A 56,844-nucleotide genomic window follows, 5' to 3' on the forward strand; every position below is an offset into this window, starting at 1 on the left:
GATCAAGGAAGGCATGCCCGCCTACGGCTCCTGCGCCGGCATGATCATGCTGGCCGACCGGATCGAGGACGGCATCGCGGGGCAGCAGACGGTCGGCGGCATCGACATGGTGGTCAGGCGCAACGCGTTCGGCCGCCAGGTGGACTCGTTCGAGTCGGACCTGGACTTCGCGGGGGAGCGCGTGCACGCCGTCTTCATCCGCGCGCCGTGGGTCGAATCCATCGGCGGTGATGTCGAGGTGCTGGCCAAGTGCGAGCCTGGGAGTAGGATCGTCGCGGTCCGTCAAGGTCCGTTGCTCGCGACGTCGTTCCATCCTGAGCTCACCGGGGACACGCGCGTGCACCGATACTTCGTAGACATGGTTAGGGAGCTCTAAGTAATGTCCGGCCACTCCAAATGGGCGACGACGAAGCACAAGAAGGCCGCGCTCGACGCCAAGCGCGGCAAGCTGTTCGCCAAGCTCATCAAGAACATCGAAGTGGCGGCCCGCACCGGTGGCCCTGACCCCGACGCCAACCCCACGCTCTTCGACGCCATCTTCAAGGCCAAGAAGAACTCGGTGCCCAACGACAACATCGAGCGGGCCCGTAAGCGCGGCGGTGGTCTGGAGGCCGGCGGGGCCGACTGGCAGACCATCATGTACGAGGGCTACGCGCCCGGCGGCGTCGCGGTGCTCATCGAGTGCCTCACCGACAACCGCAACCGCGCGGCCTCCGAGGTGCGTGTCGCGCTGACCCGCAACGGCGGCTCCCTGGCCGACCCGGGGTCGGTCTCCTACATGTTCAACCGCAAGGGCGTCGTGATCGTCCCCAAGCAGGACGGGCTCGACGAGGACACCGTCCTCATGGCCGTCCTGGAGGCGGGCGCCGAGGAGGTCAACGACCTGGGCGACTCCTTCGAGGTCGTCTCCGAGGCCGGCGACCTGGTCCCGGTGCGCAAGGCGCTGCAGGACGCGGGCATCGACTACGACTCGGCCGAGTCGAGTTTCCTGCCCACGATGAGCGTGCCGCTCGACGAGGAGGGCGCCAAGAAGGTGTTCCGGCTCGTGGAGGCCCTGGAGGACAGCGACGACGTCCAGAACGTCTACGCCAACTTCGACGTGAGCGACGCGGTGCTGGAGCGCCTGGGCGCCGAGTGACGCCCCGCGCGGAGCCGCCACGACGCCGATCGTGACGAACGGCACGTCCGGCCGGGCCGGAAACGACTCGCGCCGGAAGGCCGCCGCTGCGTAGGTTGGTCGGTTGTGGAACTTCGCGACCTGACCCCCGACGACCTCGATCAAGTCCTCGACCTCCGTAAGCGGGCCTTCGGCCCGATCGCCCCAGCCGACAGCGAGACCTGGCGGCAGGCCGTCACGCCGGTGCTCGGCGAAGGACGCTACCTGGGCGTCTTCGACGGCTCCCGGCTGACCGCCGCCGCGCGGCTGCGCCAGTTCACGCAGTGGTGGCACGGCCGGCCCCAGCCCATGGCCGGCGTCGCGGGTGTCACGGTCAGTCCCGAGGATCGCGGCCGGGGCGTCGGCACCCGGCTCATGCGCGCCGTCATCGAGCGGGGCGTCGAGCTCGGTGACGCGGTGTCCGCGCTCTACCCGGCCACCACGCCCATCTACCGCTCGCTCGGCTACGAGCACGCCGGCGGCATGCGCAAGGTGACCCTGCCCGCCGAGGCCCTGCGCGGCCTGCGCCCGTCCGGGCAGGTCAAGCTGCGCAGGATGGGGCCGGCCGACGCCGCCGAGCTGATCGCCGTCCTGCACAAGGTGCACGGCGCCGCCCGTTCCAGCGGGCCCGTCTCCTACGACGAGCGCACCTGGGGGCTGTGGCTCGCCGACGACGACGATTTCCGCTACATCGCCGACGACGGCTTCGTGATCTACCGCTGGCACGGCCAGGACATCCAGATCGACACCCTCGTCGCGGGGTCGCCCGAGACGGCCAGGGCGTTGTGGTCGATGGTGGGCACCTCCTCCTCCATCGCCAAGAACGTCATCGCCCCGCTGGCGCCCGACGACCCCGTCCTGTGGCTGCTGCCCGAACGCTCGCAGGACCACGTCACCGAGCAGCGGTGGATGTTCCGGGTGCTGGACGTCGCCGCCGCCGTCGAACGCCGGGGCTATCCGGCCGCCGTGAGCTGCGAGGCCGTGGTCACCGTCCAGGACCCGGTGCGGGGCGAGGGCACCTGGCGGCTGGACATCTCGGGCGGTTCGGGCACGGCCACGCCGGTGGCTGGAGCACCCGCCGCGGTGCTCACGGCGAACGGCCTGTCCGCCCTCTACTGCGGGGTGCCGACCAGCACGCTGCGCGTCGTGGGGCTGATGTCCGGCGACGAGCGCTTCGACGAGGTGCTCGACGCCGCGTTCGTCGCCAAGCCGTACATGCTCGACTACTTCTGACGGGCTTTCCCCGTCCGCGCCTCGTCGCGCGGCCGGGCCCGGCGCGGTAATGTCTTGTGCCGAACAGATGTTCGGCGGCGTACGGGGAGGGCGATCGGGTGCGGGTGTTGGGCGTCGATCCGGGGCTGACCCGGTGCGGCCTGGGCGCCGTCGAAGGACGGCCGGGCGCGCCGCTGACCATGGTGGCGGTCGGGGTGGTCCGCACGGGCGCCGACGAGGAACTCGGCACCCGGCTCGTCGGCATCGAGGCGGGCATCGAGCAGTGGCTCGACGACGTCCGGCCCGACGCGGTCGCGGTCGAGCGGGTCTTCAGCCAGCACAACGTACGCACCGTGATGGGCACCGCCCAGGCCGCCGGCATCGCCGTGCTGTGCGCGGCGCGGCGCGGGCTGCCCGTGGCGCTGCACACGCCCTCGGAGGTCAAGGCCGCCATCACCGGCAGCGGCACCGCCGACAAGAAGCAGATCGGCGCCATGGTCACCCGGCTGCTGCGCCTGCCGGAGATGCCCAAGCCGGCCGACGCCGCCGACGCCCTCGCCCTCGCCATCTGCCACGTGTGGCGCGGCGGCGCGCAGAGCCGGCTGGCCGCCGCCCTTGCCCGCGCCACCCCCAAGGGCGCCAGAGGATGACGCCGGGTCAGGGGCGAGGGGTCTAGGGTCGGTGACCGTGAACGTTTCACGAGCGGCGGAGGACAGGCTGTGATCGCGTCGGTGGCAGGGAAGGTGACGGCGATCGCGCCCGACGCCGCCGTCATCGAGGTCGGCGGCGTCGGCATTCTCACGCACTGCGCGCCGGGCACCCTCGCCCAGTTGCGCGTCGGCGCGGAGGCCAGGCTGGCCACGTCGCTGGTCGTGCGCGAGGAGTCCCTGACCCTCTACGGCTTCGCCACCGACGACGAGCGCGCGGTGTTCGAGCTGCTGCAGACCGCGAGCGGCGTCGGCCCCAAGCTGGCCCTCGCCATGCTCGCCGTCCACACGCCCAACGCGCTGCGCGTCGCCGTGGCGAGCGCCGACCTCAAGGCCCTCACCCAGGTGCCGGGCATCGGCCAGAAGGGCGCCCAGCGCATCGTGCTGGAGCTGAAGGACCGCCTCGGCACGCCGGAGGCGACCCTCGACGCCGCGCTCAACGGCGAGCGGCGGGTGGCCGTGTGGCGCGAGCAGGTCCACTCGGGGCTGGTGGGGCTCGGCTACTCCGGCAAGGACGCCGACGAGGCGATCGCCGCCGTGGAGCCGGTCGCCGACGCCGACCTCGCCGCCGGTCGCCAGCCCCAGGTCGCCGCCCTCCTGAAGGCCGCACTCCGATCCCTGAGCACCCGATGACCCTCCACCCGCCCGCCCACCACGCGAGCAGCCGACAGGGGCGCGACCACTGCACAGGCGGCCAGCACGTAAGCGGCGGTCACATGGGCGGGCAGCATGCGAGCGGCCGACAGGTGCGCGGCCATCACATGGGCGACCGACAGGTGCGCGGCCGTCACACGAGTGGGCAGCACACGACCCGCCACCGCATGAGCGGCCACCGCGTGAGCGGTCTCCGTGCGGAGGGCGAGCGGCGGACAGTGCGGGTGTCCGTGGGCGAGGGAGCTCTGAAGGGCCGGAGAGCTTCGGCGGTGCCGTGCGGGCGGGGGGCTTGTCGGAGGTCGGAGGTCGGGAGAGGGCGTGGTCGGCGTGGGTTTTGATCGGGAGCTGGTGTCACCCGACGCCGCCGGCGACGAGGTGCAGATCGAGGCGGCCCTGCGCCCCAAGCGGCTGGACGAGTTCATCGGCCAGTCCCGGGTGCGCGAGCAGCTCTCCCTGGTGCTGGAGAGCGCCCTGCGCCGCCGTCGCCCGCCGGACCACGTGCTGATGAGCGGCTCCCCGGGCCTGGGCAAGACGACGCTGGCCATGATCATAGCGGCCGAGCTCAACGCGCCGCTCCGCATCACCTCGGGCCCCGCCCTGGAACGGGCCGGCGATCTCGCCGCCATCCTGTCCACCCTGTCCGAGGGCGAGGTGCTGTTCATCGACGAGATCCACCGGATGGCCAGGCCCGCCGAGGAGATGCTCTACCTCGCCATGGAGGACTTCCGGGTCGACATCGTCGTCGGCAAGGGCCCGGGCGCGACCGCCATCCCGCTGGACATCGCCCCGTTCACGCTGGTCGGCGCGACCACCCGGGCCGGGCTGCTGCCCGCGCCGCTGCGCGACCGGTTCGGCTTCACCGCCCACATGGACTTCTACGAGCCGGCCGAGCTGGAGCAGGTGCTCTACCGTTCGTCCCGGCTGCTCGGCGTGGAGCTGCCCGCCGACGGCGCGCACGAGATCGCCCGCCGCTCCCGGGGCACGCCCCGCATCGCCAACCGCCTGCTCCGCCGGGTGCGCGACTTCGCGGACGTCCGCGCGGACGGCGTCATCGACCGTGACATCGCGGCCGCCGCGCTCAACCTGTACGAGGTCGACCCCGAAGGGCTCGACCGGCTCGACCGGGCGGTGCTCGGCGTGCTGCTGAAGAAGTTCGGCGGCGGCCCGGTCGGCCTGTCCACGCTTGCGGTCGCTGTGGGGGAGGAGCCGGAGACGGTCGAGGTGGTGGCCGAGCCGTTCCTCGTCCGTCAGGGGCTGCTGGCGAGGACGCCGCGTGGCCGGGTGGCCACGGCGGCCGCCTGGACACATCTCGGACTGACGCCGCCGCCGGACGCTTTCGGGGCGGTCGTCATGGACTGATCACAGATCGGTTGCAACCATCTCAAATCGGGAACTTCCCCGCGCGCCGAAACGCTGCCTCGTTGCCGCGTTTCGCAACAAGCGCCTACACTCCGTGGCTTGGCTGGCTGTGTAGGCTGACGGGCTGAGGCGGCGCGGCCCGACGCAACGCACGGAATTTCCGGCGCGAGGCCAGTGTCAAATCCTTGTACGACGATGGAAGGTCGCCCCTTATGGACATGGGACAACTCGGAAGCATCCTGCCGCTGATCCTTCTGGTGGTGGTGTTCTACTTCCTGCTGATCCGCCCCCAGCGCAAGCGCCAGCAAGAGGCGATCCAGATGCAGAACAGCCTGACGCCGGGCAGCCGCGTCATGACGACGACCGGGCTGTTCGCCACCGTCGTCGCCGTGGACAATGAGGATGTGATCCTCGAGGTCGCGCCGGGCGTGGAGACGCGCTGGGTCAAGGCCGCCATCGGTCGTGTCGTCGCCCCGGGTGACGCTCTGGCCGGCGAGCCGGTGGCCACCGACGAGGCCGTCGATGAGAAGAAGAACGAGTCCGACATCGCCGCTGATCACAACGGTGAGGACTCCAGCACCAAGCGACGTGATTGAGCACGCGACAAATCCTCTATCCGAAAGAACTGACGACCAGTGGCCCGACCGACCAGCCGCCACAGCCGACCAGGGCGCACGCTCCTGGTGCTGCTGGCGTTTATCCTCGCCATGGGCGCGACGATGTTCCTGCAGAAGGCGTTCACGCCGAAGCTGGGGCTCGATCTCGCCGGCGGAACGACGGTGACTCTGTCTCCGGTGACTCTCAACAACGCGAGTCCTCCGGAGGAGATCCTTGACCGTGCGGTCAACATCATCCGCGACCGGGTCAACGGCACCGGCATCTCCGACGCGGAGGTCGCCAAGTCCGGCGACAACATCATCATCTCCATCCCCGGCGTCGGGCAGAGCGAGGCCATCAAGCTGGTCGCCACCACCGCGGAGCTGCGCTTCCGCCAGGTGCTCGCGATGGAGGCCACGCAGATCCCGCAGGACCTCGCGACCAACGCCCCCTCCCCGAGCGCCGCTCCGTCGGCGACGGGGACGGGCGTGCCGTCGACGCAGCCGTCCCAGCCCCGCTCCTCCCGGTCGGCCGGCCCGGCGCCCAGCGCCTCGCCCACCGGCAAAGCCCTGTCGTCGGCGCTGACCGCGCCGACCCCGAGCGCCTCCGCGCCGGCCGAACCGTCGGCCACGCGGAGCGCCCAGGGCCAGAACGACAAAGGCGCCAAGCAGAACGCCGGCGCCACGCCGAGCGCGTCGCCGTCGCAGCAGGCGAGCACCCCGCCCGCCCAGGAGCAGAACCAGGGCGTCAACCCCGAGGGCATCGACCCGGCGGTGCTGGCCCAGTTCAACAAGCTCAACTGCGCCGACCCGGCCAACCGCGGCCAGGGCGTCCAGGACGACCCCAACAAGCAGTACGCCGGCTGCGAGGCCGACGGCAGCTACAAGTACGTCCTCGACGTAGCCAAGGTCGTCGGCACCGACATCGACACCGCCAGCGCCGGCATCCGCCAGGGCACCACCGAGTGGGTCGTCCAGCTCGACTTCAAGAGCAAGGGCGCGGGCGCCTGGGCCGACCTCACGCAGAAGGCTTACAACTCGCAGGACCCGCGCAACAAAGTGGCGGTCGTCCTCGACGGCGTGGTCATCACCGCGCCCAACATCATCAGCCCGATCCCGGGCGGCCGGGCCGAGATCACCGGCGGCTTCGACCAGGCCAGCGCCACCACCCTGGCCGACCAGCTCAAGTACGGCGCGCTGCCGCTGAAGTTCAACCGCAGCTCCATCGACACCGTCTCCTCGACGCTCGGCCAGGACCAGCTCAAAGGAGGTCTGATCGCCGGCGTCATCGGTCTGGCGCTCGTGGTGATCTACTCCATGCTCTACTACCGGGGCCTCGGCATCGTGGCGGTCCTGAGCCTCGTGGTGGCGACGATCATCACGTACTGCTCGGTGGTCGTGCTCGGCCACAACGCCAACTTCCGGTTGTCGCTGCCGCACATCATCGGCCTGGTGGTCTCGATCGGCATCACCGCCGACTCCTTCATCGTCTACTTCGAACGCATACGTGACGAGATGAAAGAGGGCCACCGCACCTTGCGGGCGGCCGTCGAGGTGGCCTGGGTCCGCGCCCGGCGTACGATCCTCATCGCCGACGCCGTCATGTTCATCGCCGCGATCGTGCTGTACTTCCTGGCGGTGGGCGGTGTGGCCGGGTTCGCCTTCGCGATGGGCCTGACCACGCTCATCGACATCGTGGTGGTGTTCCTGTTCACCAAGCCGTTCATCGCCCTGCTGGCGAGGCTGAAGTTCTTCGCCAAGGGCCATCCGCTGTCCGGGCTCGACGCCGAACGCATGAGCGACGCCACCGGCGGCGCCCGCCCGACCACCCCGCTGGAGGCCTGAGATGGGACTCGCGCGTCGCCTCTACCGGGGCGAGATCGACGTCGACTTCGTCGGCAAGTGGAGGCTCTGGTACAGCCTGTCGGGCGCGCTGCTGCTCGTCTCGATCATCGGGCTGCTGCTCAACGGGCTCAACCTGGGCGTGGAGTTCAGAGGCGGCACGGTCTTCTCGTTCAAGACGTCCCAGACCCTCACCGTGGAGCAGGTCCGTGAGGACATCCAGGACGAGGGCGTGCACCAGGTGATCGTCCAGTCGGCCGGTGACGGCTGGCGGGTGACCACCGAGACCCTGGAGGAAGGCCACCGGGCCGAGGTGCAGTCCGCCATCGCCAAGGACTTCAACGTCCCGGCCGGCGACGTCAGCGTGCAGGCCATCGGCGCCACCTGGGGCGGCGAGGTGTCGCAGAAGGCCTGGATCGGCCTCGGCGTGTTCATGCTCGCGATCATCCTCTACCTGTCGATGGCGTTCGAGCCGAAGATGGCGCTCGGCGCCATCGTCGCGCTCGTCCACGACCTGGTCATCACGGCGGGCATCTACGCCTGGTCGGGCTTCGAAGTGACGCCGGCGACGCTGCTGGGCTTCCTGACCATCCTCGGTTACTCGCTCTACGACGCGGTCGTGGTGTTCGACATGATCAAGGAGGTCACGGCCAAGCTGGGGCACACGTCGAAGATGACGTACTCGATGGCGGCCAACAACGCGCTCAACCACACGCTGATCCGGTCGCTCAACACCTCGCTGGTCGCGATCCTGCCGGTGGCGGCGATCCTGTTCATCGGCACCACGCTGCTCGGCGCGGGCACGCTGAAGGACCTCTCGCTGGCCCTGTTCGTGGGCATGGTCGTCGGCACCTACTCCTCGCTGTGCGTGGCGACGCCGCTGCTGGTCACGCTGAAGGAGCGCGAGCCGAAGTACCAGGCCATCGCCAAGCGGCTGGCCTCCACGAAGGGCTCGGGCAAAGGGGCGAAGGGCGGGCCCAGAGGCGCTGCGGTAGCCAAGGGCTGACCCGCGGCTCCGGCCGTTCGACTCGCCGACGCCCCCGCTCCCAGGTGGAGCGGGGGCGTCGCCGTGTCCAGGGTGTCCCGCGGGACGCCCTGGGATGGCAGGGGACGCCGCGGGATGTTCCGGACGGTCCAGGACGTCCCGCAACGTCCCGGAGGACCTGAGAACGGCCCTGAGCCCCGTCTGGCGCGTTCTGGAGCGGGGGCGCCGACCCACGGATCCGGCGGAGCGCGGTGGGACGGCCGGCCGGGAGAGCGGGCGGACGGGATCGATGGTCCGGGGGGAGAGGGCGGCAGGACCGATGGTCCGGGGAGCGGGCGGGCGGGATCGATGGTCCGGGTGAGGGCCGGAATGCACCATCATGGTGCCGGGCCTCCGGCCGCCGGCGGAGACAAGCGAGGGAGACGGCATGAGCGAGCTGAGCACGATGATCCTTGACCGGATCAGGGACGTCCCCGACTATCCCAAGCCGGGCGTCATGTTCAAGGACATCACTCCGCTCCTCGGCGACCCGGTGGCGATGGCGGCGGTCGTGGACGGACTGGCCGGCCTGTACGAGGTCGACAAGATCGTCGGCATCGAGGCCCGTGGCTTCATCCTGGCCGCCCCGGTGGCCTACCGCGCGGCCGCCGGCTTCGTCCCCGTGCGCAAGAAGGGGAAACTGCCCGCCGCCACGCTTGAGGAGTCCTACGATCTGGAGTACGGCTCGGCGACGATCGAGGTGCACCGCGACGCGTTCACCCCGGGCGACCGGGTCCTGATCGTCGACGACGTGCTGGCCACCGGCGGCACGGCCCAGGCGGCCGTGGAGCTGGTGCGTCGGGCCGGTGGTGAGGTCGTCGGCATCGCGGTCCTGATGGAGCTGGCATTTCTGGAGGGCCGCGAGCGTTTGGACGGAATACCGGTGCACTCCCTGGTGATCGTCTGAGCCCGGCCGCCGACGGCTTGGGTTCGCCACCTGGATACACTGGTGCATCTGGACCCGAGCGTGAGGAGCCATGTGCGTGAGGAGCCATTGCGGGAGGAGTCTGAGTGCCCCGTGATGCGGTCGTGCCCGACATAACCGACTCCGGCGGTGCCGAGCCGTCCGGCGCCCCCGCCGCGCGCCGCCGGCGCTTCGGGGGCGGGGCCATGAACCCGGTGCTGGAGCCGCTGTTCCGTACGGTCCGGGCCACCCATCCCAAGGCCGACCTGCGCGTCATCGAGCGGGCCTATGACGTGGCCGCCTACCACCACCGCGACCAGAAGCGGAAGTCGGGCGACCCCTACATCACGCACCCGCTGGCCGTGGCCACGATCCTGGCCGAGCTCGGCACCGACGACGAGACGCTGTGCGCGGCGCTGCTGCACGACACCGTCGAGGACACCGCCTACAGCCTCGACGAGCTGCGCGCCGACTTCGGCGACACCATCGGCTCGCTGGTCGACGGCGTGACCAAGCTCGACAAGGTCAAGTTCGGCGACGCGGCCCAGGCCGAGACCGTGCGCAAGATGGTCGTGGCGATGTCCCGCGACATCCGCGTGCTGATCATCAAGCTGGCCGACCGCCTGCACAACATGCGCACCATGCGCTATCTGCCGGAGCACAAGCGCCACCAGAAGTCCCGCGAGACGCTGGAGATCTTCGCCCCGCTGGCCCACCGCCTGGGCATGAACACCATCAAGTGGGAGCTTGAAGACCTCGCGTTCGCCATGCTCTACCCCAAGCGCTACGACGAGATCGCGCGCATGGTGTCGGAGCGGGCCCCGCGCCGCGACCTGTTCCTGCAGGAGGTCATCGAGAAGGTCTCCGGCGACCTGCGCGAGGCGAGGATCCGCGCGGTGGTCAAGGGCCGGCCGAAGCACTACTACTCGGTCTACCAGAAGATGATCGCCAGGGACGTCGCCTTCGACGACATCTACGACCTGGTGGGCATCCGCGTCCTCGTCGACACCGTCCGCGACTGCTACGCGGCGCTCGGCACCATCCACGCCCGGTGGAACCCGGTGCCTGGACGGTTCAAGGACTACATCGCGATGCCCAAGTTCAACATGTACCAGTCGCTGCACACGACGGTCATCGGCCCCGAGGGCAAGCCGGTGGAGCTGCAGATCCGCACCCACTCGATGCATCACAGGGCCGAGTACGGCGTCGCCGCCCACTGGAAGTACAAAGAGGAGGTCGGCGTCGCCGGCGCCGGCGGCAAGGTCAAGCCGGGCAACGACATGGCCTGGCTGCGCCAGCTCCTCGACTGGCAGAAGGAGACCGCCGACCCTGGCGAGTTCCTGGAGTCGCTGCGCTTCGACCTGTCGGTCTCCGAGGTCTACGTGTTCACCCCGAAGGGCCAGGTCATCGCCCTGCCCGAGGGGGCGACGCCGGTCGACTTCGCCTACGCGGTGCACACCGAGGTGGGCCACCGCTGCATCGGGGCCCGCGTCAACGGGCGGCTGGTGCCGCTGGAGTCGCGCCTCGGCAACGGCGACACCGTCGAGATCTTCACCTCCAAGTCGCCGGACGCGGGGCCGTCGCGCGACTGGCTGAAGTTCGTCAAGTCGGGCCGGGCCCGCAACAAGATCCGGCAGTGGTTCTCGAAGGAGCGCCGCGAGACCGCGATCGAGGCGGGCAAGGAGGCCATCGGCCGGGCCATGCGCAAGCAGGGCCTGCCGCTGCAGCGGCTGATGTCGGGGGAGTCGCTGCTGGCGCTCGCCCGCGACCTGCGCTACTCGGACGTCTCGGCCCTCTACGCGGCCGTCGGCGAGGGCCACATCGCGGCCCAGGCCGTGGTGCAGAAGCTGGTCGCCTCGATCGGCGGTGTCGACAGCGCCGAGGAGGACATCGCCGAGACCTCGCTGCCCACCCGGCTGCGCGGGCGTCCCCGCGGCGGGGGCGGCGCGGGCGTGGTCGTGGCGGGCGACGCCGACGTGTGGGTGCGCCTGTCGAAGTGCTGCACGCCGGTGCCCGGCGACGACATCGTCGGCTTCGTCACCCGCGGCCACGGCGTGTCCGTGCACCGTTCGGACTGCACCAACGTCCAGCAGCTCAAGTCGCAGCCCGACCGGCTGGTGGAGGTGAGCTGGTCGCCCAGCGACGACAGCGTCTTCCTGGTGGCCATCCAGGTCGAGGCGCTGGACCGGCCGCGGCTGCTGTCCGACGTCACCCGCACGCTGTCCGACCAGCACGTCAACATCCTGAGCGCCTCGGTCACGACGTCCCGCGACCGGGTGGCGATCAGCAAGTTCACCTTCGAGATGGGCGACCCGAAGCACCTGGGTCACGTGCTCAAGGCCGTACGCAACATCCAGGGCGTCTTCGACGTCTACCGCGTGAGCGGCGCCGGCGGCTGAGCGGTCTCCTCAGCGGGGGCGCAGGTCGGGGAGGTTGACCACGATCGCCTCCTGGGTGCTGCGCGCGATGACGACCACGGCCTCCCGCTCGGGGTCGGGGTTCTCCTCGCGGTGCGGCACGTACGGCGGCACGAACACGTAGTCGCCGGGCCCGGTCTCCAGCCGCACCTCCTCGCCGTCGCGCAGGAACACGAACGACGGCGTGCCGCTGACGACGTAGATCGCGGTTTCGGAGGCCCCGTGGTGGTGGTCGGCGGAGCGGGTGGCGGGCGCGACGTGCGTCTGGCCCATCCACAGCCGCTCGGAGCCGGCGCTCGCGCCGCTGACAGCGGCCAGCCGGCGCATGCCGGGACTCTGCGCCGTCTCGGCCGAGAGCGACGCTGCGGGCACGTGACGCAGCGGCCGGTGGAAGGGGTCGCCCTCGACCCGGTAGCCCTCCCAGAGGCGCCCTCCCGCCCGTTCGAGGACGCCGGAGGCGACGGCGGCCAGGCGGGCGGGGTCGTCGCGGGCGTCCAGCAGCCGTTCGGCCAGCTCAGGATCGTGTGCCCGCAGCTCCCGCAGCAGCCACTTGCCGCTGCCCTGCCAGCGCCGGCCGAACCCGAGCGCGAGCCGGGCGGTGTCCTGGACCACCTGCCAGGCGACGAACGCCCGCTCGCCGGGATCGCCCGCGCCCGCGAGGTCGTCCAGCAGGTCGGACAGCACGTAGCGGGCCCGCGCGGCCTCGCCGTCGCTGAGCCCGCCCGGCCCGGCCGCCAGGCGCTCACCCAGCGCCGCCTGCAGGTCGCTGGCCCGGCCGCCGGTGCGGTCGGTCAGCACCGCGCCCTCGGCGCACATGCGCGCCAGGCTCGGCTGCCGCCGGTCGAAGTCGCGGTCGAGGTAGGCGCGCAGGCTCGTCTCGCTGTTGACGAACAGCTCGACCGGCCATCCCCGCCAGCGCAGCGACTCGCGGTAGGGCGTGGGCAGGCCGTCGAGCACCACGACGACGTCGAGGTCGGAGGTGCTGGTGCGGCGCTCGGTGAGCACGCTGCCGCCGACGAAGGCGTACAAGGCGCCGGGGAACAGCTCCTCGACGAGAGCACGCGCGACACTGACCGGATCCATGCGGTCAGCCTAGATCGCGGGATGGGCCGCGTGCCGCCCGATTCCCCGTGATCGGGCGGAAAGCAGAGCCGAGCAGGGCCGTGACGCGGCGCTCCGGCCGGATCGGCCGGCGCGCCGCCCTACCCGCTGGTCAGCTGAACTCGGCCAGCGTGCGCTCGGCCTCCTCCAGCCAGGAGCGGCGGGCGATCAGGGCCTCCTCGGCCTCCTTGACGTCCTTGGCGCGGCCGGCCGCCTGCGCCTTGGACAGCCGCTTCTCCAGCTGCTCGATCGAGGTGCGGAGCTGGTCGACCGTGCTCTGCGCGCGGGCCCTGGCCTCGGGGTTGGAGCGCTTCCACTCGGCGTCCTCGGCCTTGCGAACGGCCTCGTCCACGCGGCGCAGCCCGCCCTCCAGGCGGTCGCGCTGCTCGCGCGGCACCGGTCCTGCGGCCTCCCAGCGCTCCAGGAGGTGGCGCAGCGCCCCGCGCGCCGCGCGGGCGTCCGTGACCGGCAGGATCTTCTCCGCCTCGGCCAGCAGCTCCTCCTTGACCTGCGCGTTGGCGGCCAGCGAGGCGTCGCGCTCGGCGAAGACCGCGGAACGGGCCTGGAAGAACTGGTCCTGGGCGGCCTTGAATCGGCCCCACAGCTCGTCCTCGACCTCGCGCGAGGCCCGGCCGGCGCTCTTCCACTGCTGCATCAGCTCGCGGTAGACCGCCGCGGTGGGGCCCCAGTCGGTGGAGCCGGACAGCGCCTCTGCCTCGGCGACGATGCGCTCCTTGGTCGAGCGCACGCCCTCGCGCTGCTCGTCCAGGCCGGCGAAGTACTGCTTGCGCCGCTTGGCGAAGGCCGTGCGGGCGGCCGAGAGCCGCTTCCACAGCGCGGCCTCGGTGACCCGGTCGATGCGGTCGGCGGCCTTCCACTCCTCGACGAGCTGGCGCAGCCGCTCGCCGCCGGACTTCCAGTGGGTGGTCTCGTCCGCGATGCGCTCGGCCTCGGCGACGATGCGCTCCTTGACCGTCCTCGCCTCGGCGCGCGCCTGCTCGCGGGCCGCCTTGACCTCCTCGCGGCGCTGGGCGACCAGCTCGGTCAGGCCGTCGAGGCGCGCCGTCAGCGCCTGCAGGTCGCCGATCGCGTGGGCGTCGGCGACCGCCTCGCGCAGCTTGGCGATGCTGGCCTCGGCCTGGGCCGGAGCCAGGTCGGTGCCCCGCACCCGCTGCTCGAGCAGCTGAACCTGGCCCGCCAGCTCGTCGTACTTGCGATGGAAGTAGGCCAGTGCCTCTTCGGGTTCACCGGCCTGCCAGGAGCCGACGGCCCGTTCTCCCTCAGCCGTACGCACGTAGACGGTGCCGTCGTCGTCTACCCGGCCCCACGGGTCGGTGCTCACCGTGTCCTCCCGCACTCTCCATCAGACCCTTCGGGACTACTTCGTCCCTAGTTTGTATTACGTCAGCTCTTGCTGGCGATTGTCACGTCTTTGATTTCCATGGTTTCCTTCGGCGCCCCGGTCCCGTCGCCCATGTCGGCAATGACGCCCGCTTTGTTCACCTTGTCCAGGATGTCGAGACCCTTCGTGATCGTACCCACTGGGGTGTAATCGGGGGTGAGCTGGATGTCACCGAACACCAGGAAGAACTGGCTTCCCGTGGTGCCGGGCGCGCTGGTCTTGGCCATCGCCATGACGCCGCGCTTGTACTGGGCTCCGTCGAGGTTCTCCTCGGCCATCACGTAGCCGGGGCCGCCCGCGCCGTCCTGGCTCTTGCCGTCGGCCTTGGCCGTCGGGTCGCCGCACTGCAGCATGGGGAACTTCTCGCTGCCCAGCCGGTGGCACTTGCTGCCGTCGTAGTACTTCTTCTTCGCCAGGAACTCCAGCGAGTTGGTCGTGCAGGGGGCCTTGGCGTTGTCGAGCTCGACCACGACGTCGCCCAGGTTGGTCTTGAGCGTCATGGTCTTCTTGGCGGGAGTGGTCTTGACCTTCGTCGGCGGCATGCCGACGTCCTTGACCGTGCCGCCTGTGGCGTCCTTGACGTAGTCGCAGGTGCCCGTGGCCGCGTCGTACGGCTTGGGCCCCGTGCTCGCCGAGGCCGAGGCGGTCTCGGCCGCCGAGGCGCTCGGCGAGGAGGCCGCCTCCGTGCCCGTGCCGCCGCCGCCCAGGAGCGCGACCGCGGCCACGATTCCGCCGACCACGATCACCACGCCCACGGTCGAGCCGATGATCGCCGTGCGCTTGGCCTTCTGCTCGCGCTCGAGACGGCGCTGCATCTGCCGCTCGTAGTGCTCACGCGCCAGCTGCTTCTGCCGGTCCTTCCCCGTGGCCACCGCTTTGCCTCCCATAGTCAATCAACCAAGGTGGGCGAATCGTATCGGCCAATGGGTAATGATTCGCAGCCCGGCGACCCGCACCGGTACCCTTCGGTTACATTCCCATTGGCTTTTCGACGAGATCACCTGAGGCAGATGCTCATCGCCGGCTTCCCCGCAGGGGGCTTCCAGACCAACTGTTACGTCGTCGCGCCCGCGGCCGGCGAGGAGTGCGTGATCGTCGATCCGGGCCAGGACGCCGCCGAAGGCGTCGACGACCTGCTGCGCGAGCACCGGCTCAAGCCGGTCGCCGTGATCCTCACCCACGGCCACCTCGACCACGTCTGGTCGGTGGCCCCCGTCTGCGGCGCCCGCGACGTGCCGGCCTGGATCCACCCGGACGACCGCCACCTGCTCAGCGACCCCGGCGCCGGCTTCTCCCGCGAGAGCGCCGCGCTGTTCGGCGGCATCACCCTCAGCGAGCCCGACGACGTACGCGAGCTGAGCGACGGCGCCGTGCTGGAGCTGGCCGGCCTGGAGCTCGTCGTGGACCACACCCCCGGCCATACCAGGGGGTCGGTGAGCTTCCGGCTGCCCTCGGACGACGTGATGTTCTCGGGCGACCTGCTGTTCGCCGGCTCCATCGGCCGCACCGATCTTCCCGGCGGCGACTATCCGACCATCCTGCGCAGCCTGGCTACCAAGTGTCTGCCGCTGCCGGACGATACGGTCGTGTTGCCGGGCCACGGACCACAGACCACGATCGGCCGCGAGCGCGCGACCAACCCCTACCTGAAGGAAGCAGCGCCGCACGCCGGTCCCACACGAGGGATCTAATGAGCTTCCAAGCACCAAAAGGCGTCAAGGAATACGTCCCGCCGCAGGCGTCGACGTTCTACGCGATCCGCGCCGCGTTCGCCGAGACGGCCAGGCGCGCGGGCTACTCCTACCTCGAGACCGCGGTCTTCGAGGACACCCAGCTCTTCGCCCGTGGCGTCGGCGAGTCCACCGACGTCGTGAGCAAGGAGATGTACACCTTCACCGACCGCGGCGGACGCTCGCTCACGCTGCGCCCGGAGTTCACCGCCGGCGTGCTGCGCGCGGTCCTGGAGCACGGCCTGCACCGCGGCCAGCTCCCTGTCAAGGTGTGGACCGACGGCCCGGTCTTCCGCGCCGAGGCGCCCCAGGAGGGCCGCTACCGCCAGTTCTACCAGCTCGACCTGGAGGCCATCGGCAGCGAGGACCCCGCCGTCGACGCCGAGACGATCGCGCTCGCCTGGCAGTGGTACACCACGCTGGGCCTCACCCAGGTCCGCCTGCTGCTCAACTCGCTGGGCTGCCGCGAGTGCCGCCCGATCTACCGCGCCCGGCTGCAGGAGTTCCTGCGCGCGCTCGACCTCGACGAGGCCACCCGCGCCCGCATCGAGATCAACCCGTTGCGCGTGCTCGACGACAAGCGGCCCGAGGTGCAGGAGCAGCTCGCGGACGCGCCGCTCATCGGCGACCACCTGTGCGCCGGCTGCAAGTCCTACCACGACCGGGTCAAGCAGCTCCTGGCCGACCTCGGCATCCCGTGGGAGGACTCCCCGCGGCTGGTGCGCGGGCTCGACTACTACACGCGCACCACGTTCGAGTTCGACCACCCGCTGCTCGGCGCGCAGTCCGGCATCGGCGGCGGCGGTCGCTACGACGGCCTGTCCGAGGCCATCGGCGGGCCCGCGCTGCCCGGCATCGGCTTCGGGCTCGGCCTCGACCGCACCGTCATCGCCCTGGAACGCGAGGGCGTCGAGCCCGCCACCCCCGCCCGCTGCGAGGTGTACGGTGTGGCGCTGGGCGACGAAGCGGCCCGCGCCATGTTCACCCTCGTGAACGACCTGCGCGCGGCCGGCGTCGCCGCCGACATGGCCTTCGGCGGCAAGGGGCTCAAGGGCGCGATGAAGGGAGCCGACCGTTCCGGCGCCCGCTTCGCCCTGATCCTGGGCGAGCGCGACCTCGCGGCCCGGGCCGTGCAAGTGAAGGACCTGACCACAGCAGACCAGACCGAGGTGCCGCTGGCCCAGGTCGTGGACGTCTTGAAGGGGAAAGTGCAGTGATCCGCACGCATACGGCCGGGTCGCTCCGCGAGGAGCACGCCGGGCAGAAGGTGACGCTCGCGGGCTGGGTGGCCCGCCGCCGCGACCATGGCGGCGTGGTCTTCATCGACCTGCGCGACGCCTCCGGCTCGGCGCAGGTGGTCTTCCGCGAGGAGGACCACGCCCACGACCTGCGCGCCGAATACTGCGTGAAGGTCGTCGGGGAGGTGCGCCTGCGCCCGGAGGGCAACGAGAACCCCGAGCTGCCCACCGGGAAGATCGAGGTCGTCGCCGACACCGTCGAGGTGCTGAGCGAGTCGGCGCCGCTGCCGTTCCCGATCGAGGGCAACGTGGGGGTGTCGGAGGAGGCGCGGCTGAAGTACCGCTACCTCGACGTACGCCGCCAGCAGGTGGCCCACGCCATGCGGGTGCGCTCCAAGGCCACCTACCTCGCCAACGAGGTCATGAACGAGCTCGGCTTCGTCTACGTCGAGACCCCGACGCTCACCCGCTCCACGCCCGAGGGCGCCCGCGACTTCCTCGTGCCCGTGCGCCTGCAGCCCGGCAACTGGTATGCCCTGCCGCAGTCGCCGCAGCTGTTCAAGCAGCTCCTGCAGGTCGCCGGGCTGGAGCGCTACTACCAGCTCGCCAAGTGCTACCGCGACGAGGACCTGCGCGCCGACCGGCAGCCGGAGTTCACCCAGATCGACGTCGAGATGTCCTTCGTCGACCAGGAGGACGTCATCCAGGTCGGCGAGACGCTGATCGCCCGCCTGTGGCGGGAGCTCGCCGGCTACGAGGTGCCGACGCCGCTGCCGCGCATGACGTACGCCGAGGCCATGGCCCGCTACGGCTCCGACAAGCCCGACCTGCGCTTCGGCCAGGAGCTGGTCGAGATGACCTCCTACTTCGCGGGCACCACCTTCCGCGTCTTCCAGGCCGACTACGTCGGCGCGGTCGTCATGCCGGGCGGCGCCTCGCAGACCCGCAAGGAGCTCGACGGCTGGCAGGAGTGGGCCCGCTCGCGCGGCGCCAAGGGCCTGGCCTACGTGCTGGTGCAGGAGGACGGCACGCTCGGCGGCCCGGTCGCCAAGAACCTGTCGGAGGAGGAGCTGTCCGGGCTGGCCGCCAAGGTCGGCGCCGCCCCCGGTGACGCGATCTTCTTCGCCGCGGGCGCCCGCAACGCCGCCCGCGACCTGCTCGGCGCGGCCCGGCTGGAGATCGGCCGCCGCTGCGGGCTCATCGACGAGTCGCAGTGGTCGTTCCTGTGGGTCGTGGACGCCCCCATGTTCGAGGAGGACGGCGAGGGCGGCTGGACGGCCGTGCACCACCCGTTCACCGGCCCCAAGCCCGAGTGGGCCGACAACTTCCAGGACCACCCGGCCGAGGCGCTGGCCTACGCCTACGACATGGTCTGCAACGGCATGGAGATCGGCGGCGGCTCGATCCGTATCCACCGGGCCGAGATGCAGCAGCGCGTCTTCGACGTGCTCGGCATCTCCAAGGAGGAGGCCGAGAGCAAGTTCGGCTTCCTGCTGGAGGCGTTCAAGTACGGCCCGCCGCCGCACGGCGGCATCGCCTACGGCTGGGACCGCATCTGCATGCTGCTGGCCGGCGGCGAGTCGATCCGCGACGTCATCGCCTTCCCCAAGACGGCTTCCGGCTTCGACCCGCTGACCGGCGCGCCCACGCCCATCACGGCGGGGCAGCGCAAGGAGGCGGGCGTCGACGCCGCGCCGCGCAAGGACTGATCCGGGCCCGGCATGAGAGAAGCCGGCGGGGCGAGCGCCCCGCCGGCTTCTTCCGCGCGCTGGTCAGGAGAACGTGATGCTCTTGATGATGACCGGCTTCTTGGGGGCGGTGGTGCCGCCGTCGCCGGTGATGTCGGCCTCGTTCACGATGAGGTCCTGGCCGTTCTTGGCCAGGCCGAGCAGCATGTCCATGCCCTCGCTGACCACGCCGACGGTGGAGAAGCCCGCGCCGAGCTGCGTGTTCTCGTCCGACAGCGAGAAGACGAACTGGCTGTTGTTCTGACCCATCGAGTCGCCCGGCTGGGACATGAAGACCACGCCCTTGGCCGGCGGGATCTCGACGTTCTCGTCGGAGTAGACGTAGCCCGAGGTGCCCTGGCCGTCGGTCGGGTTCTTGCCGTCGGCCTTGGCCTGCGGGTCGCCGCACTGCAGCAGGTGCACGCCGGCGACGTCCGGGGTGACCAGCCGGTGGCACTTCATGTTGTCGTAGAAGTGCTTCTTGCTGAGGAAGCTGAGCGAGTTGACCGTGCACGGGGCCGCGTCGGTCATCAGGTCGACGACGACCTTGCCGCGGTTGAAGTTGATCGTCATCTTCTTCAGCTTCATGTTGGGCTTCTTGCCCGGCAGGCCCACGAACTTGTTCGGGACGGAGTCGTCACGCTTGTACGTGCACGTCACCGGCCCGGCCGCCGCGGTCGTCGTCGGCGCGATCGGCAGCGACGCCGAGGGCGATGCCGACGCCGACGCGGAGGCCGAGCTCTCCGCCGCGGCGGGGTCCGGCCCGTCGCCGCCCCTCAGGGTGGTCGCGGCGAAGATGCCGCCGGCCACCACCACCACAGCCACGCCCGCGCCGATGAAGGCGTTCCGCTTCGCCTTGGAGGAGCCCTCGGCCGCCGCGCGCTTCTCCTGCCGCTCCTTGTGCTCCCGCGCGAGGTCGCTCTTGCGGTCTTCGCCGCTCACCGCATGTCTCCTTCATCTTTGCCGACACATGACCAAACAACTCCGCGCATGCTACCGGCCCTCGGTATGTGCCGGATGTAAGTGGCAAAAGCCGTGATGTGCGACGGATGGGGCCGCGAACCTTATCGTGCTCCCACGCGTAGATGAAAAGAGCACAAAGGAGTCGTCATGTTCGACCAGATCCTGGGCCTGCCGGCCCACGCGCTCGTCATCCACTTCGCCGTCGTGCTGGTGCCGCTGCTCGCCGCGGTGGCGGTGGTCCACGCGCTGGTGCCGCGGTGGCGTCCGTACGTCGCCTGGGCCGCGGTCCTGCTCTCCCTGGCCGGGCCCGTGGCCGTGTTCGCGGCCAAGGAGAGCGGCGAGCGGCTGAAGGAGGCCCGCTTCGCCACCGCCGAGGGCGGCCTCGGCCGGGCCATCGCCACGCACGAGAGCTTCGCCACCCCGCTGCTGCTGTCGGCGTCGGGCCTGGCCGCCGTCACGCTGCTGCTGGTGCACGCCACCCGCCCGGCCCGCGACTCCGTCGGGCGCGACCGCTTCGGCCGTCCCGTCTCGCTGGTCCTGTCCGGGCTCACGGTCGTGCTGGCCGCCGTGGCCGGCTACTTCTGCTTCCTGGCAGGGGACTCGGGCGCGAGGGCGGTTTGGGGCCTGTAATCTCACGTTGTGGATAGCCTGTTCGACTCGGCCGCCGAGGACGCCACCCCGCAGCCCCTGGCGGTGCGCATGCGCCCGCGCACCCTCGACGAGGTGATCGGCCAGCGCCACCTGCTCGGCCCCGGCACCCCGCTGCGTCGCCTGGTCGAGAGCGAGGCTCCCATGTCGCTGTTCCTGTGGGGGCCGCCCGGCACCGGCAAGACCACGCTCGCCTACGTCGTCTCCAACGTCACCCAGCGCCGCTTCGTGGAGATCTCCGCCGTCTCCGCCGGGGTCAAGGACGTCCGCGCGGCCATCGACAACGCCCGCCGCGAGCTGGGCATGACCGGCCGCCAGACCGTGCTGTTCGTGGACGAGGTCCACCGCTTCAACAAGGCCCAGCAGGACGCCCTGCTGCCCGCCGTGGAGAACCGCTGGGTCACCTTCATCGGCGCCACCACCGAGAACCCGTACTTCTCCGTCATCTCGCCGCTGCTGTCGCGCTCGCTCCTGCTCACCCTGGAGTCGCTGTCCGACGACGACATCCGCGCCGTCCTGGAGCGGGCGGTGGCCGAGCCACGCGGGCTCGGCGGGGGCCACCGGCTCGCCCCCGAGGCGCTGGAGCACCTCGTACGGCTCGCGGGCGGCGACGCCAGGCGGTCGCTCACCTACCTGGAGGCCGCGGCGCTGCTGGCCGAGGACATCACCGTCGAGGTCGTCGAGAAGGCCGTCGACAAGGCCGCGGTGCGCTACGACCGGCAGGGCGACCAGCACTACGACGTGATCAGCGCCTTCATCAAGTCGATGCGCGGCTCCGACGCCGACGCCGCGCTCCACTACCTCGCCCGGATGATCGAGGCCGGCGAGGACCCCCGCTTCATCGCCCGCCGAATCGTCATCTTCGCCAGCGAGGACGTCGGCATGGCCGACCCCACCTGCCTGCAGACCGCCGTCGCCACCGCGCAGGCCGTCCAGCTCATCGGCCTGCCCGAGGGGCAGATCAACCTGGCGCACGCGGTCATCCACTGCGCGCTGGCCCCCAAGTCCAACGCGGTCGTCAAGGCCATCGGCGCCGCGATCGGCGACGTGCGCAAGGGGCTGATCGGCCAGGTGCCCGGCCACCTGCGCGACGCCCACTACGGCGGAGCGGCCAAGCTCGGCCACGGCGACGGCTACAAATACCCGCACGACTTCGACCACGGGCTCGTCCGCCAGGACTACGCGCCCGAGCAGGTGCGCGAGCGCCGCTACTACGAGCCCACCCGGCACGGCGCCGAGGCTCCGGTGGCCGAGCGCTGGGCCAAGATCCGCGAGTTCCTGCGCGGTGGCCCCCTGGCGCCTCGTGGTCCTCACTAACGTTGTCAGCCGGACGCGATAGGGTCGTGCCGTTCCTGCCCAGCACACAAGGGAGATGAGCGGATGCTAACCGCCGGAGAGGTCGCCGGTCTGATCGCCGCCACCGGCTGGGTGGTCCTGGTCTGCGTGCTCGCCATGGTGCTCGTCAAGCTCGCCCGCCTGCTCAAGGAGACCACCAAGGCGGTCACCGAGCTCAACAACCGCCTCACGCCGCTGCTCGACGACGTCAGCCTCACCGTCAACGAGACCAACAGGCAGCTCATGGCCGTCGAGGCCATCGCCAAGGACGTCAAGCAGGTCAGCGGCCACGCCGCCCGGCTGAGCGCGGTCACCGACACCATGTTCACCGGCCCGCTGATCAAGGTGTCCTCGCTGGGCTACGGCGTGCGCCGGGCCATCGAGGCCCGCCGGCCGGTCCGGCGCGGCGGCGGGCGGCCGAGGCGGGTCCAATGATCCGCAGGCTGTTCTACCTGTCGCTCGGCGCGTTCCTCGCCTTCTGGGTGATGCGCCGGCTGCAGGCGCTGCACCCCGACCACGTCGCCCGCCGCACGGCGGCCGGGGCGGCGGGCATGCTCCAGCGGGTGAGAGACTTTACCTCGGACGCGCTCGACGAGGCCGCGGCGCGCGAAACCGAGTTGCGGGCACGCCTTGGGCTCGACCAGGCTGAAGACACCACCCGCTGACACATTCGTTCGACACGACACGACGACTAACGCAAAGGATGGCCACCATGGAGTCGGCAGAGATCGCGCGCCGCTTCCTGCGCTTCTTCGAGGAGCGTGGGCACAAGATAGTGCCCTCGGCCAGCCTGATCGCTGAGGACCCCACGCTTCTCCTGGTTCCGGCCGGTATGGCGCCGTTCAAGCCGTACTTCCTGGGGCAGCGCAAGCCTCCGGCGTCCCGGCTGGCCACCGCCCAGAAGTGCGTCCGCACGCCCGACATCGAAGAGGTCGGCAAGACCACCCGGCACGCGACGTTCTTCCAGATGCTCGGCAACTTCTCCTTCGGCGACTACTTCAAGGCCGAGGTGATCCCGTTCGCCTGGGAGCTGCTGACCCGCTCCGAGTCCGACGGCGGCTTCGGCTTCCCCGAGGACAAGCTGTGGGCGACGGTCTACCTCGAGGACGACGAGGCCTACGACATCTGGCGCAACAAGGTCGGCCTGCCCGAGCACCGCATCCAGCGCCGCGGCCTGGAGGACAACTACTGGCACATGGGCGTGCCCGGTCCCGGCGGCCCCTGCTCGGAGATCTACTACGACCGCGGCCCCGAATACGGCAAGGAGGGCGGCCCCGTCGCCGACGAGGACCGCTACCTCGAGGTCTGGAACCTCGTCTTCATGCAATACCAGCTCAGCGCGGTCCGCACCAAGGTCGACTTCGACATAGCGGGCGAGCTGCCGACCAAGAACATCGACACCGGCATGGGCCTGGAGCGCATGGCGGCGATCCTGCAGGGCGTCGACAACATCTACGAGATCGACACCACCTACAAGATCCTCGACAAGGCGGCCGAGCTCACCAAGACCCGCTACGGCCGCGACCGCCGCTCCGACGTGAGCCTGCGGGTGGTCGCCGACCACGTGCGCACCGGCACCATGCTGGTCGCCGACGGCGTCCTGCCCGGCAACGAGGGCCGCGGCTACGTCCTGCGCCGCATCCTGCGCCGCTCCGTGCGCAACCTGCGGCTGCTCGGCTCCGGCGACGAGCGCTACATGCACGAGCTCACCGACGTCGCGATCAACGTCATGGGCGAGCAGTACCCCGAGCTCAAGGTCGACGCGCCGCAGATCCACGCGGTCATCGACGCCGAGGAGGCGAGCTTCCTCGGCACGCTGCGCACCGGCACCGCCATCTTCGACGTGGCCGTCGAGGAGACCAAGCGCAAGTCCGGCAGCACGCTGTCCGGCCACCAGGCGTTCCAGCTCCACGACACCTACGGCTTCCCGATCGACCTCACCCTGGAGATGGCGGCCGAGCAAGGGCTCAAGGTCGACGAGGAGGGCTTCCGCCGGCTCATGAAGGAGCAGCGGCAGCGGGCCAAGGCCGACGCCGCGGCGAAGAAGACCGGCAACGCCGACATCTCGGTGTTCGGCCAGATGCTGGAGGCGGCGGGCAAGGTCGAGTTCCTCGGCTACGACCACACCGAGGCCGACACCAGCGTCGTCGGCATCCTGGTTGACGGCGCGTCCGTCCCGGCGGCGGGCGCGGGCAGCACGGTCGAGGTCGTGCTCGCGCGCACCCCGTTCTACGCCGAGGGCGGCGGCCAGCTCGCCGACCAGGGCGTCATCCGCACCGGCGGCGCCGAGGTCGAGATCACCGACGTGCAGCAGCCGCTCTCCGGGCTCATCGTCCACCGCGGCAAGATCCGCAGCGGCGAGCTCAAGGTCGGCGACGAGGCGCAGGCGGAGATCGACCTCGAACGCCGCCGCGCGATCTCGCGCAGCCACAGCGCCACCCACCTCGTCCACCGCGGCTTCAAGAACGCGCTCGGCGAGACGGCGGCGCAGGCGGGCTCCGAGAACTCTCCCGGCCGCTTCCGCTTCGACTTCACCGCGGCCGGCGCGGTGCCGGCGAGCGTCCTGCGCGACGTCGAGGACGAAGTCAACGCGGTGCTCATCAACGACCTCAGGGTCAACGCCTTCTACACCTCCCAGACGGAGGCGCGGGCGATGGGCGCGCTCGCCATGTTCGGCGAGAAGTACGGCGACGAGGTCCGCGTGGTCGAGATCGGCGACTACTCGCGCGAGCTGTGCGGCGGCACCCACGTCCACAGCTCCGGGCAGCTCGGCCTGGTCAAGGTGCTCGGCGAGCAGTCGGTCGGCGCGGGCGTGCGACGGGTCGAGGCGCTGGTCGGCATCGACGCCTTCCGGTTCCTGGCCCGCGAGAGCGTGCTGGTCCACCAGCTCAGCGAGCAGCTCAAGGCGCGCCGCGAGGAGCTGCCCGAGCGCATCGACGGCATCGTCACCCGGCTGCGCACGGCCGAGAAGGAGCTGGAGAGGCTGCGCTCGGCGCAGGTGCTCGCGGCGGCGGGCGAGCTGGTGGCGCAGGCCCGTGACCAGCGCGGTGTCTCCGTCGTGACACACCGCGCGCCTGATGGCACCGGCTCCGATGATCTGCGTAAGCTCGCGCTTGATGTGCGTGGCAGGTTCCCGTCCGACAGACCGGCGATCGTCGTGATCGCCGGTGTCCCCTCCGACCGGCCTGTGGTGGTTGCCGCGGTCAACGAGGCGGGGCGCGAGCGGGGGCTCAAGGCCGGGCAGCTGGTCGGCGTCGCCGCCAAGGCGCTTGGGGGTGGCGGTGGCGGCAAGGACGATGTCGCGCAGGGCGGTGGCACGCGACCGGAGGCGATCGGCGAGGCGTTGCGCCTGGTCGATGAGGCCATCGCGGGTCAGCTCGGCTGACGCTGACATGAGGTTCGGTTCACGGATCGGCGTGGACGTCGGCTCCGTGCGGGTTGGCGTGGCCCGCAGCGACCCCTCGGGGATGCTGGCCACGCCGGTCGAGACCGTCCGGCGCGGCAAGGGCGACCTCGACCGCATCGCGGCGATCGTCGCCGAGCACGAGGCGATCGAGGTCGTCGTCGGCCTGCCCCGGTCGCTGTCCGGGCGCGAGGGGCAGGCGGCGGAGCTGGCGCGCGCCTACGCCGAGCGGCTCGCCGCCCGGCTCGCGCCGACGCCCGTCCGGCTGTTCGACGAGCGGCTGACCACGGTCGCCGCCCAGCACAGCCTGCGGGCCAGCGGCGTCAAGGCCAAGAAGCAGCGGGGCGTCGTCGACCAGGCGGCGGCCGTCGTGCTGCTGCAGGACGCGCTCGACTCCGAACGCGCCACCGACAGACCACCAGGCAGGCCCGTCGAACCGCCCCAGGCGGCCGACGGACCTGCCCAATGAGCCGGCGGTACACGGGGCGGGGGAGCGCGGCGGGCACCGGGGCGGTGACGCCGTGAACGAGATACCTGACGGCCGCCTGCCCGAGGAGCAGGACGACAGCGGTGACCTCATCCCGTTCAGCCCCGAGGACGAGGACCTTGACCAGGGGGATGGCGGTCCAGGACCGGCCACCGACGCCGCGACGGACCCTGCACCCCTGGAAACGGCTCCAGCTCACGAGCCGGTCCATGAGCCGACCTCCGAGTCCGTCCAGGAGCCGACCTCCGAGTCCGTCCAGGAGCGGGCTTCCGAGCCCGTCCAAGAGCGGGCCTCCGAGTCGGCCTCCGAGCCCGCCTACCAGCGGGCCTCCGAGCCGGTCCACGAGTCGGCCTCCGAGCCGGACGACGACGGAGTGGCCGGGGTGGCCGGTGACGGGTCGGCCGATGACGGGCCGGTCGGGGCGGCTTCGGCTGCTCGGCGCGGCGACATGACGGGCCCTGCTCCTGCGACGGGAGATGCCGTCGGCACACGCGGGAGCCGGGGCGATGCCACGGCGCCCGCCGGCCCGGGCGAGGGCCCAGCCTCCGGGGGAGAGAGCTCCCACAGCCGCGGCGACGGCTCCGCCTCCGGGGGAGAGACCTCCCACGGCGTGGGGGAGGACTCCGTTTCCGGCGGAGAGAGCTCCCACGGTCTGGGTGAGGGCTCCGGCTCCGCGGGAGAGACCTCTCATGACCTGGGCGGCGGCGCCGGTGCCGGCGATGGACCGGTGCCTGCGGGCGCGGGTGAGGGGTCGGAATCAGCCGGGGTGAGCGAGGGTCACGCAGCTGAGGGCCAGGCCGCGGGCATCGGGACCGCCGGACGTGAGAGTGAGCGGGCTGTGCCCGGCGACCAGGGTGGCCGGGCGGCGGCGGGAGCCGGGAAGGGCGGGCGGCCTTCCGGGCGGCGGAAGGCCGCGCGGAAGGCGGGGCTGGTGGCCGCCGGGCTGGCGGTGGCGTTGATCGGGGCCGGCGTCGGCGTCATCGTGCTGGTCAAGCCGTATCTCAGCCCCGCCGACTTCGAGGGCAGGGGCGAGGGCACGGTGACGGTCCGCATCCCGCCCGGCGCCAGCGCCCAGGCGATCGGCACGGCGCTGGCCGATGCCGGGGTGGTGGCGAGCGCGCAGGCGTTCGTCCGCGCGAGCGAGGACCGGGCGGTGACCGGACGGCTGCGTCCCGGGACGTACCGCCTGCGCAAGGGCATGGCCTCGACGGCGGCGCTGGACCTGCTGCTCGACGCCGCCTCCCGCGTCGTCAAGCGGGTTACCGTGCCGGAGGGCATGCGGGTGAGCGAGGTGCTGGCCCGCCTGGCCAAGCAGACGGGCCTGTCGCTCAAGGAGTTCCTGGCGGTGGACAAGGGGCTGGTCGGCCTGCCGTCGTACGCGCCCGGCCTGGAGGGTTTCCTGTTCCCGGCCACGTACGAGATCGAGCCCGGCGACACTCCCGTGGACGTGCTGGCGGCGATGGTGGAGCGGTTCGGCGCGGAGGCGCGCCGGCTGCGCCTGGCCGAGCAGGCCGCCCGCGTGCATCTGACGCCGCTGGAGGCGGTCACGGTGGCCAGCATGATCCAGGCTGAGGGCGGCACCGACGCCGACTATCCCAAGATCGCCAGAGTCATCTACAACCGGCTCGAGCGGGGCACCCCGCTGGAGATCGACAGCACCGTCCTGTACGCGCAGAAGCGACGGACGCTGAGAGTGACCGAGAAGGACACCAAGGTCGACTCTCCGTACAACACCTACCGTCGCAAGGGGCTGCCTCCTGGGCCCATCGCCAATCCCGGCGCTAAGGCCCTGGTGGCGGCTCTGAACCCGGCGGACGGCGATTGGCACTGGTTTGTGACGACGGATCCGGCGCATAGAATCACCAAATTCACCAACAAAGAGAGCGAGTTCGTGAGATACCGGGAAGAGTTGAACAAGAACCTCGGGACGAGCTGATGTTCGACGTGACTTCCTGCGCTCCCGCGCAAATGTCGCAGAATGGGGCGCGTGTCCTCTTTCCGTCCCCTAGCATGGCTACCCAGAGTGATCTCCGCTGGTCGTGGGAACATGATCGGCGGTCCCCCCAGTTCCGCTCGGTGAGCTGTGCCGGTTGGGCACTTCCGCTTGACGCCCTGCCGGCCGTACCGGGAGATTGGCCTGCGAACCTATGAGCGATCTCGATCTGAACACGCTGCTCGGCGCCGAGGACGACGAAGGTCAGTCCCGACGGCGCGCCCGGGGCGGCCGCGGCAACCGTAGGCGCCGCCGCCGCCGTAACCGGGGTGGATTCATCGCGCCGCTGCTCGCCTTCGTCGTGCTGGCCGGCATCATCGGCGGCGGCGGATACTACGGCTACCTCTGGCTCAGCGACGCTCTCGTGCCCGACGACTACACCGGTCAGGGCACCGGAGAGGTCGTCATCCAGATCCAGGACGGCCAGAGCGCGTCGGAGGTGGCGCAGGAGCTGGAGCGGCAGGGGGTCGTCGCCAGCGCCAGGGCGTTCACCAATGCGATCGGCAACGCCAACAAGAGCGGCTCGCTGCAGCCGGGCACCTACAAGATGCGCAAGAAGATGTCGGCCGCCGCCGCCGTCGACGCGCTCACACCCTCCAACAAGCTGCTGGTCAGGGTGCCGCTCAAGGAGGGCCTGCGGCTGTCGGACACGCTGGCCAAGCTGGCCGAGGAGACCGGCAAGCCGGTCAAGGAGTTCCAGGCCGCGGTCAAGGAGGCCGGCGACCTGGATCTGCCGCCGTACGCGAGGGGCAAGCTGGAGGGCTACGCCTTCCCCGCCACCTACGAGTTCCAGCCCACGGCCACGCCGAAGCAGATGCTCGCGCAGATGGTCAAGCGGTTCAACCAGACCGCCGAGCGCATCGACCTGGAAGGCGGCGCCAAGGCCCTCGGCCGCAAGCCGCATGAGATCATGGTCATCGCCAGCATCATCCAGGCCGAGGCCGGCCGCGCCGAGGACATGCCGAAGATCGCCCGCGTCATCTACAACCGCCTCGGGCAGAACCCGCCGATGAAGCTGTCGATGGACAGCACGGTGATGTACGCGCTCGGCAAGTACCGCACCTACGCGACCCACGCGGAGCTGGAGACCAACTCCCCGTACAACACCTACAAGCACCTGGGGCTGCCGCCGGGCCCGATCTCCAACCCCGGCGACCACGCCATCGAGGCCGCGCTCAACCCGGCCAAGGGCTCGTGGCTGTTCTTCGTGGCCACCGACCCCAAGAGCTCGGTCACCAAGTTCGCCACCACCGAGGCCGAGCGGCAGGCGCTGCTCGCCGAGTGCACCGCCAACGGCGGCTGCGGCGGCTGACCGTCCCTCCCGCCCGCCGACCCCGCCCACCTGCGACGACGAACCGCAGGTGGGCGGCGTCGTACGAGGGGCCGCGCGGCCCGCGATAGGGTCGTGCTGTTCGTAGGGGAAGGAGCCGCGGATGCGCGCCGCCGTCATGGGGTCGCCCATCGCCCATTCGCTCTCGCCGTTCCTGCACCGCGCCGCCTACCGCGAGATGGGGCTGGCCGGCTGGAGCTATGAGGCGTTCGAGTGCGACGAGGCCCGCCTGCCGGGGCTGCTGGGCGAGCTGACCCCGGTGCGCGGGCAGGGCCGCGCCGGCGAGGACGCCTGGGCCGGGCTGTCGCTCACGATGCCGCTCAAGCGGGCCGTGCTGCCGCTGCTCGACACCGTCTCCGAGCTGGCCGTCGAGGTCGGCGGGGCCAACACGGTGGTGTTCCGTGAGGGGCGCCGCCACGGCGACAACACCGACGTGTACGGCATCGTGCGGGCGCTGGCCGAGGCCGGCGTGCGCGCTCCGCGCTCGGCCGTCGTGCTGGGCGGCGGCGCGACGGCGGCCTCCACGCTCGCGGCGCTGCGCGAGCTCGGCCTGCACGCCGCCACCCTCCTGGTCCGCGAGCCGGCCCGCGCCGGTGGGACCGCCGAGGTGGCCGAGCGGCTGGGCATGGCGCTGGCCGTGGAGACGCTCGACAAGCTCGACGTGTTCACCGGGGCCGACCTGGTCGTCTCCACGCTGCCGGGCGGCGCGGCCGACCCCTTCGCCGACCGGCTGGCCCGGGTGCCCGCGCTGTTCGACGTGGTCTACTCGCCCTGGCCGACCAGGGCGGCGGCGGCCGTCGCGGCGGCGGGCGGCACGGTCGTGGGCGGCTTCGCGATGCTGCTGCACCAGGCGGTGCGGCAGGTGGAGCTGATGACCGGGCGTACGGACGTGCCGGTGGAAGCCATGCGCGCGGCCGGCGAGGCCGAGATCCGCAGACGCGCCACGGCCCCGGCCTGACGGTCCAACGGCCCAGCCAACGGCCCAGCCAACGGCCCGGCCTGGGGGCCAAAGCCCTTCGGCCCCAGGCCGCCGGAGGCCCCGGCCTGACGGCCGGGAAATTCGTGATCGGCGGGAAGATTCGAGCGGCCCTGGCTGTTGTGGTAATGTAGCTCTCTGATCGGTCCGGCATGTTTGCTGGACGCGCAAGCGGAGGTCTCCCTCCCACCTGAGTCACCGAAAGGTGGCCGGGTCCAGGATCACGCCGGACTACTCCGGGGAGCTCGAGGCCACGAAGCCGAAGAGCTCAGTGGCCCCGCATGCGCGACGTGCGGGGCTTTTCGCGTTAGGGGTAATGCGAAGGGCCTTGGGCACGACGAGCACGTAGGGATCGCAAACCTAGGAGGCCCCATCAGCACTGAGCCCCGCATCAACGAGCGTATCCGAGTTCCCGAGGTTCGCCTCGTGGGCCCGAACGGCGAGCAGGTTGGCATCGTCTCGATTCACGACGCCCTGAAGCTCGCCCAGGAAGCCGACCTTGACCTCGTCGAGGTCGCGGCCACGGCTCGACCGCCCGTGTGCAAGCTCATGGACTACGGCAAGTTCAAGTACGAGTCCGCGATGAAGGCGCGCGAGGCGCGCAAGAATCAGGCGCACACGATCATCAAGGAGATCAAGCTCCGGCCGAAGATCGACCCGCACGACTACGAGACCAAGAAGGGTCACGTGGTGCGGTTCCTCAAGGCGGGGGACAAGGTCAAAGTCACGATCATGTTCCGCGGACGCGAGCAGTCCCGGCCGGAGCTCGGTTTCCGGCTGCTGCAGCGGCTGGCGGACGACGTCCAGGAGCTCGGCTTCGTGGAGTCCCACGCCAAGCAGGACGGCCGTAACATGATCATGGTGATCGGTCCGCACAAGAAGAAGGCCGAGGCCAAGGCCGAGAAGGCGGCGGCCAAGGCACAGCGTGGCGGCGAGGACGATTCCCCACAGGAAGCGTGACCTCCGGTAGGGGTTAGCCTTACAGGGCGCCCCGAGCCAGCCGCCGGCAGACGAAAGACGCCGCGACCGGGTCGGCCGACCACCGGCCCGGCTACCGGCACGACCGAAACGAGGAGAGACGGCGACATGCCGAAGATGAAGACGCACAGTGGTGCGAAGAAGCGGTTCCGGTTGACCGGTTCCGGCAAGATCAAGCGTCGCCGTGCCAACCGCGCGCACTACAACGAGTGGAAGTCGTCCACGCTGACGCGCCGTCTCAAGAACGAGGTCGTCCTTTCCGACGCCGACACCAAGAAGATCAAGAAGCTGCTCGCCAAGTAGCGCGATTCCCCGGGGAGATAGAACATGGCACGCGTGAAGCGGGCGCTCAACGCCAAGAAGAAGCGCAGGGTCGTCCTCGAGAGGGCCAGCGGCTACCGTGGCCAGCGGTCGAGGCTGTACCGCAAGGCCAAGGAGCAGATGCTCCACTCGATGACCTACGCCTACCGTGACCGCAAGGACCGCAAGGGCGCTTTCCGCCGCCTGTGGATCCAGCGGATCAACGCCGCGGCTAGGCAGAACGGCATGACGTACAACCGCCTGATCCAGGGCCTGCGCCTGGCCGGCATCGAGGTTGACCGTAAGATCCTCGCCGACCTGGCGGTGAACGACGGCCAGACTTTCGCCACGCTCGTCGAGGCCGCCAAGAAGGCGCTGCCGGCGAACGTGAACGCGCCGGCCGCGAGCTGAGCATTTTTTGACGAGGGCCCACCGTTGGCGGTGGGCCCTTTGCTGTACCCGCACGACCGCAGCAGTGAACGTGTACGACCCAGGGGGAGTCGCATGGCCGGGTCCGAGCTGACCAACGTGAAGTCGCCGCGGGTGAAGGCCGCGCGCAGGCTCACCAAGCGCGCCTTCCGTGATCAGGACCGCAAGTTCCTGGCCGAGGGCCCCCAGGCGGTGCGCGAGGCGCTGCGGCTGGCGGACGTCACCCTGGAGCTGTTCACCACGGCCGAGGCCGAGCTGCGCCACGCCGAGCTGATCACCGAGGCCACGCTTCAGGGCGTGCCGGTGCACCGGGCCAGCGGCGAGGTCATGGCCGAGCTCACCCAGACCGTCACCCCGCAGGGCCTGGTCGCGGTCTGCCGGCTCGTGCACGTGCCGCTGGAGCGGGCGCTGGAGGGCACGCCGCGGCTGGTCGCGCTGCTCGCCCACGTACGCGACCCGGGCAACGCCGGCACCGTCATGCGGGCGGCCGACGCCGCGGGGGCCGACGCGGTGGTGTTCACCGACGCCTCCGTGGACCCGTACAACGGCAAGTGCGTACGCGCCAGCGCTGGAAGTCTTTTTCATCTGCCCGTCGTCATCGGTGCACCGGTGAGTCCCTCCGTGCGTCAACTCAAGGAGCGAGGCTTGCGCGTACTGGCGGCCGACGGCGCGGGCAAGCACACGCTCGACGACGTCGATCTGTCGGGTCCCACCGCGTGGATCTTCGGGAACGAGGCTTGGGGACTGCCGGAGGAGATACGCGCCGAAGCGGATGATGTGGTCAGAGTGCCCATCTACGGACAGGCTGAAAGTCTCAACCTGGCCACCGCCGCGGCGGTATGCCTTTACTCCTCCGCCAGGGCTCAGCGAGTGCCCTAGGCGGCCGGAAACCCGCTATTGTCGGCGTTGTAGGCGGAGGAGGCGAGGTCGTGCACGGCGCAGAAACCGACGGGCAAGTAGTGGCCGCCGCGTGCACGATAGCCATCGACGACCTTCCTGACGGCCTCATCGTGGCCGACCGATATGGCAGGGTGCTGGCCGTCAACCGCGCCGCCGCGAGGCTCACCGGCGTCCGCATGGAGCGCGCGGTCGGCCGCCACATGAGCGACGTCTTCCCCTTCCGCGACCACGACGGCCGCGACTGGTGGAAGGCGCTCGACCCCGAGGGCGGGCTGCGCAGCCGCGTCCGGGTGCCGGAGCGGCCGCTGCACCTGCCCGGCGGGCAGGAGCTCTACGTCACCGCACGGCTGGTCCGCGAGCCGGAGCGCGGCGGCGAGGTCGAGCGCGTCGCGATCACCCTGCGCGACGGCGGCGCCCGTGCCCGGCTGGAGCGCAGCCGCGCCGACCTGGTCTCGACGGTCGCCCACGAGCTGCGCTCGCCGCTGACCAGCGTCAAGGGCTTCACCGCGACCCTGCTCACCAAGTGGAGCCGCTTCACCGAAGAGCAGAAGCTCGTCATGCTGGAGACGGTCAACAACGACGCCGACCGCGTCACCCGGCTCATCACCGAGCTGCTCGACGTCTCCCGCATCGAGTCCGGGCGGCTGGAGGTGCGCCGCCAGGTCGTCGACCTGCCGGCCCGCGCCCGCCGGATCATCGCAGGGCGGGTCGCGGCGGGCGAGCCCGAGGACCGGTTCCGGCTCGTCGTCCACGACGAGCTGCCGGAGACGTGGCTCGACCAGGACAAAGTTGACCAGATTCTGAGTAACCTGGTGGAAAACGCGCTGCGCCATGGCCGCGGCACCGTGACAATGGAGATCGAGTCCGTCGGATGGGGAGTTGCCGTGTCGGTCCGCGATGAGGGCGAGGGCATCGAGCCCGAGCTGGCCCCGCGCGTCTTCCGGCAGTTCTGGCGCGGCGGCAACAGCCGCCGTCGCGGCGGCACCGGGCTCGGCCTGTTCATCGTGAAGGGCCTGGTCGAAGCGCACGGCGGCACGATCACCGTGCAGCGGGCGCCCGAGGGCGGGGCGGAGTTCCGATTTACCGTGCCCACCGGCACCCCCGATTTCGCGACGTCCGCCTGACAGGCCCGGCAAGCGGGATTCGGGGCCGGTGGGCGGACCCCACTAGACTCTTTTCCGCTCAAGCCCTGGATACGGAGCTCACTCTTGTCTGACTACGACCCCGTCGAGGTGACACCGTTGCATGCCGACGAGGTGTCGCGCATGGAGGCCGACGCCATCGCGGCGATCAAGGCGGCCGACAGCCTCGACGCACTCAAGCAGGCCAGGCTGGCGCATGCGGGCGACCGCTCGCCCATCGCCCTGGCCAACCGCGAGATCGGCGCGCTGCCGCCGGCCGCCCGCGCCGAGGCGGGCAAGCGCGTCGGCGGCGCGCGCAGGACGATCAACGAGGCGCTGGCCGCGCGCCAGGCCGAGCTGGAGGCCGAGCGCGACGCGCGGGTGCTCGTCGAGGAGACCGTCGACGTCACCCTGCCGTGGGACCGCCGGCCGCGCGGCGCCCGCCACCCGCTCACCACGCTGCAGGAGCGCATCGCCGACGCGTTCGTGGCCATGGGCTACGAGGTGGCCGAGGGGCCCGAGCTCGAAGGCGAGTGGTTCAACTTCGACGCGCTCAACATCGCCCAGGACCACCCGGCCCGCTCCGACCACGACACGTTCTTCGTCGGCTCGACCGGCTCCGGCATGGTGCTGCGCACGCAGACCTCGCCGGTGCAGATTCGCGCGCTGCTCCAGCGCGAGCTGCCGGTCTACGTCATCTCGCCGGGCAAGACCTTCCGCACCGACGAACTCGACGCCACCCACACCCCGGTCTTCCACCAGACCGAGGGCCTCGCCGTGGACGAGGGCCTGACCATGGCCCATCTCAAGGGCACGCTCGACCGGTTCGCCGAGGTCATGTTCGGCAAGGGCATCACCACCCGGTTCCGGCCCAACTACTTCCCGTTCACCGAGCCGTCCGCCGAGATGGACCTCAAGTGCTTCGTCTGCCGCGGCGCCTCGGCGGTCCCCGGCAACCCGCCCTGCCGCACCTGCAAGTCGGAGGGCTGGATCGAATGGGGCGGCTGCGGCATGGTCAACCCGCGGGTGCTGATCGCCTGCGGCGTCGACCCCTCGCGTTACTCCGGGTTCGCCTTCGGCATGGGCATCGAGCGGACCCTGATGTTCCGGCACAACGCCGAGGACATGCGTGACATGGTCGAAGGAGACGTGCGCTTCACGCTCCCGTTCGGAATGGAGATCTGATGAAGGTCCCGCTCTCCTGGCTGCGGGAGTATGTCGATCTCCCGGCGGTCACCGCTCACGAGGTGGCCGACAAGCTCACGGCGGCCGGGCTCAAGCTCGAGGCCATCACCTCCCACGGCCACGACGTCAAGAACGTCGTCGTCGGCGAGGTGCTGGAGATCGAGGAGCTTACCGGGTTCAAGAAGCCGATCAGGCACTGCCGGGTCGAAGTGGGGGAGGCGATGCCGCGCGAGATCGTCTGCGGCGCCACCAACTTCGCCGCCGGCGACCGTGTGCCCGTCGTCCTGCCCGGCGGCGTGCTGCCCGGCGGGTTCGAGGTCGGGGCGCGCAAGACGTACGGGCGCATGTCCGAGGGAATGATCTGCTCCGAGCGCGAGCTCGGGCTGAGCGACGAGCACGGCGGCATCATGGTGCTGCCGGCCGGCACGCCGGTCGGCGCCGACGTGGTCGAGCTGCTCGGCCTGCGCGACGACGTGATCGAGCTGGAGATCACCCCCGACATCGGCTACGCGCTGTCCATCCGCGGCGTGGCGCGCGAGGCGGCCACCGCGTTCGGGGTCGCCTTCCGCGACCCCGCCGACGTCGAGGTGCCCGCCACGGACGAGCCGTCGTGGCCTGCCTCTATCGGCGACCCGACCGCCTGCGACCGGTTCGTGCTGCGCGAGGTGACCGGCTTCGACCCGGCCGCCACGAGCCCGCTGTGGATGCGCACCCGCCTGTCGCGCGCCGGCATGCGTCCGGTGTCGCTGGCCGTCGACGTCACCAACTACCTGATGCTGGAGCTCGGGCAGCCGCTGCACGCCTTCGACCGGGCCAGGCTGCAGGGCGAGATCGTCGTACGCCGGGCCCTGCCGGGCGAGCGGCTGGAGACCCTCGACCACGTCGTACGCGAGCTCGACCCCGACGACATCCTCATCACCGACGAGTCCGGCCCCATCTCGATGGCGGGCACCATGGGCGGGCTGGAGACCGAGATCTCCGACGGCTCGACCGACATCGTCATCGAGGCCGCCCACTTCTCCGCCACCGGCATCTCCCGCGAGTCGCGGCGGCACGGGCTCGTGTCGGAGGCGTCCAAGCGGTTCGAGCGCGGCGTCGACAGGGAGCTGCCGCTGGTCGCGTCGTGGAAGGCCGTGCGCATGCTGGCCGAGCTGGGCGGCGCCCAGGCCGGGGCAGGCGTCACGCACGCCGAGGTCGAGGTCACGCCCGCGCGCATCGCGATCCCCGCGAGCTACCCGGGCCGGGTCGCCGGCGTCCCCTACTCCAAGGACACCGTCATCGCCCGGCTGCGGCAGGTCGGCTGCACCGTGACCGACGGCGACGACCCCGCCGTACGCAAGGGCGGCGTCGCCCCCACCGGCGTCGTGACCGGCGGCGCGCTGGCGGCCAAGCTGGCCGTCACCGGCGACGACATGATCACCGTCACCCCGCCGTCCTGGCGGCCCGACCTCACCGACCCCAACGACCTCGCCGAAGAGGTCATCCGGCTGGAGGGCTACGAGACCCTGCCGTCGGTGCTGCCCAGCGCCCCCGCCGGGGCCGGGCTCACCGAGGGGCAGCGGCTGCGCCGGCGGACCGGGCGGGCGCTGGCCGAGGGCGGCTACGTCGAGGTGCTGAGCTACCCGTTCATCAGCCCCGACGACTTCGACCGGCTGCTGCTGCCGGCCGAGGACGCCCGGCGCGCGGCCGTGCGGCTGGCCAACCCGCTGTCGGAGGACGAGCCGCTGATGCGCACCACGCTGCTGCCGGGGCTGCTGAAGACCCTGGTACGCAACGTCGGGCGCGGCTTCGCCGACGTGGCGCTGTTCGAGACGGGCCCGGTCTACCGGCCGCGGCCCAACGCGCCCGAGACCGCGCCGGTGCTCGGCGTCGAGCGGCGGCCCAGTCCGGAGGAGCTGGCCTCGATCGAGGCGGCGCTGCCCGACCAGCCCGTGCGGGTCGCGGTGGTGCTGGCCGGGGAGTTCGAGCGCTCCGGCTGGTGGGGCGAGGGACGCCAGGCGTCCTGGGCCGACGCCGTGCAGGCCGCGCGGCTGGTCGCCGAGGAGGCCCGGCTGGAGCTGTCCATCAGCGCCGACCAGCACGAGCCGTGGCACCCCGGCCGGTGCGCCGCGCTCTACGTGGGCGACACGCTGGTGGGGCACGCCGGTGAGCTGCATCCGCGGGTCATCGAGGCGTACGGGCTGCCGCCGCGCACCGCGGCCATGGAGCTGGAGCTGACGCGGCTGGAGCAGGCCATGCCGGGGCCGGTGCAGACGCCCGCGGTGTCGGCCTACCCGGTGGCCACGCAGGACGTCGCGCTGATCGTGCCCGACTTCACGCCGGTGGCCGACGTCGAGGCGGCGCTGCGCGACGGAGCCGGGGAGCTGCTGGAGTCGATCCGGCTGTTCGACGTCTACGCCGGGGAGCAGGTGGGCGAGGGCAACAAGTCGCTCGCGTACACGATGCGCTTCCGGGCGCCGGACCGTACGCTGACGGTCGAGGAGACGACGGCGGCCCGGGACGCCGCGGTGGCGCTGGCCGCCGACCGCGTCGGCGCCCAGCTGCGCAGCTCCTGACCCTGCCCGATGTGAAGGGCCGGTCCGGCGGAAGCCGGGGCCGGCCCTTTCACATGCGCTCGACCTCGCCGAGATCGACGTCGAGGTCGAAGGGGACGGTGAGCTTCAGCCGGTCATGGTGCAGGCCGGTCAGGGCGTAGAGACCGGTCGCGGCTCGACGGCCTGCGAAGACCGGCCTGCGCATCGGTGGGATCTAGCGGGTGCGGCTCTTGTAGAGCATGGTCAGGTCGATGTCGATGTCGAAGGGCACGGAGACCTTCAGGCGGTCATGATGGGCTCCGCTGATCACGTAGGACTTCGTCACGGGGTCGAGTTCGTAGACGAAGACGGCGGGCCTGCCGTGGACCTCCTCGATCAGCCAGAAGTGCGGGATGCCGGCCTCCGCGTAAAGGACGGGCTTGCGTACGCGGTCACGTATCTCGGAGTCGGGTGAGACCACTTCGACGACGAGCACGACGTCGTCGGCCAGGTAGCAGGTGACCTCCCGGCCGATCACGGCTTTGGGGCCGAGGACGATGAGGTCAGGCTCGGGGCGCTGCCGTGGTGCCAGCTTGACGCTCATCTCCTGTCGCACCTCGTGCCCGGCGGGCAGAAAGTCCTCCAACTGCACGTGCAGCCGGAAGACGACCGACTGGTGGAAGTCTCGCTGCGCGCTCACGAAGACCAAGCTTCCATCGATCAACTCGGTGTGCGCAGGCAAATCCGGAATGTGATCGAGGTCTTCTGCCACAAAGCCCTGCGGTGGCGGAATGGCCCAGTCGGGGAGCGAAGGAGGAGGCGTCATCTCAACGGTCACCGCTTCCGCAGTCGCAGTCATGGAACTAACGCTATCAACCTATTCCGCTCACGCCATGTGAACGGTCGGATACGGTGGCGCGGCTGGGAGAATGGGCGCATGACGGTGTTGCTGGTGTTCGGTGAGCGGGAGGATGCCGAGAAGGTGGCCGAGACGCTGGGGGAGTGGTATCCCGCGCTCGGAATGCCGCGGGTGGTGCGTGAGACGCTGGCCGGCGAGGACGACGCCGAGGACGCCCAGTGGCTCGTGGTGGCGGAAGGGCTCGGGGAGGGGCTGGACGAGGCGGCGCTGGCCGGCCTGGACGAGCTGGCCGAGCGCTACGACGGGTGGCGCGAGACAAGCTGAGACGGCGACCGGCGCGCGGGCAAGGTCACGCGGGTGAGGTCAGACGGGCGGGGTTAGACGGGCGCGGGTCAGACGGGCGCGGGTCACCTGGGGTGGGTCAGGTGGGCTGGGTGGCGACCTGGCGGCGGGCCTTCTCGGCGAGGGCGTGCTCGTCGGTGCGGGCGTCGTAGCGGCGGAACGACGGCAGCGCGGCGCCCAGGGCGAGCACCGCGCCGACGCAGAGCAGGCCGCCCGCGCCCAGCGAGAAGCGGGCGCCACCGAGGTTGGCCATGAGGCTCGACCGGGCGTTGCCGAGCATCGGGCCGCTGGCGTAGGAGAGCAGCTCGATGCCGGCCAGCCGGCCGCGAAGCTCGCTCGGGATCGTCTGGTTCCACATGGTCGAACGGAAGATGCCGCTGACCATGTCGGCCGCGCCGGCGAGGGCCATGCAGACGACGACGAGCCAGATGTTCGGGGCCAGCGCGGCGAGCGCCACGGCCGCGCCCCACAGGGCCGCCGCGATGATGACGCCGAGGCCGTGGCGGTGCACGCGGGCCGCCCACGCGCCGGTGAGCGAGGCGATCAGCGCGCCGATCGCGCCCGCCGAGTACAGCAGCCCGAGCGCCTGTGGCGCGCGCAGCTGGTCGGCGAGGAACGGGAACAGCGCCGTGGACATGGCGAACACCATGGCCGCCATGTCCACCAGGTAGGTGCCCATGAGGTCGCGGCGTCCCACCGCGTAGCGCACGCCCTCGACCAGGGAGCGCAGCGACGCGGGCGCGGCGTCCTCGGCGGGCGGCAGCGACCGGATCCGCCACAGCAGCACCAGCGAGCCGAGGAACGTCAGCGCGTCCAGGCCGTAAGCCACCGCGACCCCGGCCGAGGTCACCAGCAGGCCGCCGAGCGCCGGGGCGACGATGGCGCCGAAGTTCCAGCGCAGGCTGGACAGCACCGCGGCCGCCGCCTGCTGCTCGTGCTTGACGACCTGCTGGAAGAACGCCTCCATGCTGGGCCGTTGGAGTGAGCCGATGCCGGTGGAGATCGCGCCCATCACGTAGAGGACCCAGATCTGGGGCGACGGCAGCATGGCGTTGACCATGAGCGCGAGCGAGGTGAACAGCAGGCCCAGCTCGCTCAGTACGATGATCTTCCGGCGGTCGAGGGCGTCGGCGATGGCGCCGCCCCAGAGCCCGCACACCACCATCGGCACGAACTCGGCCAGGCTGACCAGGCCGACCGCCAGGTAGGAGCCGGTGAGCTCCTTCATCTGGTAGGGCACCGCCACCACGGAGATGAAGGTGCCGAACATCGTGATGATCCCGGAGGCGAACATCAGCCGGTAGTCCCGGGAGTCGCGCAGGGGGCCCACATCGATGCGGAAGTGACGGAAGAAACGTCTGGCGAGGTCGAGCACGACTTCAGATTGTCCGGGGCCGGGGCGGACAACCGCAAATCGATTTCGGATCGCGAAACGCGACAGGGCCCCGGGGAGTCCCCGGGGCCCTGTCGATCTCCGGTCAGGCGGCCGGCACCCGGTCCAGGAAGCCCAGCACCCGGCGGATCCTGCCGTCCTCGGCCAGCTCCACCACGTCGAAGCCGACGGCCACCGGCTCCCCGTCCGCGGGGCCGAGGTGCCAGGTGAACCGGGCGATGTGGTGGTGGGCGTCGTACACCTCGCCCGGGGTGAACACCAGGCCGGGGAACATGCCCTGCGCGCCCTGGATCACGGCGGCGATGCCGTCGTGCCCGGCCACGTCGGCCAGCGGGTCGGTGTAGGTGGCGTCCTCGGTCCACAGTTCGGCCACGGCCTTGGCGCGGGCCTCGGCGTCGGTCTCGTTCCAGGCGGCGACGTAGCGCTCGACGAGGGTGTTGTCCATGATGATCGTCATCTCCTCAGGGGTTGTTCGTTCAGCTGACGCGGGCCTTGCGCAGGCCCATGATCTGCAGCTCGGCGAAGGCGGCCACGGTGACGGCCTGGGCGATCGCCCAGATCGCGCCGACGGTGGTGAAGTCCAGGGCGCCGGTCACCACGGCGGCGAGGCTGCCGAGGGTCCAGACGGCGTTCAGGGCGATCACGGTCCGCGGGCCGGCCTGTCCGAGGTCGCGGCGGGTGGCCAGCAGGCCGACCGCCACGCCGTAGACCAGGAGGAAGGCGCCGATCCCGCGCAGCAGGCCCGCGTCGGGGCCGAGCAGGTCGGCGACGGGGCCGGCGAAGGCCAGGTAGGCCAGGCCGTTGCCGCCGGTGACGACGGCGTCGGCGGCTAGGGCGAGGCGCAGGAATCTGGCCTTGTCGGCGGTGACGGTTACGGCGGTCATATCGGGCCCTCCTTCAGGTGGCTGTCCTTGCGACATCTCGAAGATGTCAGCCACGGGGTAGGGGGCGCGATTACGCGTCAGGTAAGCGGGGCTGCGGAAACAGGGGCTGAGCTGGGAAGGCGGACGGCGAAACTCGTCCGAGGAGGCGCGGTCGCTCCCCCCACGGAGCGACCGCGCCCGCGGTGATCAGGACTGGGGGGTGCCGAGGACCTCGCGGCGCAGGTGCGTCTTGAGGATCTTGCCGCCCGGGTTGCGCGGCAGCTCGCCCTCGCGGAACCACACGTGCACCGGGATCTTGAACTTGGCGAGCCGCCCGGCCAGGAACTCCCGCAGCTCCTCCACCGTGACCGAGGCGCCCGGCGCGAGCCGGACGACGGCGCCGACCTCCTCGCCCAGCTCGTCGTGCGGCACCCCGATCACAGCGGCGTCGTCCACCGCCGGGTGCTCGAACAGGGCCGCCTCGACCTCGGCGCAGTAGACGTTCTCGCCGCCGCGGATGACCATGTCCTTGGCGCGGTCCACGATGTAGACGAAGCCGTCCTCGTCGATCCTCGCGAGGTCACCGGTGTGCACCCAGCCGTCGACGAACGTCTCGGCCGTGGCCTCGGGCTTGTTCCAGTAGCCGAGGATGACGTTCGGGCCGCGGATGCACAGCTCGCCGACCTCGCCGGGGGCGAGCTGCTCGCCCATCGGGTCCACGACGCGCACGTCCACGACGGGGGAGGGCACGCCGATGCTGTCCGGCTTGGCGTGGTAGTCGGCGCCGCCGTTGCCGATCGCGAGGGCGCTGGTTTCGGTCATGCCGTAGCCGTTGGAGGGGGCGCGGTCGGGCAGGTTGGTGGTGATGCGCTCCAGCAGCTTGGGCGGGGCGGGGGCGCCGCCGTAGCCGAGCGTGGAGAGGGACGACAGGTCGTGCTTGCCGAAGTCGGGGTGCGACATGAGCTGCCAGGCGTTGGTCGGCACGCCGATCATGGCGCTGACCTTCTCCCGTTCGATGAGGCGCAGCGCCTGCCCGGCGTCCCACTTGTACATGAGCACCAGGCCGCCGCCGCTGAACATCGTGGTCGTCATGGCCGAGAAGCAGCCGGTGACGTGGAACAGCGGCACGGTCAGCAGCGTGATCCGGCGGGTGCCCGCCGCGGCGGCCGGGTCCTTGCCGGCCAGCGCCACCGAGCGCATGAGGCCGTAGGCGACGGTCATGGGGGACTGGCCGATGTTGCGGTGGCTGCCGAGCGCGCCCTTGGGGTTGCCGGTGGTGCCGGAGGTGTAGAAGATCGTGGCCGGGTCCTCGGGGGACAGCTCGACCTCGGGCAGCGTGACGTCGGCCGTGACCTCGCCCAGGACGTCGGCGAACGTCCGCGCCCCGCCGGTGGCCTCGCCCCTGGTGACGATCATCGGCACGCCGGTGGAGGCCAGCCGTTCGGCCCGCTCCCCGTCGGCGATGAGCACCTTCGCGCCGGAGTCGCGCACGCCGTAGGCCAGCTCGTTCTCGGTCCACCAGGCGTTGAGCGGCACGGCGACGGCTCCGGCGGCGAGCACGGCGGAGAAGGAGATCACCCATTCCGGGTAGTTGCGCATGGCCACGGCCACGCGGTCGCCCTTGCGCACGCCGTACTCGTCGATCAGGCGGTTGGCCAGCGTCGCGGCACGGCGGAAGTGGTCCTCGAACGTGATGTGCTCGTCCTCGTAGACGAGGAAGACCTTCTCGCCGTGGAACCTGCTCATCTCCAGCAGCGCCCGGAAATGGGCGGGTGCGTGCTTCCACGTTCGTACCCCGGTGTCGCCTATCTCCTCCATCTCGAAGAGCTGGCCGGGGCCGGTGAGCTGGGCCTGGACCTGGGCGTGCGTAAGGGTCATCTGCAGAACGCTCCCCGCTGTGGACGATTATTCTGGATAAATCACAGTACCGACCGGTCAGTACGTTTCGCTAGGGTCACCTGGCTCATGAAACTTTCATGACTCTTCCGATACTTTCAGCCTCCCAACTGCTGCTTTGGCGACCGGCGAGCCACGCCATTGACCCTCCACGGGCATGTCAATACCGTCTGCGATGCGATCCATGAGGATCGAAAACTTTCGGATCGAGTGCCCGCCCCCCGGAGGTCGATGTCCGTGCTTTCGTCCGCGCTCCTCAGAGTCCTCACCCTGCTGGGGGTCGTCGCAGCCTTCCTGCTGCCCACCACCTCGGCCCAGGCGTCCGCGCCGCTGCGCACCCACGCCGCCGCCAAGGGCAAGTTCATCGGCACGGCGCTGGCCACCGGCCCGCTCGGCAGTGAGACCTCCTACCGCACCATCGCGGGCACCGAGTTCAACCAGATCACCGCCGAGAACGCGATGAAGTGGGAGTCCACCGAGCCCAGCCAGGGCCAGTTCACCTTCAGCGGCGCCGACCAGATCGTCAACTTCGCCACCCAGAACAACCAGCAGGTCCACGGCCACACCCTGGTCTGGCACCAGCAGACGCCCGGCTGGGTGCAGGGCCTCGGCGCCACCGCCATGCGCTCGGCGATGCAGAACCACATCGCCCAGGTCGTCGGCCACTACGCCGACAACCCGGCCGTGGTCTCCTGGGACGTCGTCAACGAGGTCTTCGACGAGAACGGCGGCTGGCGCTCCTCGTTCTGGTACAACACCCTGGGCCAGAGCTTCGTCGCCGACGCCTTCCGCGCCGCCCGCGCCGCCGACCCCGACGCCCGGCTGTGCATCAACGACTACAACGTCGAGGGCATCAACGCCAAGAGCACCGCGATGTACAACCTGGTCTCGTCGCTGCGTCAGCAGGGCGTCCCGGTCGACTGCGTCGGCTTCCAGAGCCACCTCGCCATCCAGTACGGCTTCCCGAGCGACATGCAGCAGAACATGCAGCGCTTCGCCGCGCTCGGCGTCCAGGTCCGGGTGACCGAGCTCGACGTGCGCATCCAGACGCCGCGCGACAGCTCCAAGGACACCACCCAGGCCACCTACTACCGCAACGTCGTCAACGCCTGCCTCGCGGTGACCGCCTGCGCCGGCGTCACCATCTGGGGCTTCACCGACAAGCACTCCTGGGTGCCGGACACCTTCCCCAACGAGGGCTTCGCGCTCCCGTACGACGCCAACTACCAGCAGAAGCCGGCGTACACGGCCGTGCACGACGCGCTGGCGGGCGGCACGAGCGGTGACACCACCGCCCCGACCACCCCGGGCACGCCGACGGTCGGCACCGTCACCTCCAACTCCGCCGCCCTGACCTGGAGCGCCTCCACCGACACCGGCGGCAGCGGCCTGGCCGGCTACAACGTCTACCGCGAGCAGGGCGCCACCGACGCGCTGCTCGGCCAGAGCAGCACCGCCTCGATCACGCTGACCGGGCTGAGCCCCAGCACGCAGTACCAGGTGTACGTGCGGGCCAGGGACGGCGCGGGCAACCTGTCCGGCAACTCCGCGCTCGCCACGTTCACCACCCAGGCCGGGCCGGGCGGGGGCGGCGGCTGCACCGCCACCGGCACCGTGCAGACCCAGTGGAGCGGCGGCTACGTGATCCAGCCCGTGACCGTCACCAATACCGGCACCTCCGCCATCAGCGGCTGGACCGTCACCTTCACCCTGCCCGCCGGGCACACCCTGTCCGGCTCGTGGAACGCCACCCTGACGGTGAGCGGCCAGACCGTGACCGCGAAGAACGCCAACTACAACGGCAACCTGGCACCGAACGCCGGCACCTCCTTCGGCTTCCAGGTGAGCCGCCCGAGCGGGAACACCCAGACCCCCTCCACCTACACCTGCGCCTGACGGCCGGGCAGACCGGGCACCCCTGGACCGCGCTCCAGGGGTGCCCGTCGTGTTCAGCGCTCCAGCGTGATGCCCTCGCGCCGCAGGTCCTCGATGACGCCGTCGACCAGCCGGGTGGCCACCGTGTGGCGCAGCCGGCCCTCCTCGCGCAGCTCGCGCACGGCCGGCACCGGGTCGGGGTCGGCGAACAGCCGCTCGTCGGCGTGGTCGGCCGCGCGGCCGGTCGGGTCGAGCGTCCACCAGGACGCCTCAAGGGCGATGCCGTTGGGGTCGCTGAAGTAGATCGAGCGCAGGAAACCGTGGTCGATGACGTCGGTGACCTCGCAGCCGTGCGCCTTCAGCCGGTCGCGCATGCGGTGCAGCGCCTCCTCGTCCGGCAGGTGCAGCGACAGGTGGTCGAACTGGGCCGCGCGCGCGTACGGGACGCCCGCGGGCTTGGCGAAGCTGTCGAGCGGCTGGTCGGCGTACTCGAAGAAGGCGACCGTGTTGCCGGGCGCGACGTCGAAGAAGTAGTGCTTGAACGAGGGGACGGCCAGGGTGGCGACGAGGCGGGCGCCGAGGACGCCGTGCCAGAAACGCACGGTGGCGTCCATGTCCGCGGTCACCAGGGCGAGATGGTGCACGCCGCGCCAGTGCACCTGATCGGGGGTCTCAGCCATACGTCAACCGTACGCCTTTCAACTATCGCAGGTAAGCCCTAACGGAAGCCGCGCTCGGACCGGTCGCGGCGGAAGGCGTCCAGGCGGCCGAAGTCCAGCTCGTGGAGCGAGACGGCGGCGTCCGGCGGCCCGGTGAAGAAGCCGGTGTGGGTGTGCGGGCACGGGTTGGCGAGACCGGTCACGCCCGCGCACGGATGCCCGTGGTAGGTGGTCTCGTGGTGCCAGTCGCTCACCGCCACGTACGTCATGAACTCGTACGCGCGGGCCACGCTCATGTGCTGCCAGAGCTGCCGGGCGGGGGCGGGGCCGTCCCAGCGGGTCACCGAGAAGGCGGGCACCAGCACGGCGTCCGGGCCGTCCGCGCCCGCCAGGCTGGCCGAATACCACAGGTCGGCGCAGAGCAGCACGTGCAGGCGGCGGCCGTGCAGCTCGAAGCCGCCGCCCGGACGGCCGGGGACGACGCCGGAGCGCAGCTCCAGCCCGTAGGGGTGGGCCTTGTCGTACTCGGCGAGCAGCGTGCCGTCCGGGCCGGCCACCGCGCCCCGGTTGACCCGCCCGCCGGGGCCGGAGTCGTCGTAGTGGGAGCCGCCGACCACCGCCATCCCCGAGCCCCTGGCCAGCTCGCGCACCCGCGTTAAGTAGTCGGCGCGCGGCAGGGACGCGCCGGCCAGCTCGGGCAGGATCATCAGGTCGGCGGAGCCGGGGGTGACCAGCGCCTCGACGGCGTCGAAGTTGGCGTGGCCGTCGGGGGAGTAGCGCGGCGGCTGCACAAGGAGGATCTTCACCTCTCCTACTCTGTCCCCCCGGGGATGGCGGCCAGCAGTTCCCGGGTGTAGCCGTCGGCCGGCCGGTCGAAGATCTCCTCCGTCGTGCCGCTCTCCACGATCCGGCCGCGCCGCATCACGTGCACCTGGTGCGAGATCATCCGGACCACCGCCAGGTCGTGGCTGATGAACAGGTAGGTGAGGCCCAGCTCGCGCTGCAGCTCGCCGAGCAGCTCCAGGATCTGCGCCTGGACGAGCACGTCGAGCGCGGAGACCGCCTCGTCGAGCACCACCAGCTCGGGCGACAGGGCGAGGGCCCGCGCGATGGCCACCCGCTGGCGCTGGCCGCCGGACAGCTCGTGCGGCAGCCGCTCGCCCATCGACGCCGGCAGCGACACCTGCTCCAGCAGGCCGGCGGCGGCCTTGCGGCGCTCGGCCGCGGTGCCGACGCCGTGCACGCGCAGCGGCTCGGTGATCGACTTCTCGACGGTGTAGCGGGGGTCGAGCGAGGCGTACGGGTTCTGGAAGACCGGCTGCACCCGGCGGCGGAAGGCGAACAGCTCGCGCCGCCCCAGCCCGGCCAGGTCGGTGCCGTCGAACCGGATGCCGCCGGCGGTGGCCGCCTCCAGCCCGAGCACCAGGTTGGCGGTCGTGGACTTGCCCGAGCCCGACTCGCCCACGATCGCGACGGTACGCCCGCGCGGGATCCGGAAGGACACGTCGTCCACCGCGACCAGCTCCTCGCCCGTGCCGCGCAGCGGGAAGACCTTGCGCAGCCCCTCGACCACCACCAGGTCCTCCGGCGGCGGCCCCGGCGGCTCGGCCACCCGCACCGACGACAGGCTCGGCGCCGCGCCCAGCAGCCGCCTGGTGTAGTCGTGACCGGGCGCCGCCAGGATCTCCGCCGCCGGGCCCGTCTCCACGATCTCGCCCTGGTACATCACGGCCACCACGTCCGCCCGCTCGGCCGCGAGCGCCAGGTCGTGCGTGATGAGCAGCACCGCCGTCCCCATCTCCGCGGTGAGCTCGGCGAGCTGGTCGAGGATGCGCCGCTGCACGGTCACGTCCAGCGCGGAGGTCGGCTCGTCGGCGATGAGCAGCCGCGGCTTGCAGGCCAGCCCCATCGCGATCAGCGCCCGCTGGCGCATGCCGCCGGAGAACTCGTGCGGGTACTGCCCGATCCGCCGCTCCGGATCCGGGATGCCGACCAGGTCCAGCAGCTCCAGCACCCGCGCGCGGGCCGCTCTGCCGGTGGCCGTGCCGTGCACCTCCAGGGCCTCGGCGATCTGGTCGCCGACCCGCATGAGCGGGTTGAGGTTCGACATGGGGTCCTGGGGGACCAGGCCGATGCCCGCGCCGCGGATCGCGGTCATCTCCCTGCGGCTCGCCCGCGCCAGGTCGCGCCCCTCGAACAGGATCTCCCCGGCGGTGATGCGGCCGTTGTCCGGCAGGAGCCGGTTGATCGCGGCGGCCGTGGTGGACTTGCCCGAGCCCGACTCGCCGACGACCGCGACGGTCTGGCCGGGCAGGATCTCCATCGAGACGTTCCGTACGGCGGTGACGTCCCGCTTTCTGGTGCGGAAGGCGACCGACAGGCCGCGGATCTCCAGGAGCGGAGTCATGTGTTCCTCGTCTGTCGTGTGACGGCCTGCAGCAGGCCGTGCCAGAGGTCGTCGGTCGGCGTCGGCGCGCCCGTGACGAGCAGCCGGTTGCTCGCCACGACCAGGGCCACGTCCCGGCCGGGGACGAAGCCGATCGCGCAGCCGACGTACCCGGGGTGGCCGAGCACGGTCACGCGCTCGCCGCCGAGGTCGAGGGCGTAGCGGCGGAAGCCGAGCGCCTGCTCGGGGTCGGGGCCGGGGGCGAAGAACTCGCGGACGGTGTCCGGCCGCCACAGACGGTCGTGCTCCTCGTACCGGGACATCGCCAGGCAGTAGCGCAGCAGGTCGGGCACGGTCGAGAAGAGCCCCGCGTGCCCGGCCACGCCGTCGAGGGCGTGGAAGGCGTTGCCGTCGGCCGGCTCGCCCAGCACCGGCCCGCGCCGCCAGCCGGCGAAGTCGCCACTGCGGTAGGGGACCGGGTAGGGGCGGCCGGTGTCGAGCATGGTCATCTCCACCCGGTCGTCGAGCGCGCTCATGGCGACCTCGGTGCCCGTGGGTCGGGCGTAGGTGGTGCGGGTCAGGCCGAGCGGCCTGGTCACCAGCTCGGCCACGGCCCGGTCCAGCCGCAGCCCGGTCACGGCCGAGACGATCCGGCCGAGCAGGATGAAGCCGAGGTCGGAGTAGTGCCGGGCGCGGCCGGGCCGGTAGCGGGGCGGTGGCAGGTCCGCCTGCACGTACAGCGGCCACCACTCCCACAGGCCGCCCCGGTGCAGCAGCAGATCCCGTACGGTGATCGCCTCGTACGAGTGCGGCAGGTAAGCGCTCAGCGGCGCGTCCAGGTCCACGTGCCGCTCCGACACCAGCCGGATGAGCGCCGTCGTGGTCGCCACGACCTTGGTGACCGAGGCGAGGTCGTGGTGGGTGTCCGGCGTCATCGGCGCCTCGCCGGCCAGCGCCCCGCCCTCCTGGCGGACGGTGCGGTGGCCGGTGCACTCGTCGAGGTCGAACCACGGCGTGCGCGCCGCGGTGACCAGGCCGGGCGGCGGCTCCGGCGCACGTTCGGCGGCGGCCGGGCCCGCGCTCATCGCGCCAGCACCAGCGAGCGGGGCGGCACCGTGACCGGCGCGGGCAGCACCAGCGGCCCCGCGCCGGGGGTCAGCGTGCCGAGGACGCGCGGCGCGGACGCGCCCGTCCCGCCGGGCACCGTGCCGGGCAGGCCGTGCGCGGTCAGCCAGCCGATCAGCGCGAACGCGATCGCCTCCTTGTCGTCGGCGGGCGCCCCGTAGGCGTCCGACGTCGACACCCGCACGCCGGGCAGGGCCGCGCGCAGGCCGTCCATGACGACCGGGTTGCGGCAGCCGCCGCCGGAGACCACGAGCGTCGCCACCCCGGCGGCCCGCACCTCGGCGGCCACGGTCCGCACGGTCAGCTCGGCGAGCGTCGCCACCAGGTCGGCGTCGCTCACCTCACCCTTGGGCAGGCCCGCCAGGGCGTCCTCGACGTAGCCCAGGTGGAACAGCTCCTTGCCGGTGCTCTTCGGCGGGGCCAGCCGGTAGTAGGGCTCGTCCAGCAGCGCCTCCAGGAGGCCGGGGTGCACCCGTCCGGAGGCCGCGATCGCGCCGCCGTCGTCGTAGCCCTGGGGGTTGAGGCCGCGAGCCGTCACCACGGCGTCGATGAGCGCGTTCGCCGGGCCGATGTCGTAGGCGAACAGCCGGCCGTCGCGCAGCACGGTCATGTTCGAGATGCCGCCCAGGTTCAGCGCCGCGGCGCCGTTCTCCAGGCCCCCCAGCAGCAGGTTGTCCAGCACCGACACGAGCGGCGCGCCGTGCCCGCCCGCCGTGATGTCGCGGATGCGCACGTCCGACAGCACCGGCACGCCGGTCCGCTCGGCGATCCACGCCGGCTGCCCGATCTGCAGGGTGCCGCGCGCGTGCGCCCCCTCCACCCAGTGGAACACCGTCTGGCCGTGCGAGACGATCAGGTCGACCGGCCCGCCCGCCTCGATCGCCGCCGCCGCGGCCTCGGCGAAGCACTGCCCGATGAGCGTGTCCAGCACGCACACCTCCGCCAGCGTCACGGGCGCGGGCGGCAGCGCCGCGAGCAGCCGCGCCCGCAGCTCCGCCGGGTACGGCGTGCTCGCCGTGTGCCCGACCCGGCCGCGCAGCACCTCACCGTCCGGCGTGAAGTCGACGACGGCCGCGTCGATGCCGTCGTGCGAAGTGCCGGAGATCATCCCGAGAATCCTCATGCCCGCTCCCCCAGAGCCGCCCGCAGCCTGCCGTCGGCCCCGGCCAGCCGCGCCGCGGCCTCCTGGGGCGTCAGGTCGAAGCGCGAGGCGACGACCGCCTGCTTGACGTTGAACCCGTTCTGCCGCAGCGCGGACAGCGCCTCGGCGCGCCCGGCCCCGGTGATCGCGCGCACGATGCGCACGGCCCGCTCGCGCAGCTTGCCGTTGCTCGGCCGCACGTCCACCATCAGGTTCCCGTACGTCTTGCCGAGCCGCACCATGACGATGGTCGAGAACATGTTGAGCACGAGCTTCTGCGCCGTGCCCGCCTTGAGCCGGGTCGAGCCGCTGATCACCTCGGGCCCGACCGGCACCTCAACGGCGTGCGCCGCCGCCGCGCCGAGCGGCGTGCCGGTGTTGCAGGCCAGGCCCACGGTCAGCGCGCCGCGCTCGGCCGCCCGCCGCACCGCGGCCACCACGTACGGCGTCCGCCCGCTGGAGGCGATGCCCACGACGGTGTCGAGCGGCCCGACACCGGCCCCGTCGACGGCGGCGGCGCCGGCCTCCTCGTCGTCCTCGGCGCCCTCGCAGGGCGCGACGATCGCCCGCGGGCCGCCCGCGATGATGGCGAACACCTGGTCGGGCGGCGTCCCGAAGGTGGGCGGGCACTCGGAGGCGTCCAGCACGCCGAGCCGCCCCGGCGTGCCCGCCCCCACGTAGATCAGCCGGCCCCCGCGCTGCATGCGCTCGGCCGTGGCCTCGATGGCCGGGACGATCTGGGGCAGCGCCCCCGCCACGGCGGCGGGGACGGTGGCGTCGGCCGCGTTCATGGTCGCGGCGAGCTCCGCGACGCTCATCGTGTCGATGCCGGAGAAGCGGGGGTCGGCCGCTTCTGTGGTCAGGTTCGTCAGATTCACCGCTTGCCTCGGTTTCGCGGGTCGAGAGTGTCACGCAGGCCGTCGCCCAGCAGGTTCAGCCCCACCACGAGCAGCACGACGACCGCGCCGGGCGCGATCAGCGTCCATGGGGCCACGAACACCAGGCTGCGCGCCTCGAAGATCATCGAGCCGAGCGACGGCGCGGGCGGCGGCGTGCCGAGCCCCAGGAAGCTCAGCGACGCCTCGGTCAGCACCGCCCAGGACAACGACAGGGCGACCTGGATGACGATGATCGAGGTGATGTTGGGCAGCACGTGCCGGAACATGATCTGGGCGCGGCTCTGGCCGGTCGCGACGGCGGCCTTGACGTACTCGATCTCCCTGAGCGACAGCACGGGGCCGCGGGTGACGCGGACGAAGATCGGCACGTACACGATGGCGATGGCCACCGCCACGGTGAACCAGTTGCGCTCCAGCACCGACGCCAGCGACAGCGCCAGCAGCAGCGGCGGGAACGCGAACAGCACGTTCGTCACCCCGCCGATCGCGCCGTCGGCGAGGCCCCGGTAGAAGCCGGACACCAGGCCGCCGAGCGTGCCTGCCACGGTCGCGAACGCCACCGCGACGACCGCGATGAGCGCCGAGTTGCCGACCCCGGCAGCCACCCGGGTGAACACGTCCCTGCCGAACTGGTCGGTCCCGAACAGGTGCGACCCCGACGGCGCGAGGAAACGCTCCGGCGGGTTCTGCGCGATCGGGTCGTAGGGCAGCAGCCCGAGGAACGACAGCACCGCCACCACGGCCAGCAGCACCAGGATCACCGTGCCCGACACCGCGGCGGGGCTCCTGCGCAGCGCGCTCACGACGCCCTCACCCGCGGGTCGATCACCCGGTAGAGCACGTCGGTCAGCAGGTTCACCAGCACGAACGCCAGCGCGATCACCAGCACCGTGCTCTGCACGACCGCGTACTCCTTCTGCTGGATGCCGAGCAGCACCTGCCGCCCGATGCCGGGCACGGAGAAGATCTGCTCGACGACGACCGCGCCGCCGAGCAGGTAGCCGAACTGCAGGCCGGTCATGGTGACGATGGGCACGAGCGCGTTGCCGAGCACGTGCCTGACCTGCAGCCGCCGCTCCGGCACGCCCTTGGCGCGGGCGGTGCGGACGAAGTCCTCCGAGCGCACCTCCAGCACCGCCGCCCGGGTGGTGCGCAGGATCGGCGCGGCGATGCCGAAGCCCAGCACGAGCGCGGGCAGGACCATCTGCCGCAGGTTGAGCAGCGGGTCCTCGGCCAGGGTCGCGAAGCCCTGCCCGTTGGGGTTGAAGCCGAACGAGGCGGCGAACACCGACAGCAGCGTGGTGGCCAGCAGGAACGCCGGGATCGACAGCCCGGCGAGGCTCACGACCTGCCCGAGCGCGTCCCGTGCCGCGTTCGGGCGGGAGGCGGCCAGCATGCCGAGCGGCACCCCGATGAGCAGCGCCAGCACGATCGACAGGACCGCCAGCTCGGCCGTCACCGGCAGCGAGCGCAGCGTGAGGTCGAGGACGCTCTGCTGGTTGCGGGCGGAGTAGCCGAAGTTGCCGGTGAACATGTTGCCGAGCCAGGCGAAGAACTGCGCGACCAGGGGCTGGTCGAGCCCGTAGTAGCGCTCCAGCGCCGCCTGCTGCGCCGGGGTGAGCGCGGCGGCCTCGGTGCCGAGGCCCGCGGTGATCTGGTTGCCGGGGATCGCCCGGAGCATGACGAACACGAACACCGCCACCCCGAACAGGGTGCCGGCCGTGCCCGCCGCCCGCCGGACGATCCGGTTGCGGAGGAGGGCTCTCATGTCAGGAGACGGACGTGGCCCGCAGCGACTGCAGCGAGCCGTTGGCCATCGGCGTGAAGCCCTGCACGCCCGAGGTCGTCGCCGTGTAGGTGTAGCCGGAGAACAGCCAGATCCAGGCCGCGTTGTCCTCCAGCTCGGCGGCCACCTGGTCGTAGATCGCCTTGCGGGCGGCCTGGTCGGTGGTCGCCTTGCCCTCGGCGAACAGCTTGTCCAGCTTGTCGGAGCTGTAGCCGGCGACCTTGTTGAGGTTGCCGTCGCTGGTGAAGTAGCGGCCGTAGGAGCCGTCGGGGTCCGGACGGCCGCCGTTGAGCGCCACGGCCGCGTCGAAGTCGGCGGCCACCCAGCGGTCCACGAACGCGCCGGACTCCAGCACCTCCAGGTCCAGGTTGATCTTGGCCTCGGCGAGCTGGGCCTTGAGGCTCTGGGCCTCGTTGACGGAGGTGGCGTACTCGCCCTGGGAGACGATGGTCTTGATGGTCACCCCGCCGGACTTGCCGGCCTTGCCGAGGTAGTCGGCGGCCTTGGCCAGGTCGCGGGTGGGGCAGGGCCGCTTGTCCGGGTCCGACTTGAAGGCCGGCGCGGTGTTGGGGCCGGTCACCTCGCCCTCGCCCAGCGCGGCGGTGTCGAGCACCTGCTTGCGGTCGATCGCGCACTGCACGGCCAGGCGCACGTTGACGTCGCCGAGCTCGCCGCGGCGCGCGTTGAGCTGGAGCACGTGGTAGTTGAGCTGCGGCGTCTTCGCGACGGTGATCGTGCCGCCGCCCTCGGCGGTCTGCGCCACCAGCGGGTCGTTGAAGACGGCGAGCTGCACGTTCCCCGACTGCATGGCCGAGACGATGGACGACTCGTCGGGGATCACCCGGAACTCGACCGACGGCGACTTCGCCTTCTCCGCGCCCCAGTAGGCGTCGTTCCTGGTCAGCGTGATCGACTGGCTCGGCACCCGCTTGCCCAGTGTGAAGGGACCGGTCCCGTTGGGGGTGGCCGTCAGCTTCTCCTCGGTGTCGTCGGAGGAGAGCATCGCCATGTTCACCGTGGCCAGGTTGGCGGGCAGCGCGGCGTCCGGGGCCGACAGCTTGAGCACCACCGTGTTCGCGTCGGGCGCCTCGACGGACTTCACCGACGACAACGAGGCGCGGGCCACGGCCGCGGTCTTCTCGTCCATGATCTTGTCAAGGGAGGACTTCACGTCCGCGGAGTCGAAGGCGCTGCCGTCGGCGAAGGTGACGCCCTGGCGCAGCTTGAGCGTCAGGGTCTTCCCGTCCTCGGAGGCGTCCCACGACTCGGCCAGCCCGGGGACCACGTTGAGGTCCTTGTCGAACTCGGTGAGCGTGCCGTACAGGTTCTGCAGCACGTTGACGGCCTGGAACTGGGTGGCCTTCCAGGGGAACAAGGTGTCCGGGTCGGAGGTCACGCCGACCACCAGCGGCTTGCCGCCGCCCGTCCCTTCGGCGCCGGGGGCGGGCCCGGAGGAGTCGGACCCGGAGGAGGACGAGCAACTGGCGAGAGCAAGGGACAGGGTCGCGGCGAGGGCGGCCGCGGAAAGCGCGCCACGGGGCATGGTGGCCTCCTCAGGGGCAGTGGGTTATAAAATTACCGAGACCCTACCACCAGGGTATTTTCTTTTCCTTACCGGGATGGTTGACCATGGCCGAGGACGCCGGCACCCTGCTGATCCGCATCCGCGCGGCCATGCCCGGCCTGCGCCCGTCCGAGCGGCGCATCGCCGAGGCGTTCGCCGCCGACCCCGCCGCGGCGAACCTGTCGATCGCCGACCTCGCCGCCCGCTGCGCCACCTCGACCACCTCGGTCGTCCGCTTCTACCGGCGGATGGGCTACGCCCACTACAAGGACTTCACCATCGACCTCACCAGGGCGCTGGCCAGGGAGGAGCTGGCCATCTCCGGCCTCGCCGAGGCGCCCGGCGACATCGACCGCAACGACAGCCTGGCCGGCATCGTCTCCAAGGTCGCCACGAACGAGACGCTGTCCATCGCCGACACCGCCCGCTCACTCGACCTGGACGCCCTGGCCCGCGCGGTCGAGGTGGTCGGCGCCGCCCGCCGCATCGACACCTTCGGCGTCGGCGCGAGCGCCCTGGTGGGCCTCGACCTGCAGCAGAAGCTCTCCCGCATCGGCCGCACCGCGATCAACTGGCACGACGCCCACTCCGCGTGGACCTCGGCCGCCACCCTGGACGGCACCTGCGTGGCGGTGGCGGTCTCGCACAGCGGCGCCACCGTGGACACCGCCGAGTTCCTGGCCATCGCCCGCAGGTCCGGCGCGGCCACGGTCGCGATCACGAACGTCCTGGACTCGCCGCTGGCCCGCGCGGCCGACGTGACCCTCACCACGGCCGCCCGCGAGACCGCGTTCCGGTCCGGGGCGCTCGGCAGCCGCATCGCCCAGCTCATGGTGGTGGACTGTCTGTTCACCGGGGTAGCCCAGGCGTCCTACGACGCGTCGATGGCGGCGCTGCGCGACACGTACGCCGTGGTGCACACGAGGGCGGTCAAGCGCGGCCATCGGTGGGCGGCGGACCGCGACGTCCGGTAGGGTCCCGTCGTGATCAACGGGCCCTCCCGCCGCGCTCTCTTCGCCGGAACCCTCGCCAGCCTCGCCGCTTCCCCGTCGTCCCCCGCCTCCGCGGCCGTCAGGGGCGGCTTACCCTTCCGACCGAACATCCTGGTCATCCTCGCCGACGACCTGGGATGGGGAGAGCTCGGCAGCTACGGCCAGCGCCTGATCAAAACACCCAACCTGGACCGGATGGCGGCCGAGGGCGTACGTTTCACCGACGCCTACGCGGGCGCGCCGATCTGCGCCCCCTCGCGCTGCGCGCTGCTCACCGGCCTGCACGCCGGCCACGGCACCGTACGCGAGAACCCCGGGGGCGGCCCCCAGCACGCGCTCACCGCCGCCGACCTCACCTTCGGCGAATTGCTCAACCTGTCCGGCTACCGCACCGCCTGCATCGGCAAGTGGGGCTTCGGCCCCGACCGTCCCGGGCAGCCCTCGCACCCCAACGAGCGCGGCTTCGAGGAGTTCTACGGCTACATCGGCCACAAGCACGCCCACCAGTACTTCCCGAAGTACCTCTGGCACAACGGCGAGAAGGTCGGCCTCGACGGCCGGCAGTACGCCCCCGACCTGTTCCGCCGGCGCGCCGTCAGCTACATCGAGCAGCACCGCGACGAGCCGTTCCTGCTCTACTACCCGACGAACCTGCCGCACGCGCCGAGCGTGGTCCCCGGCGACACCGGCCCCTACGAGCGCCGCCCCTGGAGCGAGGCCAACCGCCGGCACGCCGCCCAGATCACCCGCCTGGACCGGGACGTCGCCGCGCTGACGGGCGCGCTGCGCGCGAACGGGCTGGCCGAGCGCACGCTGGTGCTGTTCCTCAGCGACAACGGCCCGCACCACGAGCAGGGCGTGACACCCGACCTGTTCGACGCCAACGGCCCCTACCGGTCCGGCAAACGCGCGATGTACGAGGGCGGCCTCCGCGTCCCGATGATCGCCTGGTCGCCCGCGCTGCGGCCCCGGGTCGTCCGTCAGCCGGTGGCGGGCTGGGACCTGATGCCGACGCTGGCCGACCTCGCCGGGGTGCCGGTGCCCGCCCAGCTCGACGGCGTCTCCTTCCGCGGCCTGCTGACCGGCGCGAACGCGTCCCGGCACAAGCACCTCGTCTGGAACCGGCCGGGGAAGGCGCAGGCCATCCGCCGCGGCCGGTGGAAGGCCGTGCGCATCGCCCCGGACGCCTCCGGGACCCGGCCGGAGCGCGTCGAGCTGTACGACCTGACCACCGACCCGGGGGAGCGGCGGGACCTCGCCGCCGCCCGCCCCGAGCTGGCCGCCGAGCTCGCGGCCACGCTCGACGCCGAGATCGGGGAGGATCCGCGCATCCCGTACGGGCTGCGCAGCGAGGTCGTCGGCGACGAGCTCGTGGTCACCCTGGAGAACGGCTCCGGCGTGCCCTGGAACGACGTCGTGCTCGGCGTGGACGGC

General features: G+C 71.4%; 53 protein-coding genes (2 of these 53 only partly in view). 34 read left to right on the plus strand and 19 right to left on the minus strand.

Going from position 1 to position 56,844, the window contains the following annotated elements; translation table 11 throughout:
* The 11 genes from pdxT to BMW85_RS18810 all read left to right on the plus strand — a co-directional run.
* Window positions 1-376: the 3' portion of a pyridoxal 5'-phosphate synthase glutaminase subunit PdxT gene (pdxT, locus tag BMW85_RS18760; RefSeq protein WP_091082746.1), read on the plus strand. It extends 203 nt beyond the left edge of the window; only the last 376 of its 579 coding nucleotides appear in the window; its start codon lies off the left edge, out of view; the stop codon is at window positions 374-376.
* A gap of 3 nt (window positions 377-379) precedes the next feature.
* Window positions 380-1,138: a YebC/PmpR family DNA-binding transcriptional regulator gene (locus BMW85_RS18765; protein ID WP_091082748.1), complete on the plus strand. Its 759-nt coding sequence runs from the start codon at window positions 380-382 to the stop codon at window positions 1,136-1,138.
* Between the two features lie 105 nt (window positions 1,139-1,243).
* Window positions 1,244-2,389 carry a GNAT family N-acetyltransferase gene (locus BMW85_RS18770; RefSeq protein ID WP_245774900.1) on the plus strand — a complete coding sequence of 382 codons (1,146 nt, stop codon included), beginning with the start codon at window positions 1,244-1,246 and terminating at the stop codon, window positions 2,387-2,389.
* 98 nt (window positions 2,390-2,487) lie between these two features.
* Window positions 2,488-3,018, plus strand: coding sequence for a crossover junction endodeoxyribonuclease RuvC (gene ruvC, locus BMW85_RS18775; protein WP_091082749.1), 531 nt, complete (start codon window positions 2,488-2,490; stop codon window positions 3,016-3,018).
* Between the two features lie 69 nt (window positions 3,019-3,087).
* Window positions 3,088-3,708, plus strand: a complete 621-nt coding sequence (gene ruvA / locus BMW85_RS18780) for a Holliday junction branch migration protein RuvA (RefSeq protein WP_091082750.1) — start codon at window positions 3,088-3,090, stop codon at window positions 3,706-3,708.
* A 348-nt stretch (window positions 3,709-4,056) separates the two neighbouring features.
* Window positions 4,057-5,088, plus strand: a complete 1,032-nt coding sequence (gene ruvB, locus BMW85_RS18785) for a Holliday junction branch migration DNA helicase RuvB (RefSeq protein WP_091082986.1) — start codon at window positions 4,057-4,059, stop codon at window positions 5,086-5,088.
* A 212-nt stretch (window positions 5,089-5,300) separates the two neighbouring features.
* On the plus strand, window positions 5,301-5,684 hold the full coding sequence (gene yajC / locus BMW85_RS18790; protein WP_091082751.1) for a preprotein translocase subunit YajC: 384 nt from the start codon (window positions 5,301-5,303) through the stop codon (window positions 5,682-5,684).
* Window positions 5,685-5,723: 39 nt separating this feature from the next.
* A complete protein-coding gene (gene secD / locus BMW85_RS18795; RefSeq protein ID WP_245774901.1) occupies window positions 5,724-7,529 on the plus strand; it encodes a protein translocase subunit SecD in 1,806 nt (601 codons plus the stop codon).
* A gap of 1 nt (window position 7,530) precedes the next feature.
* Complete coding sequence (gene secF / locus BMW85_RS18800; RefSeq protein WP_091082754.1) at window positions 7,531-8,532, plus strand: protein translocase subunit SecF; 1,002 nt, start codon at window positions 7,531-7,533, stop codon at window positions 8,530-8,532.
* Between the two features lie 406 nt (window positions 8,533-8,938).
* Entirely contained in the window at window positions 8,939-9,457 is a 519-nt protein-coding gene (locus tag BMW85_RS18805; RefSeq protein ID WP_091082755.1) for an adenine phosphoribosyltransferase, read from the plus strand.
* Window positions 9,458-9,660: 203 nt separating this feature from the next.
* On the plus strand, window positions 9,661-11,853 hold the full coding sequence (locus BMW85_RS18810) for a RelA/SpoT family protein (protein ID WP_091082989.1): 2,193 nt from the start codon (window positions 9,661-9,663) through the stop codon (window positions 11,851-11,853).
* A gap of 9 nt (window positions 11,854-11,862) precedes the next feature.
* Here BMW85_RS18810 and BMW85_RS51160 read toward each other — a convergent pair whose 3' ends face one another.
* From BMW85_RS51160 to BMW85_RS18830, 3 genes are all read right to left on the minus strand, one after another.
* Window positions 11,863-12,954: a cupin domain-containing protein gene (locus tag BMW85_RS51160; protein WP_245774902.1), complete on the minus strand. Its 1,092-nt coding sequence runs from the start codon at window positions 12,952-12,954 to the stop codon at window positions 11,863-11,865.
* 130 nt (window positions 12,955-13,084) lie between these two features.
* On the minus strand, window positions 13,085-14,314 hold the full coding sequence (locus BMW85_RS18825) for a DUF349 domain-containing protein (RefSeq protein ID WP_091082994.1): 1,230 nt from the start codon (window positions 14,312-14,314) through the stop codon (window positions 13,085-13,087).
* 62 nt (window positions 14,315-14,376) lie between these two features.
* Window positions 14,377-15,246: a peptidylprolyl isomerase gene (locus tag BMW85_RS18830; RefSeq protein WP_342743420.1), complete on the minus strand. Its 870-nt coding sequence runs from the start codon at window positions 15,244-15,246 to the stop codon at window positions 14,377-14,379.
* Window positions 15,247-15,384: 138 nt separating this feature from the next.
* Here BMW85_RS18830 and BMW85_RS18835 point away from each other — a divergent pair, with 138 nt between their 5' ends.
* The 3 genes from BMW85_RS18835 to aspS are packed head-to-tail and all read left to right on the plus strand — an operon-like array spanning window position 15,385 to window position 19,051.
* On the plus strand, window positions 15,385-16,065 hold the full coding sequence (locus BMW85_RS18835; RefSeq protein ID WP_091082758.1) for an MBL fold metallo-hydrolase: 681 nt from the start codon (window positions 15,385-15,387) through the stop codon (window positions 16,063-16,065).
* Window positions 16,065-17,321 (plus strand): histidine--tRNA ligase, encoded by a 1,257-nt coding sequence (gene hisS / locus BMW85_RS18840; protein WP_091082759.1) that lies wholly within the window; start codon window positions 16,065-16,067, stop codon window positions 17,319-17,321. The genes BMW85_RS18835 and hisS overlap by 1 nt, the downstream gene beginning before the upstream one ends.
* Window positions 17,318-19,051 carry an aspartate--tRNA ligase gene (gene aspS, locus BMW85_RS18845; protein ID WP_091082761.1) on the plus strand — a complete coding sequence of 578 codons (1,734 nt, stop codon included), beginning with the start codon at window positions 17,318-17,320 and terminating at the stop codon, window positions 19,049-19,051. The genes hisS and aspS overlap by 4 nt, the downstream gene beginning before the upstream one ends.
* A gap of 63 nt (window positions 19,052-19,114) precedes the next feature.
* On the opposite strand, the gene BMW85_RS18850 is transcribed toward aspS, so the two are convergent.
* Window positions 19,115-20,011, minus strand: coding sequence for a peptidylprolyl isomerase (locus tag BMW85_RS18850; protein ID WP_091082762.1), 897 nt, complete (start codon window positions 20,009-20,011; stop codon window positions 19,115-19,117).
* Window positions 20,012-20,179: 168 nt separating this feature from the next.
* Between BMW85_RS18850 and BMW85_RS18855 the strand changes: the two genes are divergently transcribed.
* From BMW85_RS18855 to BMW85_RS18930, 16 genes are all read left to right on the plus strand, one after another.
* Window positions 20,180-20,662 (plus strand): DUF2231 domain-containing protein, encoded by a 483-nt coding sequence (locus BMW85_RS18855; protein ID WP_091082763.1) that lies wholly within the window; start codon window positions 20,180-20,182, stop codon window positions 20,660-20,662.
* Between the two features lie 69 nt (window positions 20,663-20,731).
* Entirely contained in the window at window positions 20,732-21,997 is a 1,266-nt protein-coding gene (locus BMW85_RS18860) for a replication-associated recombination protein A (protein ID WP_483869907.1), read from the plus strand.
* A gap of 63 nt (window positions 21,998-22,060) precedes the next feature.
* Window positions 22,061-22,450, plus strand: a complete 390-nt coding sequence (locus tag BMW85_RS18865) for a DUF948 domain-containing protein (protein ID WP_091082765.1) — start codon at window positions 22,061-22,063, stop codon at window positions 22,448-22,450.
* Complete coding sequence (locus BMW85_RS18870) at window positions 22,447-22,680, plus strand: hypothetical protein (RefSeq protein ID WP_091082766.1); 234 nt, start codon at window positions 22,447-22,449, stop codon at window positions 22,678-22,680. Before BMW85_RS18865 ends, BMW85_RS18870 begins: the two co-directional genes overlap by 4 nt.
* A gap of 47 nt (window positions 22,681-22,727) precedes the next feature.
* Window positions 22,728-25,400 carry an alanine--tRNA ligase gene (alaS, locus tag BMW85_RS18875; protein ID WP_091082768.1) on the plus strand — a complete coding sequence of 891 codons (2,673 nt, stop codon included), beginning with the start codon at window positions 22,728-22,730 and terminating at the stop codon, window positions 25,398-25,400.
* Between the two features lie 7 nt (window positions 25,401-25,407).
* Window positions 25,408-25,887, plus strand: coding sequence for a Holliday junction resolvase RuvX (ruvX, locus tag BMW85_RS18880; RefSeq protein ID WP_020547122.1), 480 nt, complete (start codon window positions 25,408-25,410; stop codon window positions 25,885-25,887).
* 52 nt (window positions 25,888-25,939) lie between these two features.
* Window positions 25,940-27,841, plus strand: coding sequence for an endolytic transglycosylase MltG (mltG, locus tag BMW85_RS51165; RefSeq protein WP_245774903.1), 1,902 nt, complete (start codon window positions 25,940-25,942; stop codon window positions 27,839-27,841).
* Between the two features lie 211 nt (window positions 27,842-28,052).
* On the plus strand, window positions 28,053-29,210 hold the full coding sequence (gene mltG / locus BMW85_RS18890; protein WP_091082771.1) for an endolytic transglycosylase MltG: 1,158 nt from the start codon (window positions 28,053-28,055) through the stop codon (window positions 29,208-29,210).
* Between the two features lie 121 nt (window positions 29,211-29,331).
* Entirely contained in the window at window positions 29,332-30,186 is an 855-nt protein-coding gene (locus BMW85_RS18895; RefSeq protein ID WP_091082773.1) for a shikimate dehydrogenase, read from the plus strand.
* A gap of 408 nt (window positions 30,187-30,594) precedes the next feature.
* Window positions 30,595-31,164, plus strand: coding sequence for a translation initiation factor IF-3 (gene infC, locus BMW85_RS18900; protein ID WP_281249589.1), 570 nt, complete (start codon window positions 30,595-30,597; stop codon window positions 31,162-31,164).
* Between the two features lie 126 nt (window positions 31,165-31,290).
* Complete coding sequence (gene rpmI / locus BMW85_RS18905; protein WP_026215152.1) at window positions 31,291-31,485, plus strand: 50S ribosomal protein L35; 195 nt, start codon at window positions 31,291-31,293, stop codon at window positions 31,483-31,485.
* A gap of 24 nt (window positions 31,486-31,509) precedes the next feature.
* Window positions 31,510-31,893 (plus strand): 50S ribosomal protein L20, encoded by a 384-nt coding sequence (gene rplT / locus BMW85_RS18910; RefSeq protein WP_020547116.1) that lies wholly within the window; start codon window positions 31,510-31,512, stop codon window positions 31,891-31,893.
* Window positions 31,894-31,986: 93 nt separating this feature from the next.
* Window positions 31,987-32,790 carry a TrmH family RNA methyltransferase gene (locus tag BMW85_RS18915; protein WP_091082775.1) on the plus strand — a complete coding sequence of 268 codons (804 nt, stop codon included), beginning with the start codon at window positions 31,987-31,989 and terminating at the stop codon, window positions 32,788-32,790.
* A gap of 50 nt (window positions 32,791-32,840) precedes the next feature.
* Entirely contained in the window at window positions 32,841-33,935 is a 1,095-nt protein-coding gene (locus BMW85_RS18920; RefSeq protein WP_091082777.1) for a sensor histidine kinase, read from the plus strand.
* 141 nt (window positions 33,936-34,076) lie between these two features.
* Window positions 34,077-35,117 (plus strand): phenylalanine--tRNA ligase subunit alpha, encoded by a 1,041-nt coding sequence (pheS, locus tag BMW85_RS18925; protein ID WP_245774919.1) that lies wholly within the window; start codon window positions 34,077-34,079, stop codon window positions 35,115-35,117.
* Window positions 35,117-37,672, plus strand: a complete 2,556-nt coding sequence (locus tag BMW85_RS18930) for a phenylalanine--tRNA ligase subunit beta (protein ID WP_091082781.1) — start codon at window positions 35,117-35,119, stop codon at window positions 37,670-37,672. Before pheS ends, BMW85_RS18930 begins: the two co-directional genes overlap by 1 nt.
* A 49-nt stretch (window positions 37,673-37,721) precedes the next feature.
* Here the strand turns inward: BMW85_RS18930 and BMW85_RS51955 are convergent, their stop codons facing one another.
* Window positions 37,722-37,856: a hypothetical protein gene (locus tag BMW85_RS51955; protein WP_281249590.1), complete on the minus strand. Its 135-nt coding sequence runs from the start codon at window positions 37,854-37,856 to the stop codon at window positions 37,722-37,724.
* Between the two features lie 9 nt (window positions 37,857-37,865).
* A complete protein-coding gene (locus tag BMW85_RS18935; RefSeq protein WP_342743422.1) occupies window positions 37,866-38,489 on the minus strand; it encodes a Uma2 family endonuclease in 624 nt (207 codons plus the stop codon).
* A gap of 78 nt (window positions 38,490-38,567) precedes the next feature.
* Here BMW85_RS18935 and BMW85_RS18940 point away from each other — a divergent pair, with 78 nt between their 5' ends.
* Window positions 38,568-38,813 (plus strand): hypothetical protein, encoded by a 246-nt coding sequence (locus tag BMW85_RS18940; RefSeq protein WP_091082783.1) that lies wholly within the window; start codon window positions 38,568-38,570, stop codon window positions 38,811-38,813.
* Between the two features lie 97 nt (window positions 38,814-38,910).
* Here the strand turns inward: BMW85_RS18940 and BMW85_RS18945 are convergent, their stop codons facing one another.
* From BMW85_RS18945 to BMW85_RS18960, 4 genes are all read right to left on the minus strand, one after another.
* Complete coding sequence (locus BMW85_RS18945) at window positions 38,911-40,206, minus strand: MFS transporter (RefSeq protein ID WP_091082785.1); 1,296 nt, start codon at window positions 40,204-40,206, stop codon at window positions 38,911-38,913.
* Window positions 40,207-40,309: 103 nt separating this feature from the next.
* A complete protein-coding gene (locus BMW85_RS18950; RefSeq protein ID WP_091082787.1) occupies window positions 40,310-40,681 on the minus strand; it encodes a nuclear transport factor 2 family protein in 372 nt (123 codons plus the stop codon).
* 19 nt (window positions 40,682-40,700) lie between these two features.
* A complete protein-coding gene (locus BMW85_RS18955) occupies window positions 40,701-41,108 on the minus strand; it encodes a hypothetical protein (RefSeq protein ID WP_091082789.1) in 408 nt (135 codons plus the stop codon).
* A gap of 186 nt (window positions 41,109-41,294) precedes the next feature.
* Window positions 41,295-42,965: a class I adenylate-forming enzyme family protein gene (locus tag BMW85_RS18960; protein ID WP_091082790.1), complete on the minus strand. Its 1,671-nt coding sequence runs from the start codon at window positions 42,963-42,965 to the stop codon at window positions 41,295-41,297.
* Between the two features lie 249 nt (window positions 42,966-43,214).
* On the opposite strand from BMW85_RS18960, the gene BMW85_RS18965 reads away from it, so the two are divergent.
* Window positions 43,215-44,879, plus strand: coding sequence for an endo-1,4-beta-xylanase (locus tag BMW85_RS18965; protein WP_091082792.1), 1,665 nt, complete (start codon window positions 43,215-43,217; stop codon window positions 44,877-44,879).
* A gap of 53 nt (window positions 44,880-44,932) precedes the next feature.
* On the opposite strand, the gene BMW85_RS18970 is transcribed toward BMW85_RS18965, so the two are convergent.
* The 9 genes from BMW85_RS18970 to BMW85_RS19010 are packed head-to-tail and all read right to left on the minus strand — an operon-like array spanning window position 44,933 to window position 54,397.
* Window positions 44,933-45,538, minus strand: a complete 606-nt coding sequence (locus BMW85_RS18970; protein WP_091082794.1) for a VOC family protein — start codon at window positions 45,536-45,538, stop codon at window positions 44,933-44,935.
* 38 nt (window positions 45,539-45,576) lie between these two features.
* A complete protein-coding gene (locus BMW85_RS18975; protein WP_091082796.1) occupies window positions 45,577-46,323 on the minus strand; it encodes a carbon-nitrogen hydrolase family protein in 747 nt (248 codons plus the stop codon).
* A gap of 5 nt (window positions 46,324-46,328) precedes the next feature.
* Complete coding sequence (locus tag BMW85_RS18980; protein WP_091082797.1) at window positions 46,329-47,924, minus strand: ABC transporter ATP-binding protein; 1,596 nt, start codon at window positions 47,922-47,924, stop codon at window positions 46,329-46,331.
* Entirely contained in the window at window positions 47,921-48,988 is a 1,068-nt protein-coding gene (locus BMW85_RS18985) for a serine hydrolase domain-containing protein (RefSeq protein WP_091082799.1), read from the minus strand. Before BMW85_RS18985 ends, BMW85_RS18980 begins: the two co-directional genes overlap by 4 nt.
* A complete protein-coding gene (locus tag BMW85_RS18990; RefSeq protein ID WP_177240742.1) occupies window positions 48,985-50,151 on the minus strand; it encodes an anhydro-N-acetylmuramic acid kinase in 1,167 nt (388 codons plus the stop codon). The genes BMW85_RS18985 and BMW85_RS18990 overlap by 4 nt, the downstream gene beginning before the upstream one ends.
* On the minus strand, window positions 50,148-51,047 hold the full coding sequence (murQ, locus tag BMW85_RS18995) for an N-acetylmuramic acid 6-phosphate etherase (RefSeq protein WP_091082802.1): 900 nt from the start codon (window positions 51,045-51,047) through the stop codon (window positions 50,148-50,150). Before murQ ends, BMW85_RS18990 begins: the two co-directional genes overlap by 4 nt.
* Window positions 51,044-51,871, minus strand: a complete 828-nt coding sequence (locus tag BMW85_RS19000) for an ABC transporter permease (RefSeq protein ID WP_091082803.1) — start codon at window positions 51,869-51,871, stop codon at window positions 51,044-51,046. Before BMW85_RS19000 ends, murQ begins: the two co-directional genes overlap by 4 nt.
* Window positions 51,868-52,836, minus strand: a complete 969-nt coding sequence (locus BMW85_RS19005; protein WP_091082804.1) for an ABC transporter permease — start codon at window positions 52,834-52,836, stop codon at window positions 51,868-51,870. The genes BMW85_RS19000 and BMW85_RS19005 overlap by 4 nt, the downstream gene beginning before the upstream one ends.
* Window position 52,837: 1 nt before the next feature.
* Window positions 52,838-54,397, minus strand: a complete 1,560-nt coding sequence (locus BMW85_RS19010) for an ABC transporter substrate-binding protein (RefSeq protein WP_091082805.1) — start codon at window positions 54,395-54,397, stop codon at window positions 52,838-52,840.
* 86 nt (window positions 54,398-54,483) lie between these two features.
* Here BMW85_RS19010 and BMW85_RS19015 point away from each other — a divergent pair, with 86 nt between their 5' ends.
* Together BMW85_RS19015 and BMW85_RS19020 are read left to right on the plus strand one after the other, a co-directional pair.
* Complete coding sequence (locus BMW85_RS19015) at window positions 54,484-55,392, plus strand: MurR/RpiR family transcriptional regulator (RefSeq protein WP_091082806.1); 909 nt, start codon at window positions 54,484-54,486, stop codon at window positions 55,390-55,392.
* 9 nt (window positions 55,393-55,401) lie between these two features.
* A protein-coding gene (locus BMW85_RS19020; RefSeq protein ID WP_218155832.1) for an arylsulfatase crosses the window boundary here: on the plus strand, window positions 55,402-56,844 show its 5' portion. Its footprint extends 180 nt past the window's final position; 1,443 of the gene's 1,623 nt are visible here — the first part of the coding sequence; the start codon lies at window positions 55,402-55,404; its stop codon lies off the right edge, out of view.

The sequence above is a fragment of the Nonomuraea wenchangensis genome, from assembly GCF_900111685.1.
GTDB lineage: Bacteria > Actinomycetota > Actinomycetes > Streptosporangiales > Streptosporangiaceae > Nonomuraea > Nonomuraea wenchangensis.

Coding starts and splice junctions, on each gene's coding strand:
- BMW85_RS18765 (WP_091082748.1), top strand. CDS start 380: ATGTCCGGCCACTCCAAATGGGCGACGACGAAGCACAAGAAGGCCGCG.
- yajC (WP_091082751.1), top strand. CDS start 5,301: ATGGACATGGGACAACTCGGAAGCATCCTGCCGCTGATCCTTCTGGTG.
- secF (WP_091082754.1), top strand. CDS start 7,531: ATGGGACTCGCGCGTCGCCTCTACCGGGGCGAGATCGACGTCGACTTC.
- BMW85_RS18805 (WP_091082755.1), top strand. CDS start 8,939: ATGAGCGAGCTGAGCACGATGATCCTTGACCGGATCAGGGACGTCCCC.
- BMW85_RS18810 (WP_091082989.1), top strand. CDS start 9,661: ATGAACCCGGTGCTGGAGCCGCTGTTCCGTACGGTCCGGGCCACCCAT.
- BMW85_RS51160 (WP_245774902.1), bottom strand. CDS start 12,954: ATGGATCCGGTCAGTGTCGCGCGTGCTCTCGTCGAGGAGCTGTTCCCC.
- BMW85_RS18835 (WP_091082758.1), top strand. CDS start 15,385: ATGCTCATCGCCGGCTTCCCCGCAGGGGGCTTCCAGACCAACTGTTAC.
- hisS (WP_091082759.1), top strand. CDS start 16,065: ATGAGCTTCCAAGCACCAAAAGGCGTCAAGGAATACGTCCCGCCGCAG.
- BMW85_RS18855 (WP_091082763.1), top strand. CDS start 20,180: ATGTTCGACCAGATCCTGGGCCTGCCGGCCCACGCGCTCGTCATCCAC.
- BMW85_RS18860 (WP_483869907.1), top strand. CDS start 20,732: ATGCGCCCGCGCACCCTCGACGAGGTGATCGGCCAGCGCCACCTGCTC.
- BMW85_RS18865 (WP_091082765.1), top strand. CDS start 22,061: ATGCTAACCGCCGGAGAGGTCGCCGGTCTGATCGCCGCCACCGGCTGG.
- BMW85_RS18870 (WP_091082766.1), top strand. CDS start 22,447: ATGATCCGCAGGCTGTTCTACCTGTCGCTCGGCGCGTTCCTCGCCTTC.
- alaS (WP_091082768.1), top strand. CDS start 22,728: ATGGAGTCGGCAGAGATCGCGCGCCGCTTCCTGCGCTTCTTCGAGGAG.
- ruvX (WP_020547122.1), top strand. CDS start 25,408: ATGAGGTTCGGTTCACGGATCGGCGTGGACGTCGGCTCCGTGCGGGTT.
- mltG (WP_091082771.1), top strand. CDS start 28,053: ATGAGCGATCTCGATCTGAACACGCTGCTCGGCGCCGAGGACGACGAA.
- BMW85_RS18895 (WP_091082773.1), top strand. CDS start 29,332: ATGCGCGCCGCCGTCATGGGGTCGCCCATCGCCCATTCGCTCTCGCCG.
- rpmI (WP_026215152.1), top strand. CDS start 31,291: ATGCCGAAGATGAAGACGCACAGTGGTGCGAAGAAGCGGTTCCGGTTG.
- rplT (WP_020547116.1), top strand. CDS start 31,510: ATGGCACGCGTGAAGCGGGCGCTCAACGCCAAGAAGAAGCGCAGGGTC.
- BMW85_RS18915 (WP_091082775.1), top strand. CDS start 31,987: ATGGCCGGGTCCGAGCTGACCAACGTGAAGTCGCCGCGGGTGAAGGCC.
- pheS (WP_245774919.1), top strand. CDS start 34,077: ATGGAGGCCGACGCCATCGCGGCGATCAAGGCGGCCGACAGCCTCGAC.
- BMW85_RS18930 (WP_091082781.1), top strand. CDS start 35,117: ATGAAGGTCCCGCTCTCCTGGCTGCGGGAGTATGTCGATCTCCCGGCG.
- BMW85_RS51955 (WP_281249590.1), bottom strand. CDS start 37,856: ATGCGCAGGCCGGTCTTCGCAGGCCGTCGAGCCGCGACCGGTCTCTAC.
- BMW85_RS18935 (WP_342743422.1), bottom strand. CDS start 38,489: ATGACTGCGACTGCGGAAGCGGTGACCGTTGAGATGACGCCTCCTCCT.
- BMW85_RS18940 (WP_091082783.1), top strand. CDS start 38,568: ATGACGGTGTTGCTGGTGTTCGGTGAGCGGGAGGATGCCGAGAAGGTG.
- BMW85_RS18950 (WP_091082787.1), bottom strand. CDS start 40,681: ATGACGATCATCATGGACAACACCCTCGTCGAGCGCTACGTCGCCGCC.
- BMW85_RS18955 (WP_091082789.1), bottom strand. CDS start 41,108: ATGACCGCCGTAACCGTCACCGCCGACAAGGCCAGATTCCTGCGCCTC.
- BMW85_RS18960 (WP_091082790.1), bottom strand. CDS start 42,965: ATGACCCTTACGCACGCCCAGGTCCAGGCCCAGCTCACCGGCCCCGGC.
- BMW85_RS18965 (WP_091082792.1), top strand. CDS start 43,215: ATGTCCGTGCTTTCGTCCGCGCTCCTCAGAGTCCTCACCCTGCTGGGG.
- BMW85_RS18970 (WP_091082794.1), bottom strand. CDS start 45,538: ATGGCTGAGACCCCCGATCAGGTGCACTGGCGCGGCGTGCACCATCTC.
- BMW85_RS18980 (WP_091082797.1), bottom strand. CDS start 47,924: ATGACTCCGCTCCTGGAGATCCGCGGCCTGTCGGTCGCCTTCCGCACC.
- BMW85_RS18985 (WP_091082799.1), bottom strand. CDS start 48,988: ATGAGCGCGGGCCCGGCCGCCGCCGAACGTGCGCCGGAGCCGCCGCCC.
- BMW85_RS18990 (WP_177240742.1), bottom strand. CDS start 50,151: ATGAGGATTCTCGGGATGATCTCCGGCACTTCGCACGACGGCATCGAC.
- BMW85_RS19005 (WP_091082804.1), bottom strand. CDS start 52,836: ATGAGAGCCCTCCTCCGCAACCGGATCGTCCGGCGGGCGGCGGGCACG.
- BMW85_RS19010 (WP_091082805.1), bottom strand. CDS start 54,397: ATGCCCCGTGGCGCGCTTTCCGCGGCCGCCCTCGCCGCGACCCTGTCC.
- BMW85_RS19015 (WP_091082806.1), top strand. CDS start 54,484: ATGGCCGAGGACGCCGGCACCCTGCTGATCCGCATCCGCGCGGCCATG.